Raw genomic sequence first — 56,023 nt, 5'->3', positions numbered from 1 at the left:
TCCAGGCGTGGCACGGCTTTTTGTGCAAGGCGTTGAGCGCGGCACCGACGATGCGGTCGCTCACACCCGCCAGCCAGCCGGTGCGACCCTTGCCCTGTTCGTGCATGTACAGACGCAGCACTTCGATAAACAGCACTTCGGCCAGTTTCGCCAGTACGCCTTCACCGCCGGGCCTTGGCGAGCGGGCTTCGGCCAAGGCATAGCGCACCGAGGATTCGAGCCACTTGCCGGCATCGGAACCCCGCACATTGACCCGCACTACCGCCGGCAGCCCGGCCAGCATCATGCCTGCCAGTCGCGTATCGCAAGCCAGATAGCCGCAGACCAGTCGTGTGACGGCGCCACCACCGCCATAGCTCAACTGCCGTGGCCGTCGCGCCAGAACCTTGTCCAGTCGCGTTCCACTGGCCGGGGGCAGTCCGGGGCTGGAACTCATGCGATGGGCATCGCCCTGGGGGAATACCACGACATCGCCGGCGCTCAGCAGCAGGGGCGGATCGTCTCCCAGTTCGACGTAACACTCGCCTTCGGTGATCAGGTGAAAGATGACCACCCGTTCAGCGCCCGGCTCCAGATAGGGCGCGGCAGTGTCGGCACGGGGTGATTGATAGCACCAGGGGGCGGAAAACCTGGCATTGATGAAGATGGCGCCGACCAGGCGGACGACGCGCAGAGTCTGTGACAGGGCATCCATGGTGGTTTTCCCGTGTGGGCAGACGAGGGTGGCTGGTGAACCTGATTGTGAGCCTGTGGCAGCCAGGCGTGAAAGTGCCGGACGATCGGGCAGGGTTGACCGACGATCGGACAGGACGCCGGCTTTTGCCGGAGCGATAGTTTGCCCATAGGGTCACTGCCGGCCCTGTCATCGATAAAAAGAAAGAGAGGTTGCCATGCCGAAGTTCGTGATTGAACGCGAGATCGCGGGTGCAGGAACTCTGTCAGAAAGGGATTTGAAAGCAGCATCGCAAAAGTCCTGCAGGGCATTGCGCGATTTGCCCGAGGTGCAGTGGCTTCAAAGCTATGTCACTGGAGACAAACTGTACTGCGTGTACATTTCGCCGAGCGAAGAGATGATCATGGAGCACGCCAGGCAGAGCGGTTTCCCGGCCAACCGCATTTCCCGGGTCACCTCCATCATCGACCCGACCACGGCAGAATAAGCCGGGGCTGCGTTCCAACCTGCAACGGAGCTCAGTTCATGAGTACACCCATCGATCTTGTTGCCTTGAAAAACCGTCAAATGGCTGCCTGGGCCAGCGGCGACTACGCCGTTATCGGCACCACGCTGCAGATCGTCGGCGAGCAACTGGCCGAAGCCTGCGACTTGCTGTGCGATGAGCAGGTGCTCGACGTCGCGGCCGGCAACGGTAATGCGACACTGGCTGCGGCACGCCGGGGCTGCCTTGTCATCTCGACCGATTATGTCGCCGCGCTGCTCGAACGCGGCGAAGACCGGGCGAGGGCTGAGCGTCTCAATGTGACGTTTCAGGTGGCCGACGCCGAATTGTTGCCTTTTGCCGACGCCAGTTTCGATGCCGTGCTCTCGACCTTCGGCGTGATGTTTACGCCGGACCAGTCCAGGGCGGCCGCCGAACTGGCGCGGGTTTGCCGGCCCGGCGGGCGCATCGGCCTGGCCAACTGGACCCCGGAAGGTTTCGTCGGTCAGATGTTCAAGACCCTGGGCCAACACATGCCACCGCCAGCGGGGGCGCAATCGCCGTCGCAATGGGGTACGGAAGCCTGGCTGCATTCGCATTTCGACGAGCGTGATTTCCTGATCCAGGTGGCTCGCAAGACCTTCACCTTTCGCTATCGCAGCGCCGGGCATTTCATCGACACGTTCCGCAGCTGGTACGGCCCGATGCACAAGGCGTTTGCCGCGTTGCCGCCGGACGGTGCCAAGGCCCTGGAAGATGACATGACCCAATTGCTCAACCGCGTGAACCGGGCGGGGGAGCGGTCGCTGGTGGTGCCCAGCGAATACCTGGAGGTGGTGATCACCCGGCGATGACCTACAACACCTTCCCTCTGTGGGAGCGGTGGTCTAGATGATTTTCGCGCCCCGCGCCTCCAGCAGTTCGCGCAACACCGAGCGGTGACAGCGCGCTTCCTCTTCACAGTAACAACCCACTGCCAGCGAGGTGTCGTGCGAGAGTGCAGCCAGCAGGTCGAGCAACTGGCTGGCGGCGGGGTGGTTCATTTCGGCCTTGAATTTGCGCTTGAAGGCATTCCACGCCTTGTCGTCCGCAGCGACCTGGGCCTGGGCCACCAGTTCGGCGCTGGGCGACAGCAGCGGTTGCCACACATCATAGAAATCACGCGTGGCGAACTCCGCTTTCGGCACGCCGCGGGGCGGGCGGCGCACGGTGCCCAGGCGCAGGCCTTCATCGGGTAGCCGGGGAGAGCCCAGTTGCACGATACGGATCGGCATGGCGCTATCTGTGCCTCGCTTCGTCGAACCACTCCAGGGCGGTACGCCAGAAGCAGATCCCCAGAAAGTACGCCGACATCAGCAGCCAGAGCCCCATCACCAACGGGTTGATGACCGGGTGGTTGATCACCAGCGACAGGCTGCACAGCAACCAGATGGCGGTCACGGCAATATTGATCGGCATGAAGCGGCGTACGCGGAAGGGGTGCAGGAATTTCATCCGGGTCAGGGTCAGCAGCGCCAGGCCGATCACTGTTACAAAAGTGATCCACGGCGATGGCGCAATGATGTACAGGCACAGTGCAACCACGTTCCATGCGGCGGGGAAACCCTGGAAATAGTTGTCCTTGCTTTTCATGTTGACGTTGCAGAAACAGAACAGCGAGGACACCAGAATCAGCGACACGGTCAGCAATAGCGTGTAGTCCGGCAACGGGACATAGCGATAAATGAACAGCGCTGGAATGAACACGTAGGTCAGGTAGTCGATGACCAGATCGAGGATCGAGCCGTCGAAGCTCGGCAGCACCGATTGCACGTTGACCTTGCGCGCCAGCGCACCGTCCAGCCCGTCGACGATCAGGGCCACGCCCAGCCACAGCAGGCACGTGGTCGGCTGGTTATCGAGCAGGGCGAGCGTCGCCAGGAAGGCCGTGACCACGCCGGTCGCGGTAAATCCATGGGCTCCCCATGCCTTGAGCCTGGCGATGTGTAGCGTCGATATCATCACGGGAGCATTCTCCGGAAAATGAAGCTGCCAGTCATCGCCTTCGGCATCGAGGGCGCCGACAGGCCGGGTCGGGTTGCAGGTATCGACCGGGTCTGCGGGAAGAAGGTTCACCACCTAACAATCTTAGCTGCGTCGCAGCAAAAGACTGCGCAAATATCGGTGTCTTCGCGTACCGGCATGTCGGCCAAACGGTGGTAGCACAATTGCAGGCGAGGACTATCGTTGTCTGACCGGATCATTCCCTTGGAGGAGGACGTCGTCATGAACACCAGCGATCTGCTCGAACAATTACTGCGGGCCGGCCAAGGCTCGATGTCGCAACAGGGCGGCGCGGGGATGTCGTCTCAAGGCGGCCTGGGCGATCTGGGCGGATTGCTCGGCGGCCTGTTGGGCGGGGGTGGCGGTTCCAGCGCAGGCTCGGGGGCAATGGGAGGGCTGGGCGGTTTGCTTGGTGGCTTGCTGGGCGGTGGCTCCTCGATGGGCGGCATGCCGCAGGGCCGTTCCGGCGGCGCCAACTATGCCGCACTGGCATCGCTGGGGATGATGGCGTTCCAGGCGTATCAGGCCTGGCAAAGCAGTCAGGCTGCCCAGCAACAGTCGGCGCCACGGCAGGCGGTGCGCACGGTGGACATGCTCGCCGGCCCCGAGGTCGAGGAGCACAGCCATGCGATCCTGCGTGCACTGATCGCGGCGGCCAAGGCCGATGGCCGGATCGACGACGCCGAGAAACAGATGATCAGCGCTGAAATTGGCCGCCATACCGATGATCCGCAATTGCAGCAGTGGCTCGATGATGAAGTCGCCAAACCGCTGGACCCCGCCGAGGTGGCGCAGTCGGCGACCGACTCAGGGATGGCCGCCGAAATGTACCTGGCCAGTCTGATGGTGGTGGGCGATCAGCAGGGTGACGAACGCAATTACCTGGACGAACTGGCGGCGGCGTTGAATATCGATCCCGATTTGCAAGTGCACCTGGAGCAACAGGCCAGGGGCGGTGCTGTTTGAGCGCGTAGCCCAGACATTCAGTGTCCGGTCTTGCGCTATCGCGAGCAGGGCTTGCTCCCGCATCGAAACCATTTCCCTTGTGGGAGCGAGCCCTGCTCGCGAAAAACGATAACGCGGTCAACCGGTTGATGTACCGTCCGGCTTCGGTATCAGGAACGTCACGTCATAACGCTCGGCCACCTCGAATATCCGCGTCAGGTCCTGCGGTACCTTGAGTTGATCCATCGCGGTAAAGAACTGGCCACCACGCGGATCGGAAACCACACCGATCATCTTCGCGGTGCTGCTGACGTTTTTGTAGGCATGCACGGTCCCGGCCGGAATGTGCACGTATCCCCCGGCCGATACGGTGGTGGATTTGCCTTCGACGGTCACTTCGACCTGGCCGTCGATCACATAGAACGCCTCGTCCCAGGGGTGAAAGTGCGGGGGTGGGCCGCCACCTTGCACGCCTTCCTGAATATGCATTTCGAAAGGCTTGCTCAAGTCGCCTCCGGCAAGGACCGTGATTGCCTCGCCAACGACGTTGACCGGCGGTGCAGGCGCCTTAAGGACGTGAATCGTGCGCATGACGGATCTCCGCGAATAAAGCAGCACCGGCAAATTGTAAGCCTTTGAGCGTCCACTGAATGGCACAGCCCGGGCCGTCTGTCCGGGGCGGCCCATGCCAATGGAATTGAAGAAGACCCGACAGACGAACACCGCCGAGATGCGGCGGCGGATGGTATGAAATAGAGCGTGTTTTTCATGACAGCCTGCGCCATGTGCGCAGGCTGTCATAGGGCTTTGGCCCTTACTTGATGAACGTCTGGAGGTCAGAGTTCAGTTTGTCGATCGCCGCCTTGAAGTCCTGCGCGGTGACTTTCTGGCTTTCGTTCGACAGTTGCTTGCCGAACACCTTGCGCACAACCCTGGCCACGGTCTGGTTGTTTTTCGCGTCGATGAATTCGGCCTCGATATACAGTTCGGTGTCCTGATCCCGATGCCCGGTGGCAGCCTGGGTGGCCCCGACGACAGCGGCGATGGGCACCACTTCATACCACTTCATGCCTTCGTTCGAGGCGCTCACACCCGTGATGGCCGCGCGCATGATCAAGGTTTTCGCACCGGCCGGCGCCGCGCTCGGGCTGGAAACCACCCGGTACTTCTGTCCCAGCGTCGTTTTCGCCCGGTTGGTCATGTAGTTCTGGATGTCATTGAGCGTCTGCTGGTTGACCCGCTCGTTGGGTTTGGGTGCCGGATAGAGTTCAAGCTTGTTGAACGCCACCGTGTCATACGCATTGGGGTTCCACGACGGGCTCACCCAGCGCATCGCGGTACCGCCGCTGGGCGTGGTGACTTCCTGCAGGTTGTTGTAGTTGGACAGATAGCCGGAGTATTGCTCCTTCTCGGTCACTTTGGAGGTGCATCCGCCGAGCAGGAGCCCGGTCAATGCGGCGCCGATGAGCAAGTTTCGGGACAGGTTCATAGTGCTGTGTGCTCCTTGGATAAAATCATTGTTTCGTCGGCAGGTTTCAGAAGCGCCATGTCATGTTTCCGGTCAGTGCTTGAATCCAGGCATTGTCGAACTGACCGCTGATTCGATTGCCCGAGGTGGATTTGGTCTGGTCGACCGGCATGTCGCCAAGCCAGACCATGGCCCAACTGACGTTGACGTCGGTGTCCTTGTTCAGAGCATAGGTGGCGCCTGTCGCAATGCGCCAGGATTCACCCATCGGAATGAGAACGCTGCGATTTTTGTCCGTGACGGCACTGCTGTCGTAGGCCATGCCGAAATTCCACAGCAGTTGTTTGGTGGCCTGGTATTGCGCGCCAAGGGACAGATGCCAGGTGTCCTTGAAGCCGGCGTCGACCGATTTCGATTGCGCACCCAATGCGGTGGTGTCGACCTGAACACCGATTTGCCCGAACTCCGACCAGTCCTGCCAGTTGGCCGATGCCAACAAGGCCCATTGCGGGTCCAGTTGCTGGAACAGGCTCAAGGTGAGGGTTTGCGGCACCGTCGTGTCGAGCTTGGTTTTAGTGCCATTGAGGCGGTCCAGCAACGGGCCGTCGCCCTTGACGCTCAGGTTATCTTCAAAGTTCAGATCGACTTTGCTGGTATAGGTCAGGCCGATACGCGTCCCGGGCTGGGGTGCATAGATCACCCCGACGTTGGCGCCCCAGCCCCAGGCGCCGTCCTCGTACTTGTATTGGCCGTCACCGCGGTCGGCCAGGCCAAAGGGTGAGCGGTCGATGGCGGTTTGCGCTTGCAGCATGCCGTACATGGCCTTGACGCCCAGGCCCACCGACCATTGCTCGTTGAAGCGATAAGCCACGCTGGGCACCAGGGACAAACCGAGCAGGCTGGAGTTTTGTGAGAAGTAGCGCCCCGACCAGTCGTTGTCGTAATTGACCGCCAGACCGAAGTCGCCGTACTGGCCGAAACCTACGCTCCAGTGATCGTCCAGTTCATGGGTGATGAAAAAGCTGCCGCCGGGGATCGGGTCCAGGGCATTGCCGGCACCGGTGCCCGACACATTGGTATCGTCGTCGCGATCGAACTTGAGGTTGCCGTAGAGTACTTGCAAACCGGCGGTGATCTGTGTGCCCGACAGGTAACTCATGCCCGCCGGATTGCTGGCAATCGTCGAGGGACCCTGGGCCCGGGCCGCGGCACCGGCGTTGGCGAGGCCGGCGTTATCGGTGCCGATTTCATAGAGCATGATGCCGCCTGCAAAGGCCTGCTGACAGCACAGGGTGAGCAAGGTAGCGGCGGGCAAGACAGACAGTTTTGGCGACATGACGTTACTCCCCCCGAGGGTGCATCAAATTCGTTGTCTCCCGGGAGAAGAGCGTAGGTTTTAATCACCAAAAAGCCAGAAACTGCCCCATAACCTGCGCAATTGCTTCAATGGTGAAGGGCAATCGGCCCTTGCAGCGTGAGAAAAGACGGCGAGCGGGGCCCGCCGTCTTGTGGCGGATTATCTGCCGGCAGCACCTGCCAGCAGCGGTGCCATCTGTTCGTCGGTCAATGCCGCGTGGACCTCCATGTTCATGAGATCGCTCCACTCCAGCACCCATTTCTGGATCGGTATCACATCACTGGCCTCGGCAATGCCGAAACCCGCCGAGCCACCGACAGCGTGCCAGCGTCCCTTCATCGTGACGCCCGCGGGTGGCGCTCCCTTTGTCTTGAGAAAACGCTCGATTGCAGCGTTGCGGTTATCCGGGCTGATCGACCAACTGACGATGAATAACATCGGCCACCTCCTGTTGCTCATTGGCGCCCGATTTTCCAGGCGTGCCTGGCTGGCACCGGGGCCAGGCTCGCGCACGGTTTCCAGTTCGGTCCCTTCTGGCATGCAGCGACAACTCCCAAGTGAAGGCATAGCAGCATGCTGCACGGCCTGTACGACCGCTGATCCTCTTGCCAGGGGTTTTGGCGATGGTCGGTGCTTGCCTGTTTCACCACCGAAACATGGGCAGGGGACGCAGTGGGGAGCGGATCAATTGCCGCATGGAAAGCCGGATCAACATCGCGTGAAAGCCGTGATCGGGAAAGCTCGATTGCACGGCCTTGATGAATGTTCCCGACAGGCCGAAACGCACCAGTCCCAGGGATACATCGACCAGATCGGCTTGCCTGAACGGCTCGACGGTTGCCGCGTACATGGATCGGTAAGGTCGCACCTTGTGGTGTTCCAGAATCAGGGCAGTGACTTCGTCCTTCAGGTCCTGGCGGTGCCGCGTGTCCAGATAATCCGCGGCCAGACTGATCGAAGGTGGCAGGTAGTCGAGGGTGTTGTCGGTCCAGATGCCCAGGTCATGAAACCCCGCCGCGATCTGTACGGCTTCATCGGGCAGGGTTTGGCTGCCGCGCAGTGCGCAGTAGAAATTGAGCACCCGATAGATGTGATTGCGGTAACCCTGCAGATCGTTGCCGATGGCCAGCGCGAACGAAGTGAGTATTTCGTCGGTGACGGGGAATTCCAGAAGTGGGCTCATCATGCATCACGCAGCAGGTCGTTGGCGTTGAGCACGTCGTAGAGAATTTCCGGGCGCTTTTCCATGGCACGGCGGATGGCAGCCGGGATCGATGCACGGGTTTTGCGGCACAGTCCCGGCAGTTCGCCGACCTGGATACCAATGCCGCGCAGGGTCCGCACTTCGTTGAAGCCAGGCGCTATGTCGACGCGGATGCCCAGTTGCTCGAACATCCGCCGCTGCAGGTGCTCAAGGTCCTTGAAGCTGGAAAGGTTCTCCAGGCGTTCGATCAGGCGCTTTTCTTCCGCACGGGTCAGAAACAGGATGCGCACGTCCGCCCCCGGTGTTTCCAGCAACGGGTCGCGCCCGCAATCGCAGGCACCGGGCGGGCAGGGTTGGCGGATCGGCGCAGAGTGGGTCATGGTGTTCAATCATAGAGCGTGGTGGTTGGGTTTGCCCATAGGTGATTCATTGGCCATTGGACCTGCTCCAGGCGGCCATCCGACGATGGCGGCCTGACAGCCGATTTGATTTTCGCGGGTTTACTCATACCACTGTAGGAGCCAGGCTTGCCGGCGAAGGCGATCTCAGGTACGCCTTCGCCGGCAAGCCTGGCTCCTACAACGTAGTTCTGCGCCCAAAAATGTGGGAGCTGGCTTGCCAGCGATGGCGACCAGACAGCCAACCCGATTTTGCGGCTGTTCCCCATCCCAATGTGTGAGCAAGCAATCCCGCCCACACAGGCTTGCTCTTGAACCTCTATTTGATGACCAGCAATCGATAGACCCCGCCCTCGGCTTCGATGCCATGGGTGTCATGGGTAAAGCCCGGAAAGGATTTGTCGAACGCTTCCAAAGCTTTGAGGTAGGCCAGGAAGGGCCCGTGCGCAGGTCCTGCGTTTTCCCCCGGCATCAACAAGGGAATGCCAGGCGGATAGGGCACGATGCCCGTGGCGACGACGCGTCCGGCGGCTTGATCGAGCGTCACCCGTTCGATGTCGTTGCGCACCAGTTTTTCGTAGGCCTGCACCGGACTGAGTACGGCTGTGGGGAGCAGGCCGAATGCCTGGGCCATGGTGGCGGTGGTCTTGTGTGTCTTCATTGCGGCGAAGATGTCGTCCGCCAGGTTCTTGAGGCCCATGCCGGCGTACCGTGCCTGGTTGGCGGCCAGCAGGTCCGGCAGGCACAGCTCCAGTTCGAGGTTGGCGTCATAGTCGCGCTTGAAGTCGAGCAGGGCGTTGACCAGCGTGCCCCATTTGCCTTTGGTGATGCCGATGGAGAACAGGAACAGGAGGGTGAAGTCCGTGGTTTTCTCGACGACGATGCCCTGACGGCCCAGGTACGCCGACAGCACGCACGCCGGGATGCCCGAGTCCAGCAGGTTGCCGTCGTCGCCCATACCGGGGCTGAGCACCGAGACCTTGATCGGGTCCAGCATGCAGTAGCCGTCCTCGATGTCGCCGAAGCCGTGCCAGACCTCGTTCGGGTGCAGGACCCAGCAGTTCGGCTCGGTCTTGAGCCGCACCGGGTCCACTTCGTGGAAGGGGACCTGGGCATTGTCCACGTGCACGGTCGGTGGCTGCCAGCAGGTGAAGAACCAGTCGCCGTTGCTCTGCATCTGGTGGTGCATGCGCGAGATGACCTGGCGGAAGGACACCGCTTCTTCGATGGATTCGCCGGTGAGAATCTGCCCGCTGGGGGCTTCCATCATGGCCGAGCTGACATCGCAGGAGGCCATGATTGCGTAATTGGGCGAGGTCGAGGCGTGCATCATGAACGACTCGTTGAATCGTGCATGATCGATCGGGTTGCGACCATTGCGTACGTGAATCATCGAGGCCTGGGACAGCGCCGCCAGCAACTTGTGGGTCGATTGCGTGGCGAACACGGTCGGCCTGGAATCATCATGCTCGTCCGGGCTGCCATGCATGGCGAAGCGCTCGCGATACAAGGGGTTGAAGCGCGCATAACCGTACCAGGCTTCATCGAAATGCAGACGGTCGACGCTCTGGCCGAGCAACTGCTCGACACGGGTGACGTTGTAGGTCAGGCCATCGTAGGTGGAGTTGGTAATGATGGCGTGGACCGGCGTTGGATCGATGTCGGGCGTGACCAGCGGGTTGTTGGCGATGGCTGTTTTCACCGCTTCGCTGGCCAGGGTCTGCGGCAGGATGGGGCCGATGATGCCGTAGCGGTTGCGTGTCGGCACCAGATAGGTGGGGATGGCGCCGGACAGGGTCATCGAGTGTTCCGCCGATTTGTGGCAATTGCGGTCGCACAGGGCGATCTGGTTGCGCGTGACACTGGCCATCAGGATGACGCGGTTGGAGGTCGACGAACCGTTGGTGACGTAATAGGTGCGATGTGCGCCGAAGATCCTGGCGGCATACCGTTCGCCCTGACCGATAGGACCGCTGTGATCGAGCAACGAGCCCAGCTCGCCGACGGAAATCGACAGGTCCGAACGCAGCAGGTTTTCGCCGAAGAACTCATAGAACGCGCGCCCGGCGGTGCTCTTCAAGAATGCAGTGCCACCGGCATGGCCGGGGGTGTGCCAGGAGTATTCATAGGTGCGTGAGAACTTCAGCAGTGCACCGAACATGGGTGGAAGGGCAGCCTGGCGATAACGCTCGATGGCCGCCAGGATACGTCCACTGAGGAAGCGGCTGGTGTCTTCGGGCAGCCAGATGAAGTCGTCTGCGTGCTGCATGACCGACAGCGGAATGCTCGACACGGTGCTGCGGTCACTGATCAGGAACACCGGTACGCGCGTGTTGCGTTCGCGCAGGCTGGTCAGCAGTTTCAGGCATTGCTGGTGGCCTTCGCTGGTGTCCATTTCCCAACTGAGCAACACACATTGAATGGCCGGGTCGGCGCGCAGGATCGAGTTGGCGTCACTGAGGCTGTCCGAGGCCAGGACCCGAATGGCACGCTCTTCCACATCGCTGATCAACTGGTTCAGGGCACGACCGAAAACGCTGCGATTGTCGGGTGAGTCGCAGACCAGCAGCGCCAGCTTGCCGAGGGTTTGACTGTGTTCCGTCATGCCTGGATCTCCCTTTTTACGTAACGCACTTTATGGGCCGGGACCGGCTCGGCAGTGAGGTGCTGCGCGTTGACGGTCTGCGTCGGTACGCTGTTATTGAGGGCTTCGAGACGAATCAGGCGGTTGTTGACGAAACCGAATACCGTGAAGCCGAAAATCGTCGCCAGGCCGCCGAGCATCAGCGCCTGCTCGCCGGAGCTGAACAGCGCCAGATAGCTGTAGGCCGCCGCCACCCAGGCGACGATGTTGGTCATCAGCGCCTTGGCGGGCGGCACACTGGAGACCTTCTGCAGCGTCATCAGGGCTGCCATGGACAGGATGTACGGCACCAGGTTGGTGACCACCGCCAGGTTGACCAGGATGTCGAATTGCTTGCTCAGGTCCGGACTGATGGTCAGCAAGGCCAGTGCGGTCTGTGCGGCCAGCAACACCAGCATGCCCACAATGGGTGTACCGGCCTTGTTGGTGATGGCGAAGACCGACAGGAAATAACCGGTATCCGCCGAGCTTTTGTACACCTGGGCGATGGTGAACTGCCAACCCAGCAATGAGCCGATGCAGGCCAGTACCATCAGGCCCATCACGATGTCACCGATCAGCGGGGTGAACATCTTGGCGAAGACCAGCCCGAATGGCGCGGTGGAAGCCGCCAGCTCGGGATTGTCGACGATGCCGGCAATGACGTTGGTGGACACGATGTAGATCACGGCCGCGCCAAGGGTGCCGCCCAGCACGGCGATGGGCACGTTCTTTTCGGGGTTTTCCACGGCATCGGTGTTGGCGCAGGCCGACTCCAGACCCAGGAACGCCCACAGGGTAATGGCGACCGACGCGTTCGCCGCTTCGAACCAGCCCCTGCCATGGGGGTTCCAGCCGGCGGCATAGATGCTGCTGTCGAACCAGAACCAGCCAACGGTCGACACCAGCACCACCGGTGCAATCACACCCCAGACCGTGACCGCGCCGATCCGGCCGGTAATGCGTGCGCCACCGAAGTTGGCGAAGGTGGTCAGCCACAACAGCGCAATGGTCGCGAGCCCCACCTGTATTGAATCCAGGTGAATGTGAAACAACTCCTGGGTGTAGCCCACCGCCGTAATGCTGATCGCCACGTTGGCAATCAACAGCGACAGGCCATAGGTGTAGTTGGTCAGGTAGTTGCCGGCCTTGCCGAAGGTGTATTCGGCATAACCGCCCATGCCGCCGGTTTTGCGGCTGAGCATGCCGCAACGGGCAAAGGCATAGGCCAGTGCCAGCGAGCCGGTGGCGGTCACCAGCCAGGACAGAATGGAAATGGCGCCCACTTCGGCCAGTTTCGACGGCAACAACACAATGCCCGAGCCCAACATGTTGACGGCGGTCAGCATGGTCAGTTGTCCAACGCTCATCTTTTTCGCGACGGCCATGGGTTTGCCTCACTGTGTGGCACAAGTGAGGGTTAGCTATAGCAAAGGATTGTCATGCCGCAAGCCAAGGCCTCCCGTTCGCCTGCCGGGGCGGGGTTTTGCAATCAAGGCATTATGCTGGCCCCCGGACGTCTCGCCTGTCGCCAGAATCGCTTGAATTTCAGTCGGTTAGGTGAAGTGAAAAATGCGTAATGTTTGGGTCGCGCTGGCCTCGCTCAGCGTTGCAGGCCTTGCAGTTACTGCCCAGGCCAGGGAACTGATGCCCAATGATCGTTACATGTGCAGTTGGGGCGCGGGGACGGCGGCAAGGGCACAGGAGCTCAAGTTGTCCGGCGTTTCACTGTATGCCGCGCGACAGAAAATCCAGGCCTACAAGTTTTCCAAGCCATGGATGCGCATGATGGCAATGGGGATTACCGAGCAGACCTACGACAGCCCCACGCGATTCAAGCCTGAGGCTGTTCGCGAGAGTTTTTACAACGACTGTGTGAAGTACAAGCTGGCGCGCAAGTAAGGGGCGACGCCATCGCGGGCAAGCCCGCTCCCACAGTGACCGCGTTGAACGCAAATCACGCGAACGCCATTGAACCCGTGGGAGCGGGCTTGCCCGCGATGGCGGCAGCGAAATCAATGCAGTGACCTTTGTCGGGATCGGGCACCTTGTCGTGCCACGCCGTCTATAGTGATAACCCGGTCCGGCAGCCGCTATCGGTTGGTCCCTGCCGGGACGCGAACGACAGTTAAAAGCTGATTCACCTGAATTTTGTGAACCCCATTTCAATCAGGAGATCATCATGACCCAGCTCGATAAAGTTCTGTACACCGCCAAGACGCACACCACCGGCGGCCGGGATGGCGCTTCGCGCAGCTCCGACGGCATTCTGGACATCAAGTTGTCGTCCCCCGGCGCGGGCGGTGGTGGCACCAATCCGGAACAACTGTTCGCTGCTGGCTGGTCCGCCTGCTTCATCGGCGCGATGGGCGTGGCGGCCAAGGAAATGAAGGTTGCACTGCCCAAGGATGTGGCCGTCGACACCGAAGTCGACCTGGGCACCAATGAAGGTGGCTATCTGCTGCAGGCGCGACTCAACGTGAGCCTGCCGGGACTGGATCGCGAAACTGCACAGAAACTGGTGGAAACCGGGCACAAGTACTGCCCGTACTCCAAGGCAACGCGCAATAACATCAATGTTGTGGTCAAGCTCGTTTGAACTGAAGAAAGTCCTGTCACGCACAGGAGCTAGGTCGCTCCGCGCGGCGCACCGACGATGTTTTCGAATGCGCCGCGTTCCTGCCGTGACAGCGCGTTATCGTTGACGGCCATCGTCGGAACGCCGCCCGGAGCAGGCTCGCTCCCACAGTATTCATATGCATTTCGTTAACAGTGTTTGTCCATCCGGACGATTTTTCGCGCCGGACCAAACACCTAGCATCGTCTCTACCGAACGAACCAAAGCCATTGGTTTGCGAGGTGCAAACAAGCCACCTTGAACGAGACGGTGAACCCCATGAAGATTTCGACAATCGCGATTTTCCTTGCACTCGGTTGTATCGGCACCCAGGCCCTTGCCGAAGAAAGCCATGCAAAGACACAGGCCAACAAGCCGCCCATCGAAACCTATCGCTATGGTTCGGAACTGGACATCAAGAAAGTCATTTCCGTGACGGATGTTCCGCCAGAGTGCGGTCCGGTGTCGGCGCAGATGACCTATGAAGATTCGCAGGGTCAACGGCATACCCTGCAGTATCAGGTATTGGGCACCGGTTGCTCGAACGGTTGAACACTGTGCCGAAGGTGGAGGGTCGACACTCCAACCGGGCGGCACAGAAGGCGTCTAAAGGCCGTTGATGTTCCTTGATGAACCGGCCATTTTTTCATCGCTGGCCAACAACCCGGGAATGCAGTCCTTGAGAAACTCCACCCAGGTTTTTATTTTCGCATCGACGAATTTTCGCGAAGGGTAGATGGCAAACAGGTTCAGCTCTTCGAAATGGTACTGCGGCAATACCCGCACCAGCGTTCCGGCCTTGAGGCCTGCAACGGCGGACGCAATCGGCTGAATGCCGATCCCCATGCCCTGTGTAATGGCGACGGTCATGGCATCGGCGGTATTGACGTGGAAGGGCGACACCGGCGTGTTGACGGTCTCCATGCCCTGCGGCCCTTCGAACACCCAGCTTTCCACCGGCATGACCGTGTTCACGAGCCTGAGGCAATCATGTGTACTCAGGTCGCCCGGCGTGTCCGGCGTTCCGCGTCGCTGCAAGTACGTCGGCGAGGCACAGAGAATGCTGTAGGTGATGCCGAGTCGCTGGGCGACAAACCCGGAGTCGGGCAGGTCCCGCGCCAGCACGATCGACATGTCAAAGCCTTCCTCCAGCAAATCGGGCAGTCGGTTGGTCAGGGTCAGATCGAACATGACTGACGGATGAGTCTCGCGGTATTTGGCAATGGCGTCGATCACGTAATGATTGCCAATGGCCGACATCGCGTGGATCTTCAGACGCCCCACCGGCGTGATCTGGGCGGTGCCTGCTTCCTGTTCCGCTTCGCGCACCTCTTGCAGAATCTTCTCGCAGCGTTGCAAGTAGCGCACGCCAGCCTCGGTCAGGGCCAGGCGCCTTGTCGTACGGTTGATCAGACGGGTCTGCAACCGCGTTTCCAGGCTCGATATCGCCTTGGACACATTGGTCGTGGTGGTCTCCAGCAGCCCGGCTGCCGCCGTGAAACTGCCGCTTTGGGCCACCGCCGTGAAAAACCGCATGGTCTGGAAAACGTCCATCGTTTTCACCTCAAGGGACACGTCAAACATGACAGGAGTGGCCCGGGGACTGAGCGGCCGACTCCGAAAAAGGAGCGGCGCCATGGCGGGCCGCTCCGGTGACGAGGTTCAGATCTTGCGCGGGATAAAGCCGGGAACCCCGGTTTCGACCACCGAGTTGAAGCGTATCCGGGTCGTGATGTCTTGCCGGATTTCCTGCATGGCCCGATGGGGCAGGGTCGAAATGTCGATGTTTTCGCGGATGTGGCTCAGTGTCGCCGACGTGGTCAGGAACGCCACGCCGCGTTGTACCGCCCAGGCCAGCGCCACCTGCGCCGGGGTCTTTTGCAAGCGCCGGGCGATGCCAGTGATCACCGGTTCCTCCAGCACGTTGGGTTCCATGCCATGCCCGAGCGGGGCGAAGGCCAGAACGACGATGCCGTGCTGTTGGCAAAATTCGAGCAGTTCCCACTCCGGCAGGTAAGGGTGGGACTCGACCTGCACAACCGCCGGTTTGATCCGCGCCACGGCGACAATCTCTTTCAATGCCTCCAGGGTGATATCGGACAAGCCGATGGACTTGCAGCGGCCTGCATCCACCAGACCTTCGAGCGCCCGCCAGGTGTCGATCAGCGTCACGCCCGAGTCATAACGCACATGGCCGAAAACATCCCTGGGGTCCTGATCGTCACCGGGTTCGAAGGCAAAGGGCGTGTGGATCAGATAACAATCGATGTAATCGACCTGAAGCCGGCGGCAACTGGCTTCGAAGGCCGGTAAAACGCGCTCGGGGCGATGGTTGGTGTTCCACAGTTTGGTGGTGATGAACAGCTCTTCGCGGCGTGCGTTGCCCGCGTCCATGAACGCTTGCAGGGCAACGCCGACGGCTTCTTCGTTGCGATAGCGTTCGGCGCAATCGAAATGGCGGAAGCCGGTTTCCAGCGCCAGGGTGATCGCCTGGGTGGTCACGCTCAGGTCCTTGAACAGGGTGCCGAAGCCAACGGCGGGCATCTGTCCGGAACCGTTGTTCAGCGGAAATTTCGTTTCGCGAAGTTCGTCGTGAAAGGCTTCGTATGACATGTATTGGCTCCACTCTGCGGGGCCACTGACGCGGGTGCGCAAGTGGCCATTGGCTGATCAGGTACTGAAAAAAATTATTGATAGGCGGTGTTGCGGGTTTCGCTGCTGGCCAGGCGTTGCTCGAACACACCGGCACTGTTGCCGCCCAGGGCCACGAACAACTGCACCGTGTCCAGATACTGCGCAGTCTTCACGCGGATGTTGCCGAGCAAGGCTTGCTCGTAGGCGCGTTCGGCCTCCAGTACCTGGAGGATGCTGTTCTCGCCCTGGGCATAGGCTTGCTGGTTCAGGTGAAAGCTGGTTTCGGCGGCACGCAGCGCGTCGTCCTGCGCACGATGTTCTTCGGCGTCATGGTTGATGGCCTGCAGCGTGTCGGCGACCTGGCCGAACGAACTGATGACGGTCTGCTGGTAACCGGCGAGCGTTGCGTTGTAACCCTCGACAGCCGCCTGGCGTTCGGCCTTGAGGGTGCCGCCGTTGAAAATGGGGCCGGCGATTCCCGCCGCGAAGCCCCACAGCGCCGCGCCACCATTGCCCGATGCCGCCTGGGCCAGGGAGGCCGACAGCGTCACGCGCGGGTAGAGATTGGCGGTCGCCACGCCCACGGCGGCGCTGGCGATGTGCAGCTGCGCTTCGGCCTGGCGCACGTCCGGACGATCATGGGCCAATTCGGAGGGCAGGCTGACAGGTACGTTGGCCGGCAAGGTGAACTCGGCCAGGTCGAAGTCCGGCGCGGTCCAGTCGCCGGGGCCCTTGCCCGTCAGGATCGACAGCGCATGGCGGGCCGCATCGCGCTGCTGAGCCAGGGGCGGCAACAGCGTGCGGTCCTGGGCCAGGCGTGTCTCGGCCAGGGAAACATCGATCTGTGTGGTAGTGCCGTTGAGGTGCGCCGCGCGTACCAGTTCGAGGTTTTTCGCGTCGTTGGCCAACAGTTTTTCCACGGCCTGCATCTGCGCGTTCGCCGAGGCCACCAGCAAGGCCTGGCTGGCAACGTTGCCGGTCAGGGTCAGGTACGCCGCTTCGTAACGGTGTTTTTGCAGATCGCTGAAGGCTTGTTGCTCTTCGATCTGGCGCTTGTTGCCACCGAACACGTCCAGGTCGAAACCGACCCGTGGGCCGATCGCATAGAAGTTGTTGACGGAAGGCTCCTTGGCGTTGTGGACCCGTTCGCGGCCGGCAGTGGCGCCGAAGTCCACCTGCGGGTACAGCGCACCTTGCGCCGCGGCCACGGACGAGGCCGCCTGGCGAATGGTCGCGTCGGCGGCGATCAGTTCAAGGTTGCCGTCGATGGCGCGGTGCATGAGCTGGTCGAGTTTGGGCGAGCGCAAGCTTGACCACCATTGACCGCTGACTTTGCTGCCGAGCGTAATGCGCTGCTCGCTGCCCTGGCCAAGGCGCTGCTCGGCCTGTGGGTCGTAATGTTGTGACGCGCTCGCCGCCGGGGACTGGAAGTCGGGACCGACGGTGCAGGCGGAAAGAAACACCAGTACCGACAATGCGCTGAGTTTGGCTGTAATAGGCGTTTGGAAACGTTGACTGGATTTCATTTGGCAGACTCCACGAAAACTAGTTGGTCGCAACGGGTTTGCGAAGAAAGACAATCAGCGGGCTGACCACCAGCATCGCCACCATCAAAATCTTGAACTGATCGATCACGGCGACAAACGCCGCCTGGTGGGTGATCAGGTGGTTAAGCCCTTCCACCGTCGGCAGCGGTAAGGAGGCTGTACCGAAACGCGCCGCGGCGCTGAAGGGCGTTACGTTGCTGGCCAGCGCCAGGTGCATCGCCTGGGTGTTGTTGAAGAAGTAAATCTGCACAACCGCCACGCCCAGGGTGCTGCCGTACACACGCAACAAATTGAAAATGCCAGTGCCTTCCGGGCGCAGCGGGGGAGCGAGTGTGCTGAACGCCACCTTGGCCAGCGCCGCCATCGACATGCCGATGCCGATCCCCTGGATGGCGCCGGCAATCGCTACGGGCGACCAGTCCATCAGCGGTGAAAAGCCGAGCATCAGCCAGTTGGCGAAGATCACCGCACCGACTCCCGCCGCCACGAAAAACCGGCGGTCGAAACGCTCCGGAATTCGGCCCATCAGCAGGAATGCGCCGACCATGCCCGCACCGCGCGGCAGGGTCATGGCACCGGTGGTGTCCGGCGGGTAGCCGAGAATTTCGTCGAGCATCGGTGACGTCAGTGCCATGGTCGACAGCAGCACGAAACCGATGGCGAAGAAGATGATCGTCGACAGCACGAAGTTGCGATCGGCGAGCAGGCTTTTGTTCAGGAAGTGCACCTTGCGAGTCAGTACATGCACGATGAACAGGTACAGACCCAGGCCACAGGCCAGTGCCTCAATCCAGATCTCCGGTGAGTCGAACCAGTCCATGCGTTCACCGCGGTCGAGCAGGATTTGCAGGCTCATCAAACCCAGGGTGAAGCTGCCGAAGCCGAAGAAGTCGAACGACGGCGCCTTGTCGGCTTTTTTCTCGGCAAGCAGTAACGCCACGATGAGGAAGATGTACGCCGACAACGGCAAGCTCACGTAGAAGATCGGACGCCAGTCGAAGTGCTCGGCGATCCAGCCGCCGATACTCGGGCCGGTGGCGATGCCCAGGAGCACAATGGCCGTGAAGGTCGCACCGAACTTCATGCGCTTCTCGGGCACCAGCGTTTCCATGGCGATCGCCATCGACAGGGGCGCCAGCACACCACTGGCCAGGCCCTGGACAATGCGTGCGCCGATGAACTCCTGCGGCGTTTCGGCCAGCGTGGCGAGCCACAATCCGAACATGAAGACCGCCAGCGCGCTCAGATACACGCGCTTGACGCCAAAGCGTGCGGCCAGCCACTGGGCGACAGGCGTGGTGATGGCGCTCGCCGCCAGGTAGGCGGTGAAAATCCAGCCGGCCTGGTCATCGGTCATCGACAGGGTGCCTTGAATCAGCCTGAGCACCGCGTTCGGAAGCGGCAGGTTCGCCGACTGCATGTAAGTCGCCAGCAGTACGGCCAACCGCAACGAGCGTGCAGCGTCGGAGCCGGGGGTTGCAGCCGAATGGGCGTTCATCACGAGTTACCCGCGGTCAACAAGGATTTGAGTGGGTACCACCAGGGCGAGCGATGGCCGGTGTCGACCTTCACTGTTGCGCTGGTGCCCGAGAAAAGCTGTATGGCCGGGTCCGCGTCATCCAGTTCCAGGCGAACCGGCACCCGCTGGACCACCTTGACCCAGTTGCCCGTGGCGTTTTCCGGTGGCAGCAGGGAGAAATCCGATCCGGCACCGGGGCTCATGCTGGTGACATGGGCCTTGAATACGCGGTCGGGGTAGGTGTCGATGCTGATGGTCGCTTCCTGGCCCGGGCGCATGTGCGTGACCTGGGTTTCGCGAAAGTTGGCCTCGACCCAGATTTCGTGATCGGAAATCAGCGCGAAGGCCGGCGCGCCGTTGTTGAGGAAGTTGCCGACCTGCAAGTCGTCGACCTTGGCGACGATGCCGTCGGCCGGCGCCTGGACGGTGGCGTAAGAAAGGTGCAGTTGCGCTTCATCGAGCTGCGCCCTGGCTTCGCGGACCGCCGGGTGGCTATCGACATCGATGTTCGGGTTGCCGTTCAGGGCCACGACGGTGCTGGCGATCTGCTGTTCTATAGAAGCAATGTGCTGCCGGGAAATTTTGAGGTCGGTTTCCGCGCGCTCGTAAATCGCCCGGGAAACGAATTCGGTGGCGATCAGGGCTTTCTTGCGGGCGAACTCCTTCTGGTCGAAGTCCGCCGACTCTTTGGCCGATTGCAACTCCGCCTGCTGCTGGCGATAGCTGGCCTTGAGGCCATCGATGCGCAGCCGCGCGACATTCAACTGGGCTTCGGCACGATCGATCGCGATCTGCAGCGGCTGGGGATCGATGCGGAACAGCACCTGGCCCTTGTGCACCTGCTGATTGTCCTCGACAGCGATCTCCACGACTTGCCCGGAAATCCTGGCATTGATCGAAGCCTTGGCCACACGGGCGTAGGCATTGTCAGTGCTGACGAAAGCCTCGCCGGCAACATAGTGCGCGTAGCCTGCAGACGCGATGAGGGCGGGTACACCCACCATCAGCCAGGGCCGCAGTTTTTCCTTGAGCGGTTTCTTGATGGGCGATTGGGCCTCGAAGGTCTGCGAAGCCGGGATGTCGAACTGTTTAGTCATGATCGAATACACCTTTAACCGGGAGTTCGGGCCTGCACGGTCGCCTGGCCCCGACGTTGATAAATGTTGTGAGAAAGCAAACCCTGGGCGGTGAGGAGGGTCGCTCCGCCGCCTCTGTTTCGTCGCTGCAGCACCCGATTCGAGCTTCGCTTGAACAAACATGGACCAAGGAATTTGTGGTTCCTTAATTTTGTGCGATGGTGTAAAAATATCCCCTCATTCACCTTCCTGCAAGGATTTTGTACGACATGGCACAAAATAAATCGACAGAAGGCAAAGGCCGCGGCCGGCCACGCGCATACGACCCGCAGACCGCCCTGCAACAAGCGCTGGGGGTGTTCTGGAGTACCGGCTATTCCGGTGCTTCCCTGGACAGCATCGCCACGGCTGCCGGCATGAATCGCCCCAGCCTCTATGCGGCGTTCGGCGACAAACACGCGCTGTACATCAAGGCGCTGGAGCAATATTGGGAATTTGCCGCAGCCGACATGCAGGCTGCGCTCAATGACAAGTCACTGACCCTGAACCAGGCGTTGATGCGTTTCTATGAAGGGCAGTTGTCGATCTATTTCTCGGGCGAAGGCCAGCCGCGTGGCTGTTTTGCCATTGGTACGGCAACCACCGAGGCGGTGGAGGACCCTGAAATACGCGAGGTGCTATCGGACCGGCTCAGCCGGCTGGATGCCGATCTGGAAGTGCGTCTGCGCACTGCCGTCGAGTCCGGTGAATTGAAGGGCGATGTCGACGCCGGCGCGCTGGCAGTGCTCGCATCGTCGCTGCTGCACAGCATTTCGATTCGCGCACGGGCGGGCAAGTCCCGGGCTGAATTGACCGAACTTGCGCGCAACGCGGTCAATGTCATCTGTGGCGAGTGACAGGGTGGTGGGTGAAGGACTCCAGGACATCCTGGCCGAAGGACTTGCGGTGGTTTTTTGCGGTATCAATCCGGGGCTGACTGCCGCCGCCCAGGGGCATCATTTTGCCGGTAGAGGCAATCGCTTCTGGCGCACACTGCATCTGGCCGGATTCACGCCCCGGGAGCTGCGCCCGGAGAACGACCGAACGATCCTGCAGTATCGGTGCGGCTTGACGGCGGTGGTCGAGCGCCCGACGGCACGGGCGGATCAGCTGTCGCGACAGGAGTTTGCCGCTGGCGCAGCGACGTTCGAACAAAAGATCACGCACTATGCGCCACGCTATGTCGCGTTTCTCGGGAAGGCCGCGTATTGCGCGCTCTCGGCGCAGCGAGAGGTGGCGTGGGGGCTGCAACCCAGGACTTTCGGTAATGCAGCGGTGTGGGTGCTGCCCAATCCCAGTGGACGAAATCTCGCGTTTACCCTCGATCAATTGGTCGAGGCCTACCGGGAGCTTCAATGGGCCGTCGGCCAGATTTGAATGCGGACAAATGATCGCAGAGGGACCGAAGGCAGGGTCAATCGTGCGACATGAATCGCGCCGGTTTTCCGCCGTCACGGTTGTCGCCGAGTACAAAAAGGTGAATCTGGCGGGCGTACACAATTACGAGCCGGGGCAAGTCAGCGGTTTGGCGAAAAAATGCAGCCTTTCAAGGCAACTTATGCACCGCGCAGAGCCATTGGCGGTCACCGGCCTCTTGATGTTTGTTTTCAAAAACATCGCTAACTTTCGAAAAGATAACAATAAAGTTTTTGAGCGAACAAGGCGCTGCGGGCCAACACGTAAAACTGCACATTTTTTTGAGAATACAGCCCATTTGCGGATGATAAGTTCATCGTAAGTGGCGATATTTTGACGCGGTTCTCGCCGATTTTATATTTCGATTTATTATCGTGACGAGCTGTTGACGTACTGGCTATGTGCTTATAGGCTCAATTTAACCCGGTAGTAAATTCCTCCATCCGACAAAAAAACTGACCTCTGCGCAGGGAGGCGATGCCATGCATCCGACAGTTGTCATTAAATCCGTTTTGGTGGTGATGGTTCTTGGTAGTGCTGCAACTTTTAACGCGCAAGCGAGCAATTTTGTCAATGAATCTAGTCGCATGGACAGCTCTCGCGACGCCGTGAAGTCCCAGGTTGGTGTAGCGCCTGAAGCGACTTCAGGCAGCGGGCTCATTGCTTATGGCAAGGGGCGTGAGGTGGCTTCCGTGGTCGCCGACACCCATCTGGAGGGTGCGCCATCTGCGAAATCCAATAGTGTCACCCATGAATCACGCTCTACGGGAAGTGTCAAAGTTCCTGCCGGTGACGGTTTAATGGCGTCAGTGTCAAGTGATCAAAGCGTGATTAATCCGGATGCCCGGAGTATTGAATCCAACGGTATATCCACTCAGCAGAAAGCAGTGCCGATTTCTGCGGTTGTATGGTTGTTTTCTTCTGCGTTGTTTGGTTTTGTCGTGGTGGCCAATCGACGCAAAGTATAAGTCTCGGCTTGCGCTTCTGGCGCCAAGTAATTTGCTTCGACAGTAAGTCAGGTTGGTATCCGGGAAGTTACTGATCTTTCTTTAGTAGTGCCGAATATAAATTTGATTCCGGACAACAAGTAGCTTGCAGGGAGGGAGTCGATGGTGGCATTTCGATAGAACAGTAGTTGCAAGGTTATTTGACATGCTCTTTGCCGAGGGCTTGGGTGTGAGTCCAAGCCCTTGTTAAATAATAAAATTTCATTGTACGGGGTGACGAATGAAATTGACCGCCGACAAGTTCGATCAGATGGCCATCTCGCGACGCCTTTACGGTGTAGTGCGAGAAGGTGATTTGACGCTGTTTTTGTGTGACACTCCTTTCAAGGCTACTTAGGCGGAGGGATCCCAATGTTGCGTTTATTGTTACCTGCGCTCTGCGCGCTGGCTGTTTGGCCCAGCATTACCAGTGCCAACGAAAAAAACGCGGCCTACCTGCTCAATCCCGGGGATGTCATTTTCGTTTCCGTCTGGCGTGAGGAAACCCTCAAGGAGGAAGTGCACGTACTTCCCGATGGCAGCATTACCTTTCCACTGGTAGGACGGGTCCAGGTTGCAGGGCTCGATTCTCCGGCAGTCGAAAAAGTCATCGCCCACAAGCTTGAAGAATTCATACCCGATCCGAATGTGAGCGTTGTCGTCAGGGATCCCAAAGGCAACCTCGTCTACGCACAGGGCAAGGTGCTCAAGCCCGGCTCAGTGCAATTGGCAGGGCCGACCGCAGTGCTGCAGGTATTGAGCATGGCCGGTGGACTCGACAAATTCGCCGACAAGGATGGCATCAAGGTCGTGCGTAACAAGCAGGTGCTGCCTGTTAACTACAGCGACCTGATTTCCGGGCGCGACATGTCTACCAATTATGAACTCCAGGCCGGCGATACGCTGGTCGTACCTTAATCTTTCGCGTTGTATTGGGATTTAGCTTGCTTATGTTGCGAACAACCGGGGCTGCGACGGCAATATTGATATTGCCGTGTTCGGGGGCGGCCTACGCTGCCACCTGGCAATCATCCGTAGCAGTGCCTACGACTGTGGAACACGATAGTAATCCTCTACTTATCGACAATAACAACAAGAGGGCGGTGACTCGTACGATCATCGCCCCCGACTTCAGTCTCGTGGGGACCTCCGACCGGGATCAGCTTCGGGTCGGTCTTGGCGTGAACGTGGTTCGCTCCTCCGACACGTCCGTCGTTCGCGACCGTGAAGATCCAAAGCTGCTGTTGGGTTGGCAACGCGATACCGAAAAGGGCGCCTATGGACTGACGGCAAGCTATGTCGAGAGTTCGACGCTTTCCAGTGCGGTTCAGCAGACCGGCGTCATCGCGCCCGACGGCACGCAAAAGCAATATACGTTGGGTGGCAACTGGCGTACCGCGCTGACCGAACGAAGTACCCTGGTCAACGAGACCGAATACACCGACGTCAAATACGACATCAATACGCTGACCGGCTACGACGAGCTTTCGAACCGAACGAGCTGGAACTATGCCTGGAACGAGAAAACCGAGCTCTTCACGCGTTTTTCAGCCAGGCGCTATGAGCCGGAGTCGGGCTCGGGGCTTTCGTCCTCGAACAGCTACACACCCACCACAGGATTGAACTACAAGTTCTCCGAGCAGTTGGAGGGCTCGATGTACGTGGGGGTCAACCAGGTCTCCGGCTCGAACAGCAATCCTACCGGCCAGGGTGGATTCAACCTGCATTACGCCGGCGAACGTTTCGACACGACCTTCGATGCCAGCCGCAGCACGATCGCCAACGGCGACGGCGGTTTCGTCGAGAACGATAATGTGCGAGGCACGTGGAGTTATTCCCTCACCGAGCTCACGCGCACCGGTATCGATACGTCCTGGCAGAAAACCAAAGGGCGAACACCCAGCACCCTGCGCGATTTCAATACCTGGATCAGTCGAGAACTCTCGCCTTTTTGGGTTGCCCGCCTATCCTTCACCTACAAGCAACGCCAGCAAGACAATTTGCCGGATGCCAGTGCCAACATCGTTGGGCTGACCCTGACCTATAGTTATCCCGAACTCTGAAACTCAGTCGTGTGAGGATCTATGGCCTCTGAATACGAAATGTCGGTTAACGATTACATAGCAATCATCAAGCATCGGGCAGTGCTGGTGGTCGTAAGCATTGCGGTGATCCTCGCGGCCAGTGTGCTGGTCGCGATGTCCATCCCCCCCGTGTATGAGTCGTCCGGCACGATTCTGGTCGAGTCACAGCAGATATCGCCAGATCTCGTCGCGGCAAACAACAACACCTTTGCCGACGAGCGTATTGAAGTCATTCGCCAGCGCGTGATGACCCGCGAGCATCTCGAAGGGATCATCGACAAATACAATCTTTTTTCTTCGCAAAGCCGTCAGCTGAGCGTGACCGAGAAAATCGATGAAATGCGCAACGCGATTTCCGTGACGCTGGTCAGTGCGGCCGTGAAGGGGCGTGGAGAGGTGACCATCGCTTTCCGTCTGGGCTTCGAGCACAAGCAGCCGGAGGTCGCCAACGAGGTTGCCAAGGAGCTGGTCACGCTGTTCCTGGACGAAAACATCAAACAGCGCACCGAGCGGGCCAGTGAAACGACAGAGTTCCTGACACAGGAAGCGGACAAGCTCAGGGTTGAACTCGAAACCCTGGAGAACAAGCTGGCGGACTTCAAGCAGGCGCACAGCAACGCGCTGCCTGAGCATCAGGAGTTGCGCATGAACATGTTGTCGCGCGCCGAGACCGATCTCAGGGAAATCGATCGTGACTACAAGGCTGCCCGCGAGGAGTTGCGCTTCAACGAGCTGGAGGTTTCGGCTGCCAGTGCCGGGGTTGCGGCCAAGCCGGGAGCAGCAGGCGCGGCAGCGGATCAGCCGCAGGACCTGGGTAGCCTGAAGGCGGAGTACGCCAGGTTGCTGTCGCTCTACACTGAGGCACATCCGGATGTGCGCGCCGTCAAGCGCAAGATTGCTGCGCTTGAAGCCACCCAGGGCAAGGGCAGTGCAGTGAGTTCGGTCAGCCTGGACGTTGCCAAGGCGCAGGCCCGGGTGGCCGCCTCGGAAGCGCGGATCAAGTCGCTGGGCGAACAGCGGCAGGAAATCGTCGGCAAGATCGAAGCCTACGAGGCGCAGATTCTCGAGACGCCGCAAGTCGAGCGCGGCCTGGTCACGCTGACGCGAGACCATGACAACGCTCGTAAAAAGTATGAAGAGATTCGCACCAAGGAAATGGGCGCGAGGATTTCCGAAAGCCTGGAGCAGGAAAACAAGGCCGAGCGTTTCGTATTGCTCGAAGCGCCGCTGATGCCCGAGAAACCGGTACGACCCAATCGCAAGAAGGTGGTCGCCATGGGCTTCGTTCTCGCTCCGGTGGGCACCGGTGCACTGGTCATGTTGCTGGAAATGCTGAGTCAGCGCGTGCGCGGTGTCGAGGCCCTGACCAGTATTCTGGGGCGACGTGTTCTGGGCACCATTCCCTACATTCACACCAAGGCGGAACTCGAACGCCGCAAACAGTGGCTAAGGTATCTGATCCTCGGTGTGGTCGTGGTGATCGCCAGTGTTCTGGTGCTCGTGCATTTCCTCTACATGCCTCTGGATCTTCTGCTGTTTAAAGCTCTGGGGCGGTTTGCATAAGGAATATAGCCATGGAAATCATCAAGCCAGTGAGCGGGAAAAACGATCATCAGGCCTCGTCGGGTCTTGTGACTACACAGCCTGAAACGCTCAATGCCCTCAGTTACGTGCAAACCAAGGTTGTACCTTTGCGGGCCGATCACCTGGAACGCAACCGCATTGTGGCGTACAACAAAAACTCGAGTATGGGCGGGGCTTTCGATTTACTGCGCACACAGGTCCTCAAGGCCATGGAGGAAAATGGCTGGCGCACGCTTGCCATCACCTCACCCACGCCGGACTCGGGCAAAACGGTCATGGCGATCAACCTGGCGATGAGCATCGCGCATCACACCACCAAGACAGCGTTGCTCGTGGATTTCGATCTGCGTCGTCCGAAGGTGGGCGCCTGCCTGGGGCTGCCAATGGAGTATTCGCTCAACGAATTGCTTGCCGATAAGGCCGAGCTGCATGACGTACTGGTCAATCCGACCTTGCCGCGCTTTGTAGTGTTGCCGACACGTGAGCCCATCCCGCTCTCCACCGAAGTGTTGTCGTCACCTGCGGTGAGCCACCTGATCAGCGACCTGCGCGAGCGCTACAACTCGCGCATCGTGATTTTCGATTTGCCGCCGGTGTTGAGTTCCGATGATGTGATTACGGTCTTGCCCAAGTTCGATTGCGTCCTGCTGGTTGTTGCAAACGGGATGAACAACAAGAAAGAGATCGAGGAAAGCCTGCATCACCTGGCTACCGCCAATCTGATCGGCACGGTGCTGAACAAGGCCGAGCCCCAGAACCGCTCCTACTACTAGGGGCGTTCCAGCGCTCGGCGTTGCCTGGCGACGCCGGGCATCAGTGCCAGGGAAATTTCCGCTCCCAGTGCCAGGCGTGGGTCACTATCAGCTCTAGCGTTGCAAAACGCGGTTGCCAGCCCAGCAAGGCGTTGGCCTTGCGAGGGTCGGCCACCAGCCGTGGCGGGTCGCCTGCGCGGCGCGGCGCTTCACTTACGCAAATGTCCTGGCCCGTCACGTAACGTGCGGTGTCGATCACTTGTTGCACCGAGAAGCCTTGGCCATTGCCCAGGTTGAAAGCCGTGGTTGTTCCGCCTTCGAGCAGGTAGTTCAAGGCAAGGGCGTGAGCCGCGACCAGGTCGACGACATGGACATAGTCGCGAATGCAGGTGCCGTCAGGTGTGTCGTAGTCACGGCCGTAGACAGTGATCGACTGGCGTCGGCCGGAGGCCGCCTGCAGAATCAACGGCAGCAGGTGGGTTTCAGGTTCATGGCGTTCACCCAACTGTCCTTCGGGGTCTGCACCGGCGGCGTTGAAGTAACGCAGGCTGACCGACTTGAGCCCGTAGGCACGGTCGAAATCTTCAAGCAACTGCTCCACCATCCACTTGCTGCGACCATACGGGTTGATTGCAGCCTTGGGGTGTTCCTCGTCGATGGGCACATACATCGGGTCGCCATAGACGGCGGCACTGGAGGAAAAGATGAAGTGCCTGACGCCCGCGCGAACCATCGCTTGCAGCAATGTCAGGGTACAGGCCAGATTGTTTTGATAATACTTGGCAGGTTCAGCGACCGACTCGCCCACCTGTATGAACGAGGCGAAGTGAAACACGACATCGATGGAGTGACTGGCAAACATTGCGTCCAGCGCCTGCGCGTCGGCGATGTCCAGTTCGACCAGTTTCCCTCCGGTCAACGCGCTGCGATAGCCTGTTGAAAAATTGTCCGCCACCAGCAGTTCGTGTCCCGCGCGCACGAGCTGCTTGACCATGTGTGAACCAATATAGCCCGCCCCACCCACAACCAAAATATTCATCCTGATCTCCGGTTTCCTGGAAGCTATTGCTGCGCTGCACAGGCTGGATCGCGAATGCGTTCGCCTGGCATCTCTTTAAAGACAGACTAGCTACTGAGTGGCGGCTACAGCGCCTGGTTTTGCTTTTTCCTTCGCTGCACTCTTTTTCAACACCATCCAGTTCGTCGCCTGCTGGCCGTCGAACGCAATCGTATAGTGGCCATCACGGTAGGTGACGGGCAGTGTCTTCATGGGCGCCTGGGAGCCCTGGGCGAACAGTGTCAAACCCTCGGGTGCCTGGAGGGTGAGCGTGCCGTTGAGGGGCTCGACGAAAAAAGGTGTTTTTCCGTCGTCCTGGGGGACGGCACGGGTGCCGAGCGAAATCAGCAGATCGTGGGAGCGGTTCACTGGCGCGTCGTCCAGGCTTTGCACCACCACGCTGGCATTGGCGGTTTTCACTTGGACCTGAATATTGCCAAGGCTGATCGACTCGCCGCCAATCCAGCCGGTTGCGGCCTGGGTGCGTGGCGTATCGATGGTGTAGATCCCTCGTTTCCAGTTGCGCTTGAGTTGACCGGTGTCTGTCGTGGACTCGCTGGCATCGGCAGCCAGCAGTGACTGATTGGGGTCATGCAGCGGCTGTGCATGCTCCGGGATGACACTCTGTTGCAGCCAAGGCAATTGCGGTGTTTGCGGCAGCGCGATTTCCAGCTTGCCTTTCTCCATGGCGGTACGCAGCAGAACGGAGTTGGCCGGTGTGATCATTTGATTGAACAGCGTGTCGGTCGAAGGGGCGAAGACATAGGTTGTCTTCGCCTGTTCGACGTCTGCCCGGCGGTAAAGCAAGGCCGCGGCGGGCAGGGTGGCGAGCATGGCCGGGTCGTCGTAGGCGTGCCAGTTGTCGGCGGTCATCCATTGCCCGGTCAGCGGCTCCTGGCTGTAGGCATATTGCATCAGCGCATCCCAACCCTGATGGCTGGCGGTACCGGCGATATAGAGTGGCAGCGAATGCCGGTCGGGTGTCGGGAAGGGTTCATTGTTCCATTCGGTGACCGTCAAGGGTTTGCCGGCGACCTGGCCGGCGGCAATCCAATTGACGATGCCATCGCTGGTGAGGGGATTCTTTTCCAGCTGCCCGGTTCCGCCATAGCTGTGTACATCGATCAGGTCGCCGGCAGTCAGGGCTGGCAGTGAGTTCAGGCCATTGCCACCCCAACTGCTGGTCGTGGCAATGGGAACCTTCACGCCAATGGAGCGCAGGTGCTGAATCATTTCCACGTTGAAGCGTTGTTCCAGGTCGTTGAGGAACAGTTTGGAGGGGCCAGGCTCCCAGGAGCGCCAGGTCTGGCTTGCAGGCAGATTTTGCTGTCTGGCAAAGGTCGCGGCCTCGGCCATGTAGAGCTGGTTGTGCCTTGGCACCTTTTTGTCGGGCAACAGGGCGTTACCATAGTGACGGGTGATGTCATTTTCGTTGGTGATCAGGATGGCAGCGATCGCCGGGTCGTCTTTGTAGGCAAGTCCGGTGAAGGCGTTCACATGGGTCAGGTAGGCCTCGGTAAAGCGCTTCATGGCTTTCTGGATGTCGAGGTTCACATAGGCATAGCCCTTGAGGTCGGCATTGCCTTGCTGGTTTTTCGGCAGCTCCTCGAAGCCGTAGATGTTGTCGCCCGGGGTAAAGGCCCGCTCGACGTGCATATCCAGCCACACGTAAATACCTTCGTCCTTGAGGCATTTGATCCACCAGTCGATTTTTTTCAACGACTCCGGGCTCAGCTGTTCGGTGTTCTGCAGGACCCTGCCGTCGCCGAAGATGTTAGGCACAACCCAAGGGGAGTCATGGTGATGCAGCCGCACCAGATTGAAGCCCAGCGCCGACAGGCGTTTGGCTTGCAGTTTGATTGCATCGTCCGGCGTGCGGAACAACGTGTAGGCCGACAGGTTGGTGCCCCAGAAGCGCGCCGGTGTGTTGTCGGCAAACATCAATTGCTCCCCGGACGCTTTGACGAAGCCGCGCTTGCCGGCCGGTTTCTCCGCGGCGTTGAGAAAGGACAGGTCCACCGGTGAAGTTTTCCAGTCGAGCTTGTCGGTCGGCCAACGCTTGGGGTCCGCCAGCCCGAAGCGCTCGCCAGTGGTCGGGCCGAGCGCTGCATCGCCCTGGATGCTCAAGGTGGCCGTGATCTCCTGGCGGCCGGGCTTGATCGCGTCCTTGTAGAGGAACGCGCGTACCTCGGATTTGTCGCCGGGTTCGAAGTACACACTGGCCAGCCTGGGTTCGAAGCGCATTTCGACACGGCGCCCCTGTGCATTGCCCCAGGACCAGCCTTGATTGTCAGGTAGCAATGCAGGCTCGCCCATGCCCGTGGCAAAAAGGGCAGGGTCGAACTTGAAGACGATGCCGCCACCGATCACGCCCGGTTTCATGCTGTGGGCATCCAGGGTGATTTTCCAGGTCAACTTCTGTTCGTCTTGCTTGCGAATCTGTGCGCTCAGGTCGAAATCCAGCGCTTTGTTCTGGCCGGCCAGCCCATAGTCATAGGGCGCGTTGACCTTGAAGGCGGTCTGCAAGTACGTCCACTCCCAGTTGCTCCCGAAAAAAACGAATGCAGTGGAAATGGCCGGACTGCCGCCGCGCGTCAGCATCGGCAGACCGCTGCGCTCATCCACACTGGCGACCCAGTCCGATGCCCAGGTACGAAATGGCCAAACAGCAAGTAAAAGCAGCAGCAGTATCGGGGCGCGACGAAACACTGGGACCATGAGTCTTACCGGAGTTGGAGGTGGGCACTCGTGGAGACGGCAGTCGAGGTGCGCCTGAGCCTGAGTGCCATTTGGGCATAACCAACGCCCAGTCCGGCTACCGACCAATACACCACGGGGATCACCGTGATACTGCTGACGGTAAAGATAGTGATGAGAATCCCGACCAATGTCGCCAGCAGCGCGCGTCCGAGTCTTCGGGTTTCATCGTCTTTATTGGGGAACGAGCGCACACCCTTGCGGATGCCCTGCAGAACAGTGACGAAAAAAGCCACGAACAATGTCAATCCGATCAAGCCGACCGACAGCGCTACGCCGATGTAGGTGTTGACGATGTCGATGATTCCCTGTCCTTGCGTCAAGGTTTGCATCTCCGGAGCGCTGCGGTAATCGAATGAGCCCAGCCATGGGTTGCGTTCGATAACGATCAATGCGTTATCGATCAGGCGCTGGCGGTAGGTAATGTTCTCGACCTCTACCGTGCCGATGAACGGTAGCAGATCAATCACTTTCTGCCCGCCCGGTACCACGGCCAGAACGGGAAGGGTGAGCACCCCGGCGACCGCCAGCAGCATCAGGCGCTTGAACGCCTTGCGTCCGGTGCCGATGAACACGATGACCATCGCGGCTGCACCGATCCAGGGGCCCCGCGACAGCGGTGCGAAAATGCCGCCGGCGAGCAACAGCGCACCGAGGCTGCGCTGGAGTTTGCTGCGCACACTTTCCTGCAAGTACAGGTAGAAACCGATGGCCACGCTGATGACGAAGCCCAGCGCAATCGCCTGGCCGGTGGTGACGCTGGCACGCAGCGAGCCGCCACGTGTCAGGTAAACGGACATGTCCCATTGCACGCCCAGGGCATCGGTCAACGCGCTGTAGAGCAGCCAGTTGCGCGAGAACTCGAAGAGACCGATCAGCGACAGCACCATGGCCGCCAGCACGAAGCCGAACAGCGCATCCCTGAAATCACTCAGGTTTCTCAGTGCACGGCTGGCAACGTAGTAGGGCAGGAAAACTTCGAGGAACAGGTAGAGCGCCTGGCGCAAGGTGTCGGTGACCGTTGTCTGGCGCAGCAACAGCACTGTCATCAATACGATGTTGGCGGTTAATAGTTTGTCCGGCCAGGTTCGCCCGAAAGCGACAGTATCGGCGCGTTTGCGCAGGGCCAGATACGCCGGCAGCAGCACGCACAATGCCAGCAGGCGAACATGGTTGAGGGCGAAGAAATAGTTCATCACGCCAAAGCCGGGAAGCTGCACGGCGGCCGGCGGCATGAGAAACAGCAAGAGGAAAAACAGCGCCACGGGGTTACGCTCGCGTTTGTGCGCAACGGCCAGGACGATGGCGGCAATGCCTGCGTACACCCAGAAGCTGTGTGCGAAAAATGCCAGGAGCGTCAACGCGAACCACAGATTGCGTCGGCGAGTGAAGTCACGGGTGGCTATCAGATCTTCGGCTGGTCGACGCGCCATGAGAAAAACTACGCCGGCAAGGACCAGAATGACGACTAACGCGCGTAAATGCTCAGGCATAGGCGATCGGACCTGTCGATTGAACAGCGGTAACTAGTGAAATGGCTAAATGCGACTATAGTACCTTTCGTGCCATTGAGCCCGGAGGTCACCTTATGCCGCTAGCTGATTTCTCGCCGTCGTTTAGCCTTCGCAGGCGAGCGATCTCCGCAGGAGCATGGAATCTGGGGGCGTTGGTCACGTCTCAAGCCTTTCGTCTGGGCGGTAACCTGGTCATGGCGCGTCTGCTGATACCGGAGATGTTCGGCATCATGATGATCGCCACGACCTTATCGGTGGTCCTGCACTTGCTGTCCGATGTCGGCTTGCGCCAGAACATCATCCAGAGCCCGCGTGGCGACGATCCGGTCTTTCTCAACACTATCTGGACCGTGCAGATCCTGCGCGGCCTGATACTTTTTGCATCGACCCTGCTGATTGCAGGGGGCGTCTGGTTCGCGCAATCGTTGAATCTGTGGGCTGTCGATTCCACTTACGCCGCACCGGAATTACCGCTGGTGCTGGCCGTGACCGGGGTGTTGGCACTGCTCTTCGGTTTGCAGTCGACCAAAGTCGATCTGGCTGTGCGCGCGCTCCAGCAAAAAAAGGTAGTACTAGCCGAGTTCGCATCCCAGCTTGCAGGGCTGCTGATCATGCTGGTCCTCGGTTACTTCACCCGGTCTCTCTGGTCGCTGGTGATTGCAGGTCTGGCGTCGGCAGTGGTCAGCACGCTGCTGGGGCATTTCTGGTTTGAAGGCCCCAACAACCGCCTGCAGTGGGACCGCTCCGCGCTCGACGAACTGGTCGGCTTCGGTCGCTGGATCCTGTTGTCGTCGGCCGTGGGTGTGTTGGCCATGTACGGCGACCGTTTCTGGTTCGGCGGCAGTATGACCGCCGCCGAACTGGGTGTTTACTCCATTGCCGTGCTGATCCTGGGATCACTTCAACTGGGTATGCAACGGTTGATCGGGGCCGTGGCATTGCCTTCGTTCGGCGAGGCCTCAAGGGTCAAGGACAACGATCGGCTGCTGAAGCTGTACTACCGCTTCAAACTGATGTTCGATGTGGCCTGCCTGTTTTTCTGTGGGCTGTTCCTGACCGGCAGTCAACTGCTCATCGACATTTTGTACGACCATCGTTATGCCCAGGCTGGCAGCATGATGGCCATTCTTTCCCTGTCTTTTTTCACCATGCGCTATCTGTTGGCAAATCAGGTCTGGATCGCTTTGGGGCACACCAAATACCAGGCCATGGACAACATCATTCGTGTGGTCTCGCTATGGACGCTGCTGCCTCTGCTGCTGGCTGTCGGTGGGGTCAAATATGCGATTTGGGGGGTCGCCCTGCATACGTTCCCTACGCTGATCCTGGTTTTTTATGTCAACTGTCGCCTGGGGATGTTCAATCTCAAGCGTGAGCTGGTAGTACTGCCTATGCTGCTAGTGGGGGCGTTGTGTGGGGAGTTGCTGTCGAGCCTGGCCAAGTGGCTTTGATTTGATCTATTTCTCATGATGTTTCCAAAGCTGTGAAAGGGCGTCGCCACCGGAATGCGGGTGGTAAGCGCCAACAATGTGTTGTTGTTGAGTCGTGCAAATGTCCAGCGCAATCTCGATGTGGTGGAGCTTTGAATCATGAGAGAAGCTGATTTGAATACCTCTGCGATGGGCCGCAGAGGTTTCCTGCGGGTGTTCGCCCTGGTGAGTGTGGGAGGGCTGGTTTTTGGATTGTCCGAACCTGTTGCCCGGCCATCGGCGGCTAAATCCGAATTTGTCGTCGTCAACGGATGGGTGCTGCCCGCCCATCATTTTCGGCAAGCGCAAGCATGATTAAAGACTACGGCTCACAGAAGGAACTGCGTGACGCCTATGACGTTTGCATCATAGGCGGGGGCCCGGCGGGTATTACGCTCGCCCTGCGCCTGGCGGGCAATGGCCGGCGCGTGGTGCTGCTCGAAGGTGGCGGGCACGAGTACTCACCGGCCTCACAGGACCTTTACACCTGCTCATCCACGGGGCTGGAAGTCTATGCAGGGGAGACTCGCCTGCGCTTTCTTGGCGGCACCTCCAATCACTGGGCCGGGCGCTGCCGTCCGTTCGAGCGATCCGATTTTGCGGCCGGCCCGCCCGTGCACTTGCCCGGCTGGCCCATCGCGTTTTCCGAGATGGAGCGCAATCTGCCGGCGGCCATGGATATCGTCGACCTTCCTCCCAATTCCGGCTTCAAGGCCATCAACGCCACGTTGGACGGCAATGACTTCGAAGCGGACCGATTCCTGCTCAGCCCACCCACACGCTTTGCGCAAAAATACGCCAAGGACCTCGAGGAAGCCGAGGGGCTCGATGTCTTCATCAATTGCAACTGTGTCGATCTTGAGTTCGACAGCCAGACGGGGCGCATCGCGACGATCGTCGTCAGCGACTATGAGCACCATAGGGAGCGGGTCAAGGCCCAACAGTTCATTCTGGCGACGGGCGCGATCGAGAACGCCAGGCAACTGCTCAACAGCGAATCCCTGGCCGCAGGCGGTATCGTCAGCAAGGACGGTTTCGTCGGCCGTTGTTTCATGGAGCACCTGAACGTCGAACTGGGTACGTTCATTCTCAGGGACGGTCAGGAAACCGATGTTCGACAGTACTTCACCACCGACTCGTTCGTGATGGAGCACTCGTCGGGAAAGGGCAATGTGACGGCTTCGCTGGTCTCGGAAGTGAAGTCCTACGGACGCATGGCCGCGGTCAAGGGGTTCTTCGAGAATCTGGTCTGCGACATAGGCGTGGAACACAAGATCGAATTCATTACCCGATTCGATTGCCCCGGCGACGGTGTGCTCGGCACGCTGATCGAGCAATTTCCTAACCCCGACAGTCGTATCTCGTTGCTCGATGAGCGGGATGCACTGGGGATGAGAAAGGTCAACGTTCATTGGGAGCTCAGCCCGGCAGACCGAAATACCATCAAGGCCATCGGGCTCGAAGTGGCCAAGTGTTTTGCCGAGACAGGGCTGGGTTTCGTCAAACTGCAGGACTTCGTTTACGACGCCTCCTTGCCACTGAAGGTCAACCCCCACGCTCATCACATGGGCACCACGCGTATGGCGGCTTCGCCCGAATTCGGTGTTGTCGACGAGAACTGCAAAGTGTTCGGCGTCGAAAACCTGTACGTCGCTGGCAGCAGTGTCTTCGCCACGGGCGGTGCCTGTAATCCCACGATGCCTCTGCTGCAGCTTGCGGTCAGGCTTGCCGATCATCTCAACCAGCAGGTAGGCCCGGCGATGGGGAGGTATTCCGGAGCGAAAACTTTTAAGGATTTTCCGAGTTGATCGACGGGGAGGCGTCTATTCTCAAGTCATGAATACAAGAATCAGGGTATGTCCAACCCTGGCACAGATGTATATCGCTTAATTTGTGAGGCTGACAGGATGATTGGTCTATTAAAGCGTGCACTTGCTCACTATGCCAAAACAACAGGGCGCGGAACTGCACTCTATAAAAAGATATGTAAACCCGACGGCTATGAATGGGCTAAACATATGGCGCGATGGGGAGGGCTGCACTCCATCGGTAAAGGCGCATGGATTAATCTGGGGTGTAATATCACCGACCCGGCGATGCTTCGACTTGGCGACAATGTAGGTTTATCTGACTGCACAATATTCGGCCACGACGGCATTGTTCATGTCCTCAACGTGCGTGACGGAACAAAGCTCGACTCCGTGGGTGGCGTTGATATCAAATCCAACTCTTTCATTGGTCATGGCGCCATCATCATGCCGCGCGTCACCATTGGTCCGGACTCGGTTGTAGCAGCTGGCGCTGTTGTATTGAAGGATGTTCCACCGGGTGTTGTCGTTGGCGGTAATCCGGCCAGGGTTATCTGTACGATGGAAACGCTGGTGAAAAATATTAGCGAGCGTTGCGCCACCTATCCATGGATTCACCTTATCGAGCAGCGTGAAGGTTTATATGACCACGAATTAGAGGCCAAACTTTCAGCCATGCGCGCCGAGTACTTTTTTGGTGAGCAGTCCAATGGTTAGTGCAGGTCTTGATGTATTGGTCGTTAATTACAATACAGCAAACTTGTTGCAGCCGATGTTTAATGCGCTGCGCCAGTCAAATCCTGCCGAGCGCATACGTTTATTAATCGTGGACAACGCCTCTGCGGATAATTCGCTGGAATGTATGGCCAGTGTTTGTCCAGAGGCATTGCAACTGGTCAATGATAATAATGTTGGTTTTGGTCGCGCCAACAATCAAATGATCGAGCACTTGCAAGGCAAGTACGCGCTACTTCTCAATACCGACGCTTTCGTCGCGGCGGATACTCTGAACAAGACACTTGAATATATGGAGGCTCATCCTGATTGCGGTGTCCTGGGCGTTCGTCTGGTCGGGCGAGAAGGGGATCTGCAGCCCTCCTGCCGCTATTTTCCGACACCGTTCAACGCCTTCCTTGCACATGCAGGGCTCACACGCTTTTTCCCCTGGGTGAAAAAAGTCGACGACATGACCTGGGATCATGATTCAGTGCGCGAGTGCGACTGGGTACCTGGCTGTTATTACCTGATCCGTCGCGAAGTCATCGATCAAGTCGGCTTGTTCGATCCGCGTTACTTTCTTTATTACGAGGAAGTCGACCACTGCAAGCGCGTCAAACAGGCTGGCTGGAAAGTGGTTTATTTCCCGTACACCACCGTGGTGCACATCGGCGGCGAAAGCGCCAAGTCAGTCGACAAGCTCAATGCGGCCAGTCGGCAGTTATCGACATTGCAAATCGAAAGCGAACTTCTGTACTTCCGCAAACACCACGGTCTGGCGGGGCTGTCCTTGCACATGTTGCTGGTGAGCCTGGGGGATCTGATCCTGGCGCTCAAGGCACTGTTGAAAGGCCGGGGCCTGGCTGCCATCGGGGCCTGCTGGAAGCACACGCGCGCGACCTGGGCACTGCTGCGTGAGACCCGGTTCGCCAGCCAACCTACACGGTAGATCAAGCCATGTTCGAAAACATCCGCGCGGACTTGCGTGCCTACAAGGGAGACTGGGCTGCCCAGGGCTTCTGGGTGATGTTGGTGTATCGCTTCGGGCGCTGGCGCTACGGTGTGCGCCCGTCGCCGCTGCGCAAGCTTTTCTCCTTCATCTACAAAGTACTGTTCAAATTCGTGCAGATCATCACGGGTGTCGAGTTGCCGTGCGAGGTGGAGGTGGGGCGCAACTTCGTCATCGATCATTTCGGCGGCATTGTCATCAGTGGTTATGCGCAGTTCGGCGATGACTGCCGTATTCGCAACGGTGTGGTCGTAGGGCTGAAAAATGTCGAAGAGCCGATTGCTCCGGTGATTGGCAACAACGTCGATATCGGAACGGGGGCCAAGCTGCTGGGCAATATCCGCATCGGCAACAACGTCGTGATCGGCGCCAATGCCGTGGTGTTGACCGATGTGCCGGACAACTCGGTCGCGGTGGGCGTACCGGCGACCATCAAGACAAGGCGCAGCGCAGAAGCCAGGGAGTGTTCTTGAGCACCCTGACGACGGGGGTGGGTGTGGTCGTGATCGGTCGCAACGAAGGCTCGCGGCTTGAACGTTGCCTGCGCTCACTGGCCGGACTGGCGCAACAGATCGTGTATGTCGATTCCGGATCGACCGATGGCTCGGTGCAGATGGCACGCAATGCCGGCGCCGAGGTGGTCGAGCTGGATATGACGATTCCCTTTACGGCGGCGCGCGCCCGCAATGAAGGGTTCGCCTGCGTGCATCGGTTGTTGCCGCAACTGCGGTACGTGCAATTCGTCGATGGCGATTGCGAGGTTGTCGCCGGCTGGCTGCCCCGGGCGCAGGCTTTCCTGGAGGCACAGCCCGAGGTCGCCGTGGTCTGCGGGCGCCGTCGCGAGCGTTTTCCGCATCACTCGATTTACAACCTGATGTGTGACCTTGAATGGGACACGCCAACAGGCGAGGCCAAGGCTTGCGGGGGGGATTCGCTGATGCGGGCCGATGCCTTCGCGGCGGTGTCGGGGTTTCGACCGGATCTGATTGCCGGGGAGGAGCCGGAGCTGTGTGTGCGACTGCGGGCCAAGGGGTGGAAGGTCTGGCGCCTGCCTGAGGAAATGACCTTGCACGATGCGGCCATGACCCGTTTTGGCCAATGGTGGCGGCGCACGCTGCGCGGTGGCTATGCCTTCGCCGAGGGCGCGTTTTTGCATGGGGCGGCACCGGAGCGTCACTGGCGGCGTGAGTCGCGCCGTGCCTGGTTCTGGGGCCTGGGTATCCCTCTGGCCACGCTGATTGCGACCCTGGCGGTCGGCTGGAGCGGCCTTGTGCTGCTGCTCGTCTATCCGTTACAGGTCCTGCGCCTGGCCCGCAGGGGCAGTGGTTCGCCGCGTAAAAACTGGTTGCTGGCTTTCTTTCTGGTGCTGGGGAAATTTCCCGAGGTGCTCGGGCAAATCAAGTTTCTGTTGAACCGATTCGGCGCGGGCAAGGCCGCGTTGATCGAATACAAGTGAGACGCCTATGAACTACTGGTCAGCATTGAAAAGCATGTTTTCCCTACATGCGGGGTATTCCCTTCGGGCATTGAAAAACAAGCTTGCAATGCTGATTCTGATTGTCAGGAACAGGGCTGAGCTGAAGTTGTTCCTGTCGCGTATGTCCAATGCCCTGGGCGAGGCGGGGTTGGAGAAACTGGGCGGGGACTGCCTGGGGGTCGTTCATTGGCCTTACATCAGCAGGGTCTGGAGTTCCCGGGACAAGTTGGGCGTATTGGCCTCACATTACGAAGTGGTCACCCGGAACTATCCAACGTTATTGCTCTACGGGCGCAATGACAGTCTGGTGTTGAGTGATCTGTCGGAGTTGTCCGCGGGGTGCTCCCTGGTGCTGGATCGTCCTTCCTGGTTCATGCGCGAGGGAGAACTGGTACTTAACCTGTTTCAGGGCGATTTGCGTATTGCCTCCATCGCCTTCACCTTGTGTTGTACCCAGGATGAACTGTGCATTTTCATCGGCGCGGTCCAGGGCATACATAAGGGCGTGGAGAGCGAAAAGTCCCTGGGTATCTACAGAGACCTGACAAAAGACTTTGAAGGTCTGCGGCCGCGAAGCTTTCTGATCGAAGTCATCAAGTACATCGCCATCAGGATGGGTGTCGAAAAAATATACGCCGTAGGGGATGGCTACCGTCACCACCGTCATCCTTATTTCGGGGCCCACAAAGCTCAGGAGCTGGCGGCGGACTATGATGTGATCTGGCTGGAGCATGGCGCGACTTCATCGCCGCGCGATGATTTTTTCGAACTTCCCCTGACCTCATCCAGAAAGCCGCTTGACTCCATTCCCTCAAAGAAACGCGCCATGTACCGCAGGCGTTATGACCTGCTGGACAACACCTTTTCAAAAATAGATCGCGTATTGAAGGACTGCTATGCCGTGAATTGACGTTCCCGGCGCCTGAACTACTGTGCAATTGGCTGCAGTGACAATCCACCGAATCGACGACCAAGCCGGGTGACCATGCGTATCGCTTATTTCATCAATCAATACCCCAAGGTCAGCCACAGTTTCATTCGTCGCGAGATTCTGGCGCTGGAACGCCAGGGCTTCGAGGTACAACGCATCGCGTTGCGCGGCTGGGACGCCGAATTGGTGGATGCCGAAGATGAGTCCGAACGCAATAAAACCTCCTATGTACTCAAGGACGGCGTCAAGGGCTTGCTGACGCCTGTGTTCGAAGTGCTGCGCGCCAGGCCTCGGCGTTTTTTTTCGGCGCTCTGGCTGGCATTGCGCATGGGCCGGCGTGCCGACCGATCCTGGCCGTACCATGTGATCTATCTGTTCGAGGCGTGCCGCCTGCTCGGCTGGCTGCAAGCGTCCGGCGCCAGGCATGTGCACGCACATTTCGGCACCAACTCGGCCGAAGTGGTGATGCTCGCCAACGCCCTGGGCGGGCCGGCGTACAGTTTTACCGTGCACGGCCCGGAAGAGTTCGATAAGCCGCAGTTCATTCATCTGGGTGAAAAAGTCCGGCGCTCGGCGTTCGTCGCGGCCATCAGCGCCTATGGGCGCAGCCAACTGTTTCGCTGGGTAGACCATGTGCATTGGCCGCGGGTCAAAGTGGTGCATTGTGGCCTGGAACAAGGGTTTCACAATGTGCCGGCCGTGGCCGTGCCTTCGGTACCGCGACTGGTTTGCGTGGGGCGTCTGTGTGAGCAGAAGGGCCAACTGTTGCTGCTTGAAGCCGCCCGCATCCTGGCAGCGCAGGGGGTGGCGTTTGAACTCGTTCTGGCGGGCGATGGGGAAATGCGCGGGCAAATCGAAGCGCTGATCGCGCGGTATGGTTTGCAGGCACAGGTAAGAATCACCGGCTGGATCAGCAGCGAGCAGGTGCGCACGGAAATTCTGGCTGCTCGGGCCCTGGTGTTGCCCAGCTTCGCCGAAGGTTTGCCGGTGGTCATCATGGAAGCCATGGCTTTGCGCAGGCCGGTGCTGACGACCTATGTGGCCGGCATTCCCGAGCTGGTGCGTCAGGATGAGAATGGCTGGCTGTTTCCCGCAGGCGCGGTGGACGAACTGGCGCTGGCGCTGGCCGACTGTCTTGCGCAACCTGTGGAGGTATTGCAGCGCATGGGCGAGGCGGCTTATCAGCGCGTGCTGGAACGACACGATATCGACACCGAAGCGGGCAAGCTGGCCAACCTGTTCAGGGCTCAAGCATGATCACTCTATTGGGTTGGCTGTTCAGCGCATCGCTGCTGCTCATTGCGGTGCCGGTGCTGGTGCTGTTTGTCCAGGTGCTGCTGGCCTGCCTGCCTGTGCGTTCGCGTCCATCGACATACGTCTCGCGGCCGAGGGTGGCGGTGCTGGTGCCGGCGCATAACGAATCCTCGGTCATCCTCGCGACCCTCAATAGCCTGCGGCCGCAGTTGCTCGAGGGCGACCGCTTGCTTGTGGTGGCGGATAACTGCACCGACGACACCGCCGCACTGGCCCGCTCGGCGGGCGCCGAAGCCGTGGAGCGCAGCAATGACCAATTGCGTGGCAAGGGTTATGCGCTGGACTTCGGAGTGCGTCACCTGGCCGCTGATGCGCCTGATGTCGTCCTTATCGTCGATGCCGATTGCCAGGTGAACGAAGGTTTCATCGAGCGTCTGGCCACTTGCTGCATCGCATCGGGGCGACCTGCCCAGTCACTGGATCTGATGCGTGCTCCGGCAGGCGCCGGATTGAAAGTGCAGATTGCCGAATTTGCCTGGTGCGTGAAGAACCTGGTTCGGGCGCGAGGCTGGGCCCGGCTCGGATTGCCCTGCCAGCTGATGGGAACGGGGATGGCGTTCGCCTGGCGGGACTTGCATTTGATCGATCTGGCCAGCGGCCACATTGTCGAAGACCTGAAGATGGGCCTGGACTTCTGCCGAAGCGGCAAGCCACCGCTGTTTTGCCCCGATGCGCTGGTGACCAGTTATTTTCCGCGCAGCGAAGAAGGCCTGGCCACTCAGCGCACGCGCTGGGAACACGGTCATCTGGGCGTCATTCTGGGGGATGCGCCGAAGTTGCTCAAAGAGTCGATCAGCAAGGGCAACTGGAACCTGCTGGCCATGACCCTGGACTTGCTGGTGCCTCCCCTGGCCTTGTTGACCCTGGTGCTGATGGCGGTATCGGGGCTGTCCTGGCTGTTCTTCTGGCTCAGTGGCGTGGGCGCGCCGGCATTGATCGCCACTGCGGCGATGGCCATGCTGGGCGTGGCCATCGGGCTGGCATGGAGTCGGTTCGGCCGCGAAATCATTGCCTTTTCAGCCCTGTTGTATGCGCCATTCTACGCAGTGAAAAAAATCCCTCTGTACATAGGCTTTCTGCTCAAGCGCCAGGTTGAATGGGTGCGTTCAAAGCGAGATGACAGCTGATGCGGACCTTGGCCTGGCAGCACAACTGGAAAACGATCATCGGCAAGCTACGGGTGGTCGGCGATGCCCATGATGAACAAGGACTGATCGATGCCTTGTCCGGCGGTGAAGGGGCCTGCGTACTGGGGTTCGTCAATGCCCATGCCATGAACCTGGTGGCCGGCAACGCCGATTACTACGATTCCCTGTCCAGTGCCGACGTGTTGCTGCGTGACGGTTCAGGCATGGCGATCCTGCTGCGCCGGCTTGGCCTTGCGCCGGGGCTCAATATGAACGGCACGGATTTCATTCCCAAATTGCTGGCCGCTTTCAAGGGGCGACGCGTGGCTTTCTGGGGGACCCAGGAGCCGTTTCTGGCCAACGCCGTGCGCCATTGCCAGGCGCACTATCGTGTCAATGTCGTTTCCAGTCACCCTGGTTTTTCCCCGATCGATACCTATGTCGCGCTGGCCCGGGAGACACAGCCGGAGCTGGTTGTATTGGGTATGGGCATGCCCAAGCAGGAAGCCGTCGCCGCCAGGCTGGCGGCCAGCGGCGTGCCTTGCCTGATCGTCTGTGGCGGGGCGATTCTGGATTTTCTCGGCGGCAAGGTCAGTCGCGCTCCACAGTGGGTGCGTCGCCTCGGTTGCGAGTGGGTGTTCAGATTGTTGAGTGAACCCAGACGGCTGTTCATGCGCTATGTGGTGGGCAATCCCCTGTTCCTGTTGCGCACATTGATTTGCAGGGAAAGAGGGGCGATGACTTAGCGCCTGTGTGGCTGCCTTGCAAAACCGGGGGGCAGCATCTTAACTCCAGAGGGGGTATTGGCGACCGGGTTGCCGGCTCGCGAAGGGGGCTTCATAACGATTGCTGTCGCAATATTGTCGGGCAATGTCGGGCAATCCTGGGGTTGCGGGTTTCCAGTCTTTGTATTGTTCCTCGCAGACAAACATCAACGTTCTCCGACCTGTGCCAGCGAGCAAATGAAAGAATACATACGCAAGTTAATATCTCCTTCTTTGCGGTTCGAGTTGAGAAAGGCTGTTTCCTGGGCGCGGGATATATTGAGCCGCGCCTGTTTCTGGCGTTGGGAAATTGCCCGGTTCAAGTTGCGCGAAGACAGTTCCTTCAATGTCCTCTATGTCGGCAGGAAAGCCCAACGCGCATTCGTCAAGGTGCTCATGGGAGGGAGTTCGACAGGGGACGACAAAGGGTGGCCGGCAGGCGAGTCCAACCGGACGGTGTTTATCAGTGAAATGCCGACGCCGGGTGCATTGTGTGTGCCGCAATACCTGAGTGCCGTCGTGCCGCTGAGCAGGTCCATCGACGAGATTACCGCGAAATACAACACCGAACTGCGCCGCAATCTGCGCAAGAACCGCCTGCGCTATCGCATGAAACAGGCGTTGAACGATGACGAAATCGAAAACGCCGACCTGCAGATGCTGCAGCCCTACGCCCAGGCAAGGCATGGCTCGGCCGCGTCCCAGATCGAAACTCATGAAGTCAGGCGGGTGGCAAAAAATGCCGGACGGCTGGATCTGGTCCTGCTGGAGGATGAGGTCGTCGCCTGTCACTTGGGCTGCGTCATTACCCGGGGCGGAAAGCGCTACTGGAGCACGATCCGTTTCGGCTATCCGGAAACGGTGTATTCCGACGCCAGGAAACTGCGGGAAGTGAATTCGATCACCACGTTCATGGCGCTTGAATGGGCGCTTGAAAACGGATTTGACTATTACGACATCGGCACTTGCCTGGCGCGTCCGGATGACGGATTGCTCGAGTGGAAAAGAAGGCGTGGAGGCGATGTCGATACGCTGGGCAACTACGGTTACATGTTTGTTCGGCTGCCAAAATCGGGGGCCGCGCAATTTCTTTGGGAAACGCCTCTCTTCGCCGTGGAAGGCAAAGGACTGACACTCCATCTGGGACTGCCCGATGGCCCCGACGAGGAGCAGATCGCCAGCCGATACCGCGAAATGGGTTTTGGCGGGTTGAGCCGCATCTATCTGCACTGCACCCGCCAACCGCAAGAGCAGGTCATCGACACCTTGCGCAGTCGATACAGTCACTTGAAGTTTCCCCCCGTCCTGGAGTGCGTCATATCGACCTGATCCAGCCGATGGGCAGTTTCCGTATCACCACAGTAGAGTGGGAATTCCTATGTCGGATATCGATACATTAGCCATTGCCGGCGCGACGAAGTGGAGCCTGGCTGCGTACAGGCACATGTTCATGGAGCGGCTGGCGCGAAAGGCGCCCTCGACGCTTCAGAGCGTGGCGCAGAAGTCGTGGGACATTGCGCCGGGAGATGTGTCGATTGCCCCGCCTGCCTTTTACCTTCCCAATCAACTGGAACGGGTGACCGGTTGGGCAGGGGACCTGTTTTATCCCTTCGAGCATCCCCGGCGCACGATGGAAGGCGTCGGGCGTACCGAACACGGTCCGACACGAGGCTACCTGCTCAAGGATGCCTGGCTGATCGACGGGGCGCTTTACAAGGGCGATGCCAAGTCATGGTTGTCGCCCCGCACGGGTTTGTTTCCCAGGGTTCGCGTAGAACACGAAATCGATCGCGGTGCGCTGTACTGCACGGCGGGCGGAAACAAGTGGTTCGGCTCCTGGCTGATGGATGATTGCATTACCTATCCATTGGCCTGCGAGGAGGGTGTGCCGGTGACCACGGCCACGTCCGACAAACTGGTCAGCGCTGCACGGCACGGTATTCTGCATGCCCCCGGTTACGAGGACTGGCTGGGCATGACACCGGTGCGTTTGCGCAATGCATTTTTCCGCGAACTGGTGATATTCGACGACCTGAGTCAAAACCGGCACAAGCACTTGCGCTTTCGGGCCATGGGCGAAAAATTGCTGTCGCACGTGAATGCCAGTGCCCATCCCGGCGTGTTCATCCTGCGCGGCAACAAGGGTGAATTGCGCTTGCTGCGCAATGAAATGGAACTGGCCGAGCGCTTGCGTGACCGCCGGGGTTTTCGCATTGTCGACCCGGCGAACTCCGATGTTGCAACCATCGTCGCCGCCTGTGCCGGCGCCAGTGTCGTCGTGGGGATCGAGGGCAGCCATCTGATACACGGCGTCAATGTACTTGCGCCGGGCGGTTCACTGCTGGTGCTGCAGCCGCCCAATCGGTTTCTGTGTTTCTTCAAATACCTGACGGATCGCGATCACCAGAACTTCGGGTTCGTGGTGGGAACGCCGGACGGCGACGGCTTCAGGGTTGACGGTGATGAAGTCGAGCGCACCCTGGACCTGTTTCCCGCAGGCTGACCAGTCAAGGATTCTGTAGGAGCGAGGCTTGCCCGCGATGGTCGTCAACGAAAACGCGTGTTTACCGGTTAAACGCGGCGCTCTTGAATCCATCGCGAGCATGCTCGCTCCTACAATTTCCTTATCTGGACAGCATTACTCTAGTAAGCATGCTTGCCGGAGAAGGCGAGCACCGTACGCGCCAGAATGGTGAAGTCGAGCCAGAGCGACCAGTTGTTGATGTACTCGATGTCCGAATCGACACGGCGAATCATCTGCTCGATATCCCTTGTTTCACCCCGAAAACCGCGCACCTGGGCCAGCCCGGTAATGCCCGGCTTGATGTTGTGGCGCGCAAAGTAATCAGCGATATCGGGGGAGTACTGTGCATCGTGTGCAATGGCATGCGGGCGAGGTCCCACCAGAGACATCTCTCCCTTCAACACGTTGAACAGTTGCGGGAGCTCGTCCAGGCTGGTTTTGCGAATGAAGGCGCCCACTTTCGTTTTACGCGGATCATTCTTTTGCGCCTGTTGGACGACGCCATCTTCCGGCTGATGGACGACCATGCTCCTGAACTTCCAGATACGGAACGAATCACCACTCCATCCCATGCGTTCCTGACGAAAGAACACAGGCCCCGGACTGTCGAGCTTGATGGCAATGGCAACCAGCAGCAGCACGGGAGCTGCCATCAGCAGGATCAGGAAGGCCAGCACTCGGTCTTCAAGGTTCTTCAGTAACAAGCGCATCCCCACCAGCGGCGTTTCAGACAGGGTCAGCACCGGAATCCCGGCAATTTCGCGAACGCTGTGGTTGATCAGGCGCAGCGAAAAAATGTCGGGCACCCAGTTAACGGCGATGTGTTTATCGAACAACTTCAGATAAACGTCCTTGATAATCTGCGAACTATCAAGCGGGGTCACGAAGTACACGGTACGAATGGCGTGTTGCGTGACCAGCTCATCCAGGTCGGAGATATGGCCCAGAATCGTCAGGCGCTGTGTCCTTTTCGAGCCATCCTTGCCGTGATCTTCGTCCGCGCCGATCAATACGGCGCCCACCACCCGCTCACCCAGCCAAGGGTTGTTGCTGATTTTCTGGTGAAGGAAGTTGGCCAGGTCGCCCGTCCCGATAATCAGGGCGTTCTCCCTTTGAGCCGGGTGGGCGAGGAATTTCTTCTGTACTTCGCGTGTCGCCAGGTGCAACAGCAACTGCGCGAAATAACCGATGACATACAACTGACCCACCAACAGGCGTGAGTACTGTTCGCTTTGTTTGGTCAGAAAGGCCATGGCCACGAGAAAACAGAAGACCGCGGTCCAGGCTTTGAGCAGCTTCAGGGCTTTTCTGGCAAATCCGACGTTGCTGCGGTAAATCGCATAGTGGTCGTAGACGACGGCCAATGCCCCAAGCAGCAACAGGACGAGAATGACGTAGGCCTGCGAGATGTAACCGATGTAATAGTTGATCAAGTACCACGCGACACCGGTCACTGCGATCCCGTCGAGGCCGGCTTGAATAACGATGCTGGTGCTGCTTCTTCGCTGAAGTACGGAACGGCTGGTATTGGGTTCAAATATCATATTCAGACCTCACTCACTGCCCCCTCGCGCCTGATGATGACGCGACCCAGTTCAAAACTGCCTGCGCTCGAACACGCAGGCACTGACGCCCCAATGAGCGACCCCCGCTCGCGGCCAGCCACCTGCCTCCAAATGTGCAAACCTCGGGCAGAATGTGGCAGCACGTGCCCTTACTGTAGCAGCACTATGAAATCATTCACGGAATCGGCGAAGTTTTCCTCAAGGCTTGTTGCGAGGCGCAATCGGCTTGGGAATCGAGAGGAATCAACGGTCCGCCATCGTTTTTCGTTGAAGGAGACCGGTGGAAAAGGGACCGGCGGCGTGCCATTGGTCGGTGCCTTTGAGTGAGAACGCAAACGGGGGCAATCGCCCCCGTTTGTGTATTTGCCAATGGATTAATCCTTTGTCAGTAATTCATCCCGTCTTCAATGGCGATACCTTGCGCGCGCATCTGCTTGATCAGGTCGGCGCGGGTGCCGGGCAGGTTGAGCATGGTCTTGGCGCGCAGGGCGGTGACTTCCTCGGCGGTGTAAGGCTGGTAGTCGGCCGGCATGCTCTTGCCCGCCATGCCGTCTTCACGCATCAACCAGTTGAGCAGATCGGCCAGTTGCGCATTGTTGAGCGCCGATTGCGACATGCCAGGCACACGGACCAGGAATTCGCGCCCGCCGGGAACCTTCAGGAAGTTACCGACAAAGCCTTTCATCCGTGGTGTGTCATTGGCGGCGGAACCCGAGCCATCACCCAGATGGCAGCCAGCGCATTGCAGCTGGTAGTTCACACCTACGCTGTAATTGGCCTGGGCAATGGGTGTTTGCAGTTCTTCGTTGCCCGGAGCATGACGCTGCGCCGGATTGGGAATGGCCCGTGCGTATACCTGTGGGGTAATGAGAAGGCATGCCAGGCTGAGGATTAAAACGTTACGCATGACGAGCAGATCTCCTGTGTAGGAACCGGCGGTGCGGCGACCCGACTTGTCGGCGAAGGCGGCGTACCTGACACAACGCGCCGACTGGTTCGCCGGCAAGCCTGGCTCCTACGAAAAGCAGGACCGTCGATTGCCAGGCAATCGACGGTCGATGCGTGTTAAACCGCCACGCCGCGAATGATCGAAACGGTGCAGTGGTAGATGTGCGATTTGGCGGCCAGGCACCAGTTCACATCGTTGTTGTTGAACGGGCGGTACGCCGGCTCTTCACTGTCGTTTCGGGTACAGGCGCACTGGGCGCAGCTTTGCTTACCGCAGCAGTCGTTGTACGAAATGATGTAGTCCTTGCCGTCCGCCGGGTTGCGGCAGGTGCCGATCCAGGTGACCTGGGACGCCTCGGTGCCCGGTGGGCAAGACGTCACGGAGCCACCGCAGCAGCTGCACAGAAAACCGTCGATGGAGCAGTAGCGCCAGTAGTCGCAGCTGTTCGGATCACCAGGGTCGCCGGCCTTCGGGTCGGTCGCGGCCAGCGCCTTGCTGGTACGGTCCAGCGGCAGCAGCAGGGGCAGGGCGGCACCGGCCACCATCAGCGAGCCCATGCGTGACAACAGTTTGCGGCGCGAGGTGGTGTCGGCAACACGGCGCGTCGAGCGTTCGAACAACAGATCCAGCAGTTTCATGAAAGTCTCCCTGCCTTATCAGTGGCTATGGCCGTGGCTGTGGTCATGGTTGTGCTCGTGGGGTTGAGCATTGAGGTACTGCTGCAGCGTGGCGTGCTTCAAGTGCTCGACCTCGAACAGGCTGTCCAGGTGCTCGCGGGAGTTGACCAGGCCCTTGGCGCGCAGGGTGCCGGCCTTGTCGATCAGGGCGGCGTAAGGCAGCTTGCCGATCTGGTAGGTCATGCCCACTTCCGGGCCGACCACGTAGGTGGCGTCTTCGAGCTTGTGCTCGCGGATCAGTGCTTGCTGGGCGTCCATGTCGCCGTCGCTGATGAACACCACGTCCAGGCGATCGGCCTGTTCCTTGGCAATCGACTTGATCGCCGGCAGCAGCGATTTGCAGATCGGGCAAGTCGGCGAGAGGAAGAACAGCAGTTGCGATTTTTCACCGGCATAGCCGAAGTTCACCGGGCGACCCTTGCGGTCGGTGGCGGTGACTTGCGGTGCGGCTTCGTTGACGGCCACGCCCTTGTCGACCATCAATGCACCGGCAGGAGCCAGGCGGCCATGCAGGACACCGATCTGACGGACCAGGCCCATGACGACAAAGGCCACTGCGACCAGCAGCACCCAGAGCAGAACGTTGGAAACTATCAAGCCTTCCATTTTGATTACCTACCAATCAATTTGAGCAGAAGAGGGGAGTTCGCCATCAGGCCATCGGCCGCGGCGTAGATGAGCAGCGCGACTGTGGCGCAAGCCAGCGTCACGAAGCCATCGAACACAGTCATGTCACGCACCACCGGCGCCACGCTGGCCAGCAGCGCCAGCGCCACCAGCACGCTGTTGCGCAGCAGCAGCACCGGCCGCAGCGGTTGCGCCTGGTCCGGGCCGGCACAGCCGCAATCGATGTCGCGACGACCGCGCCACAGGTTGATGCCCATGGCGGCGGCGTACAGCGCCAACAGGCTGGCCGCGCTCAGCGCTGCCCAGCCGCGGGTGACCGGCACCAGCAACGCGAACGCGATGGCCAGTTCCAGCAGCGGCACCAGCCGGGCGGTCGGTCGTACCAGCGCTTCGGGCAGCAACTGATAGTCCGCCAGTTGCCGGGCGAAGCGACCCGGCGCGCGCACCTTGTGGGTCGCGGCACTGGCCAGCAGCACCGCAATGGCGATGGCGCTGGCAATGATGAAGATCGGATCTGATTGCATGGCCGAACCTCTTAGTAACTCATGACCTGAGTCGCGGTTTTTGCGACTTTTGCCATGGCACCGGTGTGTTGGTTGGTCTTGAGGTCGAAGATCTGCAGGCCGCCCTCGACGTCAGCGCCCAGCAACAACGGCTTGTCGTCGCCGGTGGCTTGCATGCTCCAGATCGGAGCCGGGGCCTCCAGGGTGGCGATTTTTTTGCCGGTCTTCAGATCGAAGGCCCAGATCAGGGGGCTTGGGTCTTCCCACTTCATCGGTTCGTGGGCGTCATGCATCAGCACGTACAAGCGGTTGAGCTTCGGCGCGACCGCCATCAGCTGCCAGCCGCCCGGTGCCCAGCCGGCTTTCTTCTCTTCGTCGGTGGTCAGCGACCAGCTCGGCAGGATTTTCGGCGCATCGCCGGAGAAGTCCACGGCGCGAATGGTGCCGGTGGTGGTAGTGAAGTAGTAGGTATCGCCGACGTTAACCGCACGCTCCACCAGTTTTTCCGCGTTCGGATCGAAGAACGGCGTGCGGCTGCGCGCGGTTTCCTGGCCCTGGTCGTTGATCGTCACCACTTGCAGGCTGCCATCGCCGCACAGCGAGGCGAAACGGCGCTTGCCGATCGGGTAGTTGAGCACGCAGCCCGGGATCGCGATTTCCGTGGCCACGGCCTTGGTCTGCGTGTCGACCACGGTCACCGAGGTGGACGGGGTGAAGTTGTAGACATAGACGAAACGGTCATCGCCGCTGGTCTTGAGGCCATAACGCTGGGTCAGCGATTCGGCGCGCTTGTTCGGGATCAGCACTTCCCAGGCCGGCGACAGGGTCGAGCTGTCCCAGGCGGTCAACACGTCGGTACGGGTACCGCGAGTGCCGCGTGAGTACCAGATGTCGGCGCTGTAGATCGTCTTGCCGTCATGGCTCAGGGCCGAAGGTGCGGCAAAACCGGTCGGCACCATGCCCAGCACACGCTTCTGGTCGGGATCGACCACGGTGACACGGCCGGCGACGAAGCTGTCGAACTCGACATCGACGACGAAGGCACGGTGCGGTTCAGCCGGGAATGCCAGGGTGGTCTGGCCGATGGTATCGGCGGGCAGGTCCGCACGGGCACTGTTCAAACCGAGTACAAGCAGGCTCAGGCCAAGCGCTGACTGTACGGAGATCCTGTTTGTTCGCATAAGGGGAACTTCCTGAATTGTTGGTAACGCGGATCGCGGGTGAATGGGCAGATTCTGACGATTGAATAGTGCCTCGCCCGCCAATTCGGGGAATTGCCCTGCCTGCCAACTGTTTGTGTATCTGTGCCAGCAGGAGCGAGCGATGCGGCGACCCGACTTGCCCGCGAAGGCGGCCTCACGTCATGCGGCGGCCATGAAAACGCCTTCGCCGGCAAGCCTGGCTCCTACGGATTTGTGGCGGCCACAAACCTCCATGTACGACGCAGGACCATTGTGGGAGCGAGCCTGCTCGCGATGGCGTTCATGCGTCCTGCGGCGCCATCGAAAACGCCATCGCCTGTAGGAGCCAGGCTTGCCGGCGAAGGCGCCCCACGTCATGCGACGCCATCGAAAACGCTTGCGCCTGTAGGAGCCAGGCTTGCCGGCGAAAGCGGCCTCGCGTTATGCGGCGCCATCGAAAACGCCATCGCCTGTAGGAGCCAGGCTTGCCGGCGAAGGCGGCCTCGCGTCATGCGGCGCCATCGAAAACACCATCGCCTGTAGGAGCCAGGCTTGCCGGCGAAGGCGGCCTCACGTCATGCGGCGGCCATGAAAACGGGTTCGCCGGCAAGCCTGGCTCCTACAAAGAGAAGGCGCCCTTGCGTCTTGCGGTGGCCATGAAAACGCCTTCGCCTACAAGGAATCGGATATGGCCAAGGGAAGGGAAAAACTGAACACCGCGCCGCAGGGCTCCAGGTTTTGCGCCCAGATATCGCCCCGATGGCGGCCGATGATGTTTTTGCACAGCGCCAGGCCAATGCCGTTGCCGCTGACCTTGGACGAGAAAAAACCGTCGAACAATTTCTCTTGCGCCTGGGCCTGAATACCCCGTCCACGGTCTTCGATGCTGACCTTCGCCACACCGTTGTCGGCGCTGGCATGGATGCGCAGCACGCGGCGTTCGAGGGGCAGGTCGGCCATTTCTTCGATGGCGTTGAAGGCCAGGTTGAGGATCACCTGGCCGATCAGCACTTTCTCGCAGCTCACCCGCAACGGCTCGGGCGAGGTCATTACTTCCACACGCACCCTGCTGGGTTCGGCCCGCAGGCTGATGAAGTAGCGGGTTTCGCGCAGCAGTTCATTGAGGTCGATCAGCTCCTCGCTCTGCTCCAGCTTGACCACGTAATCGCGCACGCTCTTGATGATCACCGATGCGTGCTCGATTTGCCGCACAGCGCTCTGCAATCCCCAGACGACACCCTCATCGGTGCTGGCCGCATTGCCCAGGCGAATCAGCGTGCCCTCGATGAAGTTGCGCGTGGCTGCCAGCGGCTGGCTCAGTTCATGGGCAATGGCCACGGCCATTTCACCCATGGCGTTGTAGCGCGCCAGGTATTCGAGTTTCTGCTCGCTGAGCCGCCGTGCTTCTTCGGCCTGCACCTGCTCGGTGACATCGCGGAACAGCAACAGGTGGCCAACCAGATCATCTTCAATCTCGATAAAGCGGCAGGTCGCATCGTGCCAGCGCCATTGGCCGTCATGCCGCCGCACCTTGTAGTGGACATTGAACGGCGCGTGTTCCGCCGTGTCATTGGCCAACTGCTGCAACAGGCGCTGGCGTGAAGTGTCGTCGCATCCATCAAGAAAGTTCGTGCCCATCAGCTTGTGCACGTCACTGCTGAGCAAGTGCGCCGCAGAGTCACTGATAAAGCGGATATCGCCCTGCGGGCCAAGCACTGCCACGCCTTCGGCCAAATCCTGCATGAATGCCTTGAGCCGGCTTTCGAAGCGCTTGAGGTCGCGCTTGACCTTGTCCTCTTTGGAAATGTCGCGGAACTGCACCATCAACACATCGCGCCCCTCCAGGTGCACCAGGGTCGCGACGGCTTCCGACAAGATTTCCACCCCTTGTTTGGAGCGATAGCACCATTCGATGGCGCGCTGACCGGTGCGGGCGGCTCCCTCCAGCCAGCGCAGGCCCACCGAGCGCCGGTACTTGGGGGCATCGCGGGTCATGTCCGGGGCCTTGAGCGGCGTCAGTTCCTCCAGGGTAAACCCCAGTGCCGCCAACGCCGCGGCATTGGCCCAGAGAATCTCCTTGCTGTGGGCATCGTGAAGAATGATGCACAGCGGCATCGCTTCGATCAGCGCATAAAAGTCGTTCGGTTTCGGCAAATACATCGCGCAGCCCTTGACGGCAGGGGGTTGTGAGCGGTCGAGCCGCCAGTATGGCGCTTTATACAGGCGCGCGCGCGGGGATGCGCTCAGAGGTTATCGGGGTGGCCCTAGGGGTTTTCTTTAGGCGAGGGGCTGCACGCACCAATAGTGGTGCCCGGATGCGGTTTTTACACTGGACCGCAATGCAAGGGCATCCACCCGATTCCCTGTACCTGTAGGAGCGAGCACGCTCGCGATGGTCGTCAACGATAACGCTGGCAGCCTGACACCCAGCGGTGCTCTGTCGTTCATCGCGAGCATGCTCGCTCCTACACAGGGAATCGTCGTTGCCCGACTCACAACAAGTAAAAACGGAGAAAGCCCATGCTGCGTTCAGCGGTCGCGCAACAAGACGCATCGATCGGCCTCGACGAAAATGTCGTCGATAGCCCGCTCTTTGCGCAGGTACTGGAAGAAGTACGCCAGCGTCGCAACGAATTCGACAGCGGCTCCCATGTGCCACGGGACATGATCGAGCGCTTCAAGCAGGTGGGTATCTACCGTGCCGCCACGCCCAAGTGCTACGGCGGCGACGCGCTGGCTCCTGCTCTTTTTCTGCGCATGATCGAACGCATTTCCGAAGCCGACGGCTCGGCCGGCTGGGTCGCCAGCTTCGGCAGCGCTGGCGTCTATCTTGCTGCCTTGCCGCCAGAAACCCTGGCTGAAATCTATGCTGACAGCCCTGACCTGGTGTTTGCCGGTGGCCTGTTCCCGCTGCAACCGGCCGAAGCGGTTGAAGGTGGCTGGCAAGTCAACGGCACCTGGAAATTCGCCAGCGGCTGCAAAGGCGCTGATCTGCTGGGTGTCGGTATCGGCGCCGCCGGTGGCAAGCCGCGCACGGCGGTATTCCGTCCGGATCAGGTGGAAATCGTCGAAAACTGGGATGTGGTCGGCCTCAAAGGCACCGGCAGCCATGACTTGCGCGTGAGCGACAAGCGCGTCGACGAACGCTGGACCTTCATCCGCGGCGGTGCCGCCACCATCGATGAGCCGCTGTTCCGCTACCCGTCGATTGCCTATGCCGCGCAAGTGCTGGCGGTGGTCAACCTGGGCCTTGCCCGCGCTGCGCTCGACGAAGTCAGCCGCATGGCCGGCGGCGGAGGCATCACCGGCGCGCCGAAGATGGCCGATCGCGCTTACGTACGCATCGAGATCGCCAAGGCCGAAGCCAAACTCAGCGCCGCACGGGCGTTCTTCTACAACACCACCGAACAGGTGTGGAACTCGATCCTGGCCGGCAACCCGGTTACGCCCGAGCAGACCAGCCAGCTGCGCCTGTCGGCGATCCACGTGTCCCAGGCCGGCGCCGCCGTGGTGCAAAGCGCCTACGGCCTGGCCGGGACCACCGCCATTTACCTGCGTCATCCGCTGCAACGCTACCTGCGCGATTCAATGGTGGTGACCCAGCACGCCTTCCTCAGCGAAGGGCTGTACGACGGCGCGGGCTCGGTGTTCCTCGGCGTACCGCCATTCCCCGGCTACATCTGAATCTCATTACTTCTTCAAGGATTTGCACCATGTCCAAAGCTACCCAGGAACCGCTGCGCGTCGTCTTCTGCATCGGCATCACCCAGAACTTTTTCGACCTGCCCACCGGCGAAGGCCTGAGCGTGTGGAAAGGCTTCAGCCAGATGATGGGCGATCTGGGCGCCATGCCCGGTATCACCGTGCTCGGCGCCATGGACGACGACCGTCTGATGGTCGGCCCGTCCACGACGTCGCCCTGGACCGTCTACATCATGGCCGACGTCGACTGCCACCAGACGGTGATCGACGCCTGCAACCTGTTTCGTACCACCCCGGTGAACGAGTACAGCCTGTGGCGCTACGCCAAGGTTGAAGCGCGCATCGGCCGCCCGTTGACCATCCCAGAAGCGGCCCGGGTGTAAGCCATGAACGAGGCCTTGCTGCAGCGTCTGGCGACGCTCGAAGGGGAAAGCGCGGTGCGTCGCCTGATGGCGCGCTACATGGACCTGTGCGATGTGCCCAGGGCCGTCACCCAGGTCAGCGAACTGGCCGCGCTGTTCTGCGAAGACGCGATCTGGGAAGGCGTCGGCCGCCAGACCGCGCAAACCTTCGGCCAGCATCGTGGGCGTGACGCCGTGGCGGCCTTCGTCGGCAGCTACTTGCCGCCGTCCGACCACTTTCAACTGAACCTGCATTACCTCACCAGCGAGTCGATCCTGGTCGACGGCCATGTCGCGCAGGGCCAGTGGATCATGCAGCAGATCTCGACCTATGCCGATGGCCGCAGCGAGTTGTTCGGCACCCGGCTGAACATCGATTTTCGCTGCGTCGATGGCACCTGGTTGATCGCACATTTCCGCACCCAACGCCTGTTTAACCAGGAGCTGAACGCATGAGCACCTTCATCAGCGAATTTCTCCTCGGCGGCGACGGCAAACGCG

The 56,023-nt window shown here is 59.8% G+C and carries 57 protein-coding genes (2 of these 57 running past the window's edge); 31 read left to right on the top strand and 26 right to left on the bottom strand.

Annotated elements, in window-relative coordinates:
* On the bottom strand, positions 1-694 hold the 5' portion of the coding sequence (locus tag ACQKP2_RS00810; protein WP_427573596.1) for an AraC family transcriptional regulator. It extends 272 nt beyond the left edge of the window; the window shows 694 of its 966 coding nt (coding positions 1-694); the start codon lies at positions 692-694; its stop codon lies off the left edge, out of view.
* Between the two features lie 196 nt (positions 695-890).
* Between ACQKP2_RS00810 and ACQKP2_RS00805 the strand changes: the two genes are divergently transcribed.
* Both ACQKP2_RS00805 and ACQKP2_RS00800 read left to right on the top strand, forming a co-directional pair.
* Entirely contained in the window at positions 891-1,160 is a 270-nt protein-coding gene (locus ACQKP2_RS00805) for a DUF4242 domain-containing protein (protein WP_427573594.1), read from the top strand.
* 38 nt (positions 1,161-1,198) lie between these two features.
* Positions 1,199-2,011 (top strand): class I SAM-dependent methyltransferase, encoded by an 813-nt coding sequence (locus ACQKP2_RS00800; RefSeq protein WP_427573592.1) that lies wholly within the window; start codon positions 1,199-1,201, stop codon positions 2,009-2,011.
* 33 nt (positions 2,012-2,044) lie between these two features.
* Here ACQKP2_RS00800 and ACQKP2_RS00795 read toward each other — a convergent pair whose 3' ends face one another.
* Complete coding sequence (locus tag ACQKP2_RS00795) at positions 2,045-2,431, bottom strand: DUF488 domain-containing protein (protein WP_427573591.1); 387 nt, start codon at positions 2,429-2,431, stop codon at positions 2,045-2,047.
* A 4-nt stretch (positions 2,432-2,435) separates the two neighbouring features.
* Positions 2,436-3,158 carry a phosphatidylcholine synthase gene (pcsA, locus tag ACQKP2_RS00790; protein ID WP_427573652.1) on the bottom strand — a complete coding sequence of 241 codons (723 nt, stop codon included), beginning with the start codon at positions 3,156-3,158 and terminating at the stop codon, positions 2,436-2,438.
* A gap of 264 nt (positions 3,159-3,422) precedes the next feature.
* Here pcsA and ACQKP2_RS00785 point away from each other — a divergent pair, with 264 nt between their 5' ends.
* On the top strand, positions 3,423-4,166 hold the full coding sequence (locus ACQKP2_RS00785; protein ID WP_427573589.1) for a tellurite resistance TerB family protein: 744 nt from the start codon (positions 3,423-3,425) through the stop codon (positions 4,164-4,166).
* 117 nt (positions 4,167-4,283) lie between these two features.
* Here ACQKP2_RS00785 and ACQKP2_RS00780 read toward each other — a convergent pair whose 3' ends face one another.
* From ACQKP2_RS00780 to potE, 8 genes are all read right to left on the bottom strand, one after another.
* On the bottom strand, positions 4,284-4,736 hold the full coding sequence (locus tag ACQKP2_RS00780; protein ID WP_427573588.1) for a cupin domain-containing protein: 453 nt from the start codon (positions 4,734-4,736) through the stop codon (positions 4,284-4,286).
* A gap of 223 nt (positions 4,737-4,959) precedes the next feature.
* Positions 4,960-5,634: a DUF3313 domain-containing protein gene (locus tag ACQKP2_RS00775; RefSeq protein WP_427573586.1), complete on the bottom strand. Its 675-nt coding sequence runs from the start codon at positions 5,632-5,634 to the stop codon at positions 4,960-4,962.
* 46 nt (positions 5,635-5,680) lie between these two features.
* The gene (locus ACQKP2_RS00770) at positions 5,681-6,949 is read right to left on the bottom strand and encodes an OmpP1/FadL family transporter (RefSeq protein ID WP_427573584.1); all 1,269 of its coding nucleotides are present in this window, start codon (positions 6,947-6,949) and stop codon (positions 5,681-5,683) included.
* Between the two features lie 180 nt (positions 6,950-7,129).
* Positions 7,130-7,408 (bottom strand): DUF3303 domain-containing protein, encoded by a 279-nt coding sequence (locus tag ACQKP2_RS00765; RefSeq protein WP_427573650.1) that lies wholly within the window; start codon positions 7,406-7,408, stop codon positions 7,130-7,132.
* Positions 7,409-7,613: 205 nt separating this feature from the next.
* Positions 7,614-8,153: a phosphohydrolase gene (locus ACQKP2_RS00760; RefSeq protein ID WP_427573582.1), complete on the bottom strand. Its 540-nt coding sequence runs from the start codon at positions 8,151-8,153 to the stop codon at positions 7,614-7,616.
* Positions 8,153-8,554: a hypothetical protein gene (locus tag ACQKP2_RS00755; protein ID WP_427573581.1), complete on the bottom strand. Its 402-nt coding sequence runs from the start codon at positions 8,552-8,554 to the stop codon at positions 8,153-8,155. The genes ACQKP2_RS00760 and ACQKP2_RS00755 overlap by 1 nt, the downstream gene beginning before the upstream one ends.
* A 337-nt stretch (positions 8,555-8,891) precedes the next feature.
* Complete coding sequence (locus ACQKP2_RS00750) at positions 8,892-11,177, bottom strand: Orn/Lys/Arg decarboxylase N-terminal domain-containing protein (RefSeq protein ID WP_427573579.1); 2,286 nt, start codon at positions 11,175-11,177, stop codon at positions 8,892-8,894.
* Complete coding sequence (potE, locus tag ACQKP2_RS00745; protein WP_427573578.1) at positions 11,174-12,583, bottom strand: putrescine-ornithine antiporter; 1,410 nt, start codon at positions 12,581-12,583, stop codon at positions 11,174-11,176. The genes ACQKP2_RS00750 and potE overlap by 4 nt, the downstream gene beginning before the upstream one ends.
* A gap of 184 nt (positions 12,584-12,767) precedes the next feature.
* On the opposite strand from potE, the gene ACQKP2_RS00740 reads away from it, so the two are divergent.
* The 3 genes from ACQKP2_RS00740 (at position 12,768) to ACQKP2_RS00730 (ending at position 14,364) form a co-directional block, all read left to right on the top strand.
* A complete protein-coding gene (locus ACQKP2_RS00740; protein ID WP_427573577.1) occupies positions 12,768-13,097 on the top strand; it encodes a hypothetical protein in 330 nt (109 codons plus the stop codon).
* A 280-nt stretch (positions 13,098-13,377) separates the two neighbouring features.
* Positions 13,378-13,794, top strand: a complete 417-nt coding sequence (locus tag ACQKP2_RS00735; protein WP_427573575.1) for an organic hydroperoxide resistance protein — start codon at positions 13,378-13,380, stop codon at positions 13,792-13,794.
* A gap of 297 nt (positions 13,795-14,091) precedes the next feature.
* Complete coding sequence (locus tag ACQKP2_RS00730; protein WP_427573574.1) at positions 14,092-14,364, top strand: DUF2790 domain-containing protein; 273 nt, start codon at positions 14,092-14,094, stop codon at positions 14,362-14,364.
* A gap of 54 nt (positions 14,365-14,418) precedes the next feature.
* Here the strand turns inward: ACQKP2_RS00730 and ACQKP2_RS00725 are convergent, their stop codons facing one another.
* From ACQKP2_RS00725 to ACQKP2_RS00705, 5 genes are all read right to left on the bottom strand, one after another.
* A complete protein-coding gene (locus ACQKP2_RS00725; RefSeq protein ID WP_427573573.1) occupies positions 14,419-15,366 on the bottom strand; it encodes a LysR family transcriptional regulator in 948 nt (315 codons plus the stop codon).
* A 108-nt stretch (positions 15,367-15,474) separates the two neighbouring features.
* Entirely contained in the window at positions 15,475-16,425 is a 951-nt protein-coding gene (locus tag ACQKP2_RS00720) for an aldo/keto reductase (protein WP_427573572.1), read from the bottom strand.
* A 74-nt stretch (positions 16,426-16,499) separates the two neighbouring features.
* A complete protein-coding gene (locus ACQKP2_RS00715) occupies positions 16,500-17,972 on the bottom strand; it encodes an efflux transporter outer membrane subunit (RefSeq protein WP_427573570.1) in 1,473 nt (490 codons plus the stop codon).
* 19 nt (positions 17,973-17,991) lie between these two features.
* Complete coding sequence (locus tag ACQKP2_RS00710) at positions 17,992-19,491, bottom strand: DHA2 family efflux MFS transporter permease subunit (RefSeq protein ID WP_427573569.1); 1,500 nt, start codon at positions 19,489-19,491, stop codon at positions 17,992-17,994.
* The gene (locus ACQKP2_RS00705; protein WP_427573568.1) at positions 19,491-20,609 is read right to left on the bottom strand and encodes an HlyD family secretion protein; all 1,119 of its coding nucleotides are present in this window, start codon (positions 20,607-20,609) and stop codon (positions 19,491-19,493) included. Before ACQKP2_RS00705 ends, ACQKP2_RS00710 begins: the two co-directional genes overlap by 1 nt.
* 248 nt (positions 20,610-20,857) lie before the next feature.
* Here ACQKP2_RS00705 and ACQKP2_RS00700 point away from each other — a divergent pair, with 248 nt between their 5' ends.
* The 8 genes from ACQKP2_RS00700 (at position 20,858) to ACQKP2_RS00665 (ending at position 27,470) form a co-directional block, all read left to right on the top strand.
* Positions 20,858-21,484 carry a TetR/AcrR family transcriptional regulator gene (locus ACQKP2_RS00700; protein ID WP_427573566.1) on the top strand — a complete coding sequence of 209 codons (627 nt, stop codon included), beginning with the start codon at positions 20,858-20,860 and terminating at the stop codon, positions 21,482-21,484.
* 7 nt (positions 21,485-21,491) lie between these two features.
* Positions 21,492-22,004, top strand: a complete 513-nt coding sequence (mug, locus tag ACQKP2_RS00695) for a G/U mismatch-specific DNA glycosylase (RefSeq protein ID WP_427573564.1) — start codon at positions 21,492-21,494, stop codon at positions 22,002-22,004.
* Positions 22,005-22,047: 43 nt separating this feature from the next.
* Positions 22,048-22,365, top strand: coding sequence for a hypothetical protein (locus tag ACQKP2_RS00690; RefSeq protein ID WP_427573562.1), 318 nt, complete (start codon positions 22,048-22,050; stop codon positions 22,363-22,365).
* Between the two features lie 160 nt (positions 22,366-22,525).
* Positions 22,526-23,011 (top strand): hypothetical protein, encoded by a 486-nt coding sequence (locus tag ACQKP2_RS00685; protein WP_427573561.1) that lies wholly within the window; start codon positions 22,526-22,528, stop codon positions 23,009-23,011.
* Between the two features lie 390 nt (positions 23,012-23,401).
* On the top strand, positions 23,402-23,947 hold the full coding sequence (locus ACQKP2_RS00680; RefSeq protein WP_427573560.1) for a polysaccharide biosynthesis/export family protein: 546 nt from the start codon (positions 23,402-23,404) through the stop codon (positions 23,945-23,947).
* 26 nt (positions 23,948-23,973) lie between these two features.
* Positions 23,974-25,092 (top strand): hypothetical protein, encoded by a 1,119-nt coding sequence (locus ACQKP2_RS00675; RefSeq protein WP_427573559.1) that lies wholly within the window; start codon positions 23,974-23,976, stop codon positions 25,090-25,092.
* A gap of 21 nt (positions 25,093-25,113) precedes the next feature.
* Positions 25,114-26,676: a GumC family protein gene (locus ACQKP2_RS00670; protein ID WP_427573557.1), complete on the top strand. Its 1,563-nt coding sequence runs from the start codon at positions 25,114-25,116 to the stop codon at positions 26,674-26,676.
* An 11-nt stretch (positions 26,677-26,687) separates the two neighbouring features.
* The gene (locus ACQKP2_RS00665; RefSeq protein ID WP_427573556.1) at positions 26,688-27,470 is read left to right on the top strand and encodes a CpsD/CapB family tyrosine-protein kinase; all 783 of its coding nucleotides are present in this window, start codon (positions 26,688-26,690) and stop codon (positions 27,468-27,470) included.
* A 40-nt stretch (positions 27,471-27,510) separates the two neighbouring features.
* Here ACQKP2_RS00665 and galE read toward each other — a convergent pair whose 3' ends face one another.
* The 3 genes from galE to ACQKP2_RS00650 form a co-directional block, all read right to left on the bottom strand.
* On the bottom strand, positions 27,511-28,488 hold the full coding sequence (gene galE, locus ACQKP2_RS00660) for a UDP-glucose 4-epimerase GalE (protein WP_427573554.1): 978 nt from the start codon (positions 28,486-28,488) through the stop codon (positions 27,511-27,513).
* Between the two features lie 90 nt (positions 28,489-28,578).
* Positions 28,579-31,224, bottom strand: a complete 2,646-nt coding sequence (locus ACQKP2_RS00655; RefSeq protein WP_427573553.1) for a glycosyl hydrolase family 5 — start codon at positions 31,222-31,224, stop codon at positions 28,579-28,581.
* Positions 31,225-31,229: 5 nt separating this feature from the next.
* Positions 31,230-32,756, bottom strand: a complete 1,527-nt coding sequence (locus ACQKP2_RS00650) for an O-antigen ligase family protein (protein WP_427573552.1) — start codon at positions 32,754-32,756, stop codon at positions 31,230-31,232.
* A gap of 95 nt (positions 32,757-32,851) precedes the next feature.
* Here ACQKP2_RS00650 and ACQKP2_RS00645 point away from each other — a divergent pair, with 95 nt between their 5' ends.
* The 13 genes from ACQKP2_RS00645 (at position 32,852) to ACQKP2_RS00585 (ending at position 45,896) form a co-directional block, all read left to right on the top strand.
* On the top strand, positions 32,852-34,228 hold the full coding sequence (locus ACQKP2_RS00645; protein WP_427573551.1) for an oligosaccharide flippase family protein: 1,377 nt from the start codon (positions 32,852-32,854) through the stop codon (positions 34,226-34,228).
* A 138-nt stretch (positions 34,229-34,366) separates the two neighbouring features.
* A complete protein-coding gene (locus tag ACQKP2_RS00640) occupies positions 34,367-34,561 on the top strand; it encodes a hypothetical protein (RefSeq protein WP_427573550.1) in 195 nt (64 codons plus the stop codon).
* Positions 34,558-36,054, top strand: coding sequence for an FAD-dependent oxidoreductase (locus tag ACQKP2_RS00635; protein ID WP_427573549.1), 1,497 nt, complete (start codon positions 34,558-34,560; stop codon positions 36,052-36,054). Before ACQKP2_RS00640 ends, ACQKP2_RS00635 begins: the two co-directional genes overlap by 4 nt.
* A gap of 99 nt (positions 36,055-36,153) precedes the next feature.
* The gene (locus tag ACQKP2_RS00630) at positions 36,154-36,771 is read left to right on the top strand and encodes an acyltransferase (RefSeq protein ID WP_427573649.1); all 618 of its coding nucleotides are present in this window, start codon (positions 36,154-36,156) and stop codon (positions 36,769-36,771) included.
* A complete protein-coding gene (locus ACQKP2_RS00625; protein WP_427573548.1) occupies positions 36,764-37,720 on the top strand; it encodes a glycosyltransferase family 2 protein in 957 nt (318 codons plus the stop codon). The genes ACQKP2_RS00630 and ACQKP2_RS00625 overlap by 8 nt, the downstream gene beginning before the upstream one ends.
* A gap of 8 nt (positions 37,721-37,728) precedes the next feature.
* Complete coding sequence (locus tag ACQKP2_RS00620) at positions 37,729-38,253, top strand: serine O-acetyltransferase (RefSeq protein WP_427573546.1); 525 nt, start codon at positions 37,729-37,731, stop codon at positions 38,251-38,253.
* A 5-nt stretch (positions 38,254-38,258) separates the two neighbouring features.
* Entirely contained in the window at positions 38,259-39,236 is a 978-nt protein-coding gene (locus ACQKP2_RS00615; protein ID WP_427573647.1) for a glycosyltransferase, read from the top strand.
* A 7-nt stretch (positions 39,237-39,243) separates the two neighbouring features.
* Positions 39,244-40,167 carry a DUF535 family protein gene (locus tag ACQKP2_RS00610; RefSeq protein ID WP_427573544.1) on the top strand — a complete coding sequence of 308 codons (924 nt, stop codon included), beginning with the start codon at positions 39,244-39,246 and terminating at the stop codon, positions 40,165-40,167.
* Positions 40,168-40,242: 75 nt separating this feature from the next.
* Positions 40,243-41,445, top strand: coding sequence for a glycosyltransferase (locus ACQKP2_RS00605; RefSeq protein ID WP_427573543.1), 1,203 nt, complete (start codon positions 40,243-40,245; stop codon positions 41,443-41,445).
* Positions 41,442-42,629 carry a glycosyltransferase family 2 protein gene (locus tag ACQKP2_RS00600; protein ID WP_427573541.1) on the top strand — a complete coding sequence of 396 codons (1,188 nt, stop codon included), beginning with the start codon at positions 41,442-41,444 and terminating at the stop codon, positions 42,627-42,629. The genes ACQKP2_RS00605 and ACQKP2_RS00600 overlap by 4 nt, the downstream gene beginning before the upstream one ends.
* Entirely contained in the window at positions 42,629-43,375 is a 747-nt protein-coding gene (locus ACQKP2_RS00595) for a WecB/TagA/CpsF family glycosyltransferase (protein WP_427573539.1), read from the top strand. The genes ACQKP2_RS00600 and ACQKP2_RS00595 overlap by 1 nt, the downstream gene beginning before the upstream one ends.
* Before the next feature lie 216 nt (positions 43,376-43,591).
* On the top strand, positions 43,592-44,722 hold the full coding sequence (locus ACQKP2_RS00590; RefSeq protein ID WP_427573646.1) for a hypothetical protein: 1,131 nt from the start codon (positions 43,592-43,594) through the stop codon (positions 44,720-44,722).
* 49 nt (positions 44,723-44,771) lie between these two features.
* The gene (locus ACQKP2_RS00585; protein WP_427573536.1) at positions 44,772-45,896 is read left to right on the top strand and encodes a glycosyltransferase 61 family protein; all 1,125 of its coding nucleotides are present in this window, start codon (positions 44,772-44,774) and stop codon (positions 45,894-45,896) included.
* 140 nt (positions 45,897-46,036) lie between these two features.
* Here ACQKP2_RS00585 and ACQKP2_RS00580 read toward each other — a convergent pair whose 3' ends face one another.
* The 7 genes from ACQKP2_RS00580 to ACQKP2_RS00550 all read right to left on the bottom strand — a co-directional run bounded on the left by ACQKP2_RS00580 (position 46,037) and on the right by ACQKP2_RS00550 (position 53,579).
* Positions 46,037-47,461, bottom strand: coding sequence for an undecaprenyl-phosphate glucose phosphotransferase (locus ACQKP2_RS00580; protein ID WP_427573533.1), 1,425 nt, complete (start codon positions 47,459-47,461; stop codon positions 46,037-46,039).
* Between the two features lie 406 nt (positions 47,462-47,867).
* Positions 47,868-48,389, bottom strand: a complete 522-nt coding sequence (locus tag ACQKP2_RS00575) for a cytochrome C (RefSeq protein ID WP_427573530.1) — start codon at positions 48,387-48,389, stop codon at positions 47,868-47,870.
* A gap of 158 nt (positions 48,390-48,547) precedes the next feature.
* Positions 48,548-49,069: a methylamine dehydrogenase light chain gene (locus tag ACQKP2_RS00570; RefSeq protein WP_027620621.1), complete on the bottom strand. Its 522-nt coding sequence runs from the start codon at positions 49,067-49,069 to the stop codon at positions 48,548-48,550.
* An 18-nt stretch (positions 49,070-49,087) separates the two neighbouring features.
* Positions 49,088-49,714, bottom strand: a complete 627-nt coding sequence (gene mauD, locus ACQKP2_RS00565) for a methylamine dehydrogenase accessory protein MauD (RefSeq protein ID WP_427573527.1) — start codon at positions 49,712-49,714, stop codon at positions 49,088-49,090.
* A 5-nt stretch (positions 49,715-49,719) separates the two neighbouring features.
* Positions 49,720-50,259, bottom strand: a complete 540-nt coding sequence (locus ACQKP2_RS00560; protein ID WP_427573525.1) for a MauE/DoxX family redox-associated membrane protein — start codon at positions 50,257-50,259, stop codon at positions 49,720-49,722.
* An 11-nt stretch (positions 50,260-50,270) separates the two neighbouring features.
* Positions 50,271-51,419: an amine dehydrogenase large subunit gene (locus ACQKP2_RS00555; protein WP_427573523.1), complete on the bottom strand. Its 1,149-nt coding sequence runs from the start codon at positions 51,417-51,419 to the stop codon at positions 50,271-50,273.
* A gap of 672 nt (positions 51,420-52,091) precedes the next feature.
* Positions 52,092-53,579, bottom strand: a complete 1,488-nt coding sequence (locus tag ACQKP2_RS00550; RefSeq protein WP_427573520.1) for a sensor histidine kinase — start codon at positions 53,577-53,579, stop codon at positions 52,092-52,094.
* A gap of 360 nt (positions 53,580-53,939) precedes the next feature.
* Here ACQKP2_RS00550 and ACQKP2_RS00545 point away from each other — a divergent pair, with 360 nt between their 5' ends.
* The 4 genes in view from ACQKP2_RS00545 to ACQKP2_RS00530 are tightly spaced (at most 29 nt apart) and all read left to right on the top strand, a layout consistent with a single transcriptional unit that may run on beyond the window.
* A complete protein-coding gene (locus ACQKP2_RS00545) occupies positions 53,940-55,103 on the top strand; it encodes an acyl-CoA dehydrogenase family protein (protein WP_427573517.1) in 1,164 nt (387 codons plus the stop codon).
* Between the two features lie 29 nt (positions 55,104-55,132).
* Complete coding sequence (locus tag ACQKP2_RS00540) at positions 55,133-55,504, top strand: hypothetical protein (protein WP_427573514.1); 372 nt, start codon at positions 55,133-55,135, stop codon at positions 55,502-55,504.
* Positions 55,505-55,507: 3 nt separating this feature from the next.
* The gene (locus tag ACQKP2_RS00535; RefSeq protein ID WP_427573512.1) at positions 55,508-55,978 is read left to right on the top strand and encodes a nuclear transport factor 2 family protein; all 471 of its coding nucleotides are present in this window, start codon (positions 55,508-55,510) and stop codon (positions 55,976-55,978) included.
* Positions 55,975-56,023 carry the start of an amidase gene (locus tag ACQKP2_RS00530; RefSeq protein ID WP_427573509.1) on the top strand. 1,100 nt of this gene lie beyond the right edge of the window, so the window shows 49 of its 1,149 coding nt (coding positions 1-49); its start codon is at positions 55,975-55,977; its stop codon lies off the right edge, out of view. Before ACQKP2_RS00535 ends, ACQKP2_RS00530 begins: the two co-directional genes overlap by 4 nt.

The organism is Pseudomonas sp. NPDC089569 (assembly GCF_050280625.1).
Taxonomy (GTDB): Bacteria; Pseudomonadota; Gammaproteobacteria; order Pseudomonadales; family Pseudomonadaceae; genus Aquipseudomonas.
This window is presented reverse-complemented; position numbering and strand designations above follow the sequence as displayed.

Coding starts and splice junctions, on each gene's coding strand:
- ACQKP2_RS00580 (WP_427573533.1), bottom strand. CDS start 47,461: ATGATATTTGAACCCAATACCAGCCGTTCCGTACTTCAGCGAAGAAGC.
- ACQKP2_RS00785 (WP_427573589.1), top strand. CDS start 3,423: ATGAACACCAGCGATCTGCTCGAACAATTACTGCGGGCCGGCCAAGGC.
- ACQKP2_RS00750 (WP_427573579.1), bottom strand. CDS start 11,177: ATGACGGAACACAGTCAAACCCTCGGCAAGCTGGCGCTGCTGGTCTGC.
- ACQKP2_RS00600 (WP_427573541.1), top strand. CDS start 41,442: ATGATCACTCTATTGGGTTGGCTGTTCAGCGCATCGCTGCTGCTCATT.
- ACQKP2_RS00685 (WP_427573561.1), top strand. CDS start 22,526: ATGCATCCGACAGTTGTCATTAAATCCGTTTTGGTGGTGATGGTTCTT.
- ACQKP2_RS00730 (WP_427573574.1), top strand. CDS start 14,092: ATGAAGATTTCGACAATCGCGATTTTCCTTGCACTCGGTTGTATCGGC.
- pcsA (WP_427573652.1), bottom strand. CDS start 3,158: ATGATATCGACGCTACACATCGCCAGGCTCAAGGCATGGGGAGCCCAT.
- ACQKP2_RS00735 (WP_427573575.1), top strand. CDS start 13,378: ATGACCCAGCTCGATAAAGTTCTGTACACCGCCAAGACGCACACCACC.
- ACQKP2_RS00725 (WP_427573573.1), bottom strand. CDS start 15,366: ATGGACGTTTTCCAGACCATGCGGTTTTTCACGGCGGTGGCCCAAAGC.
- ACQKP2_RS00680 (WP_427573560.1), top strand. CDS start 23,402: ATGTTGCGTTTATTGTTACCTGCGCTCTGCGCGCTGGCTGTTTGGCCC.
- ACQKP2_RS00575 (WP_427573530.1), bottom strand. CDS start 48,389: ATGCGTAACGTTTTAATCCTCAGCCTGGCATGCCTTCTCATTACCCCA.
- galE (WP_427573554.1), bottom strand. CDS start 28,488: ATGAATATTTTGGTTGTGGGTGGGGCGGGCTATATTGGTTCACACATG.
- ACQKP2_RS00760 (WP_427573582.1), bottom strand. CDS start 8,153: ATGAGCCCACTTCTGGAATTCCCCGTCACCGACGAAATACTCACTTCG.
- potE (WP_427573578.1), bottom strand. CDS start 12,583: ATGGCCGTCGCGAAAAAGATGAGCGTTGGACAACTGACCATGCTGACC.
- ACQKP2_RS00630 (WP_427573649.1), top strand. CDS start 36,154: ATGATTGGTCTATTAAAGCGTGCACTTGCTCACTATGCCAAAACAACA.
- ACQKP2_RS00665 (WP_427573556.1), top strand. CDS start 26,688: ATGGAAATCATCAAGCCAGTGAGCGGGAAAAACGATCATCAGGCCTCG.
- ACQKP2_RS00545 (WP_427573517.1), top strand. CDS start 53,940: ATGCTGCGTTCAGCGGTCGCGCAACAAGACGCATCGATCGGCCTCGAC.
- ACQKP2_RS00805 (WP_427573594.1), top strand. CDS start 891: ATGCCGAAGTTCGTGATTGAACGCGAGATCGCGGGTGCAGGAACTCTG.
- ACQKP2_RS00590 (WP_427573646.1), top strand. CDS start 43,592: ATGAAAGAATACATACGCAAGTTAATATCTCCTTCTTTGCGGTTCGAG.
- ACQKP2_RS00585 (WP_427573536.1), top strand. CDS start 44,772: ATGTCGGATATCGATACATTAGCCATTGCCGGCGCGACGAAGTGGAGC.
- ACQKP2_RS00775 (WP_427573586.1), bottom strand. CDS start 5,634: ATGAACCTGTCCCGAAACTTGCTCATCGGCGCCGCATTGACCGGGCTC.
- ACQKP2_RS00740 (WP_427573577.1), top strand. CDS start 12,768: ATGCGTAATGTTTGGGTCGCGCTGGCCTCGCTCAGCGTTGCAGGCCTT.
- ACQKP2_RS00755 (WP_427573581.1), bottom strand. CDS start 8,554: ATGACCCACTCTGCGCCGATCCGCCAACCCTGCCCGCCCGGTGCCTGC.
- ACQKP2_RS00655 (WP_427573553.1), bottom strand. CDS start 31,224: ATGGTCCCAGTGTTTCGTCGCGCCCCGATACTGCTGCTGCTTTTACTT.
- ACQKP2_RS00555 (WP_427573523.1), bottom strand. CDS start 51,419: ATGCGAACAAACAGGATCTCCGTACAGTCAGCGCTTGGCCTGAGCCTG.
- ACQKP2_RS00780 (WP_427573588.1), bottom strand. CDS start 4,736: ATGCGCACGATTCACGTCCTTAAGGCGCCTGCACCGCCGGTCAACGTC.
- ACQKP2_RS00610 (WP_427573544.1), top strand. CDS start 39,244: ATGAACTACTGGTCAGCATTGAAAAGCATGTTTTCCCTACATGCGGGG.
- ACQKP2_RS00705 (WP_427573568.1), bottom strand. CDS start 20,609: ATGACTAAACAGTTCGACATCCCGGCTTCGCAGACCTTCGAGGCCCAA.
- ACQKP2_RS00800 (WP_427573592.1), top strand. CDS start 1,199: ATGAGTACACCCATCGATCTTGTTGCCTTGAAAAACCGTCAAATGGCT.
- ACQKP2_RS00670 (WP_427573557.1), top strand. CDS start 25,114: ATGGCCTCTGAATACGAAATGTCGGTTAACGATTACATAGCAATCATC.
- ACQKP2_RS00795 (WP_427573591.1), bottom strand. CDS start 2,431: ATGCCGATCCGTATCGTGCAACTGGGCTCTCCCCGGCTACCCGATGAA.
- mauD (WP_427573527.1), bottom strand. CDS start 49,714: ATGGAAGGCTTGATAGTTTCCAACGTTCTGCTCTGGGTGCTGCTGGTC.
- ACQKP2_RS00715 (WP_427573570.1), bottom strand. CDS start 17,972: ATGAAATCCAGTCAACGTTTCCAAACGCCTATTACAGCCAAACTCAGC.
- ACQKP2_RS00710 (WP_427573569.1), bottom strand. CDS start 19,491: ATGAACGCCCATTCGGCTGCAACCCCCGGCTCCGACGCTGCACGCTCG.
- ACQKP2_RS00625 (WP_427573548.1), top strand. CDS start 36,764: ATGGTTAGTGCAGGTCTTGATGTATTGGTCGTTAATTACAATACAGCA.
- ACQKP2_RS00645 (WP_427573551.1), top strand. CDS start 32,852: ATGCCGCTAGCTGATTTCTCGCCGTCGTTTAGCCTTCGCAGGCGAGCG.
- ACQKP2_RS00720 (WP_427573572.1), bottom strand. CDS start 16,425: ATGTCATACGAAGCCTTTCACGACGAACTTCGCGAAACGAAATTTCCG.
- ACQKP2_RS00570 (WP_027620621.1), bottom strand. CDS start 49,069: ATGAAACTGCTGGATCTGTTGTTCGAACGCTCGACGCGCCGTGTTGCC.
- ACQKP2_RS00765 (WP_427573650.1), bottom strand. CDS start 7,408: ATGTTATTCATCGTCAGTTGGTCGATCAGCCCGGATAACCGCAACGCT.
- ACQKP2_RS00640 (WP_427573550.1), top strand. CDS start 34,367: ATGAGAGAAGCTGATTTGAATACCTCTGCGATGGGCCGCAGAGGTTTC.
- ACQKP2_RS00560 (WP_427573525.1), bottom strand. CDS start 50,259: ATGCAATCAGATCCGATCTTCATCATTGCCAGCGCCATCGCCATTGCG.
- ACQKP2_RS00550 (WP_427573520.1), bottom strand. CDS start 53,579: ATGTATTTGCCGAAACCGAACGACTTTTATGCGCTGATCGAAGCGATG.
- ACQKP2_RS00540 (WP_427573514.1), top strand. CDS start 55,133: ATGTCCAAAGCTACCCAGGAACCGCTGCGCGTCGTCTTCTGCATCGGC.
- ACQKP2_RS00535 (WP_427573512.1), top strand. CDS start 55,508: ATGAACGAGGCCTTGCTGCAGCGTCTGGCGACGCTCGAAGGGGAAAGC.
- ACQKP2_RS00770 (WP_427573584.1), bottom strand. CDS start 6,949: ATGTCGCCAAAACTGTCTGTCTTGCCCGCCGCTACCTTGCTCACCCTG.
- ACQKP2_RS00620 (WP_427573546.1), top strand. CDS start 37,729: ATGTTCGAAAACATCCGCGCGGACTTGCGTGCCTACAAGGGAGACTGG.
- ACQKP2_RS00700 (WP_427573566.1), top strand. CDS start 20,858: ATGGCACAAAATAAATCGACAGAAGGCAAAGGCCGCGGCCGGCCACGC.
- ACQKP2_RS00605 (WP_427573543.1), top strand. CDS start 40,243: ATGCGTATCGCTTATTTCATCAATCAATACCCCAAGGTCAGCCACAGT.
- ACQKP2_RS00635 (WP_427573549.1), top strand. CDS start 34,558: ATGATTAAAGACTACGGCTCACAGAAGGAACTGCGTGACGCCTATGAC.
- ACQKP2_RS00595 (WP_427573539.1), top strand. CDS start 42,629: ATGCGGACCTTGGCCTGGCAGCACAACTGGAAAACGATCATCGGCAAG.
- ACQKP2_RS00650 (WP_427573552.1), bottom strand. CDS start 32,756: ATGCCTGAGCATTTACGCGCGTTAGTCGTCATTCTGGTCCTTGCCGGC.